Here is a 50,611-nt window from a genome sequence, read left to right on the forward strand (position 1 = left end):
CTGAAGTGCTCTTTGATGGTATTAATATTCATGGCAACACCTTAAAAAAGGAGCATAAGATCACAGCCCGCACGTCAGGTCAAACTTAACCTCGCATTGCGCAAAAAACGTTCATGATCTTGCCCTGGCCTATGTACGAGATTATCGCTTAGTGAAATTCCTAAATAAACTATTTAATTGCAAACCAGTTATAAAGTTAAACGATCCACCATTTTATTCATTATCACGATGTTTGACTTGAAGCTCCAATCCAAAACAGGCAAAGTGCGTCAAACCCCTAGCAACGTCTTGATCAGACAAGGCTGACGATAGCGAAAACGGATCTGCTTATGCCTAATAATTCCTCTTCTTTCTTTGATTTTACTGCTCTGTTTGCCCTGTGCGAACCGAGCTCATTACAAAAAGGCATGCAGCTCGCGAAAAGTGGAGCGGTGCGTAAATTGACCGTTAATGATCATACCGCCAATGCCGAAGTAAAAGGCTCTCAGCTTTACCGTGTGCAACTCAATGGTGGTCAAACATTATCAAGCTACTGCACTTGCCCAGCCGCTGAATACCAAGAGATGTGTAAACATGGTGCTGCAGTTGCGTATTGCTTACTGAGCGATTCGCCAATCGATCAAGATGATGAACGCGATCGGATCCGCAATCACCTAAAAACATTAGGGGAAGAGGCGATCTTAGAGAAGCTACTCGATTACCTCGAACAAGATGAATCCGCTTGGAAAACGCTAATAGCAAAAATGCAGCTCACTGAGCAGAGCGTCAGTTATAACGATTTGAAAAAAATGGTGACCCAAGCGTTACCCCGTGAACAGATTTGGAATTGGCGTGAAGTTGGCGACTACTTCTCTTACGCAGAAGATCAACTCGAACTGATCTGTGAAGCCGCGAAAGCACTGAAAGCGGATCAGCAGTGGAAATTAATTCACTACATCGTGACCCGTTTAAATCTCGTGTTAGAGCAAATTGATGATTCGAACGGAGAGCGGTTTGGGGTTGAAGCGCTGATCAATGTTCAAATGCCGTTAATCCTCAATCAGTTGAATTGGAGTGAAGCGGAAAAAGCGCAGTGGATGTTTGAACGCATGACCGACTATGAGTTTGATGTTTACCCAACGATTGACACTCACTTCGAGCCCGTTTGGCGCAGCAATCAGACATTTCTTAAGTTGTGCAAAACCGCGATTGAGAAAACCCCACTTAACCGTGATAACGCATGGAACCTGAAAATATGGGCGAGACCATTGCTAAGCACCGCCAGTGATTGGCATGAGCGTATCGCCATTAAGCAAAAAATCGCGTGGCGCTGCGACGATTTTCTGGACATCGTGCAACTCTATCTTGAGCATCAGGAGCCACTTCAAGCCGAATTTTGGTTAGCCAAAGCGAAAAAACAAGCTAACCATATTGAGATGCAACAATGCGAGCAACTGCAAGTCAACCTCTATATTAGCTTGGGAGAGGTTGCTAAGGCGTGGAGTTTGGCTAATCGATTGTTTACTGACGCTCCGACTTTTCAAGGCTACCAAGAGTTGAGCGCTTTTAAAGTGACACACCAGATTGAGGATAAAGAGTTTTTAACTCGTATCGAACAGACATTGATCAATAACTACCAACCTGCCGATGCTCGCGGGTTTGTTAGCCACCACAATAGCGCCTTAGTTGAGTTTTATATTGAGCAACAAGCGTGGGAAAAGGCGTGCGATTGGGTCGCTACTCGGCCAACCGATAGCCATGTATTGCTAACACTGGCCGATGAAATCGTAGCGGACAAACCCAAACATACTTTGGATTACTACCTTCGTGTTGCTCGCGTGTGTATTGACCGCACCAGTAACCAAGGTTATCAAGAGGCAATTCATCATTTACAACGCGTCGAGCGCTTATTGGCTAAACACCCAGTCGCACTCGCTGATTTTTATCTCGCGATTACATCACTGGCGGAAACCTACAAACGTAAGCGTAATATGCACAGCTTACTGAAAAAGCATTATCCGAAGCAGGTTTAAGCTATAGGTTTTCTATCCCCAAACCACTTGAGGTTGCTGGCAATAAAGTTCACCGCTGCTCAAGTCGTCAGGGGATAGAGCCGTTAACAGCCGTAAGTCTGCATAATGTAATCTTCAAACTGCTGGCACATCTGCTCATCAGACAGTGCATTAGAGGCGATCACTTGCTCACCATCGACTACAGTAATTTTGGCATTCAGTGGCGCAGGGCTACTCGGTTGACGGCTCTGCATCGCCGCGATTTTTTGCAGCTCTTGTTGCCAAGCTTGCTCGGCAGAAAGGTTACAAACATCGGCGAGATATTTGGCATTAAAGCCTTCACCGGTGAGACTTTGGATCGATTCCGAATGTGAAACTTGATTGCCCTTGTGCCAGTAATGTTTAGCGAGCAATGGGCCAATCTGTGGGTTATCTGTCAGGTAGCCAAACTTTTCCATAAAGTAAGCCCGCGTTTGATACACCGCCATATGAGCCAATAAGTAACCTTGGTAAGCGCAGGCCGACTCATCAGATAATAGATGCGGAATCGCCAACAGCGGGCGAGGGCTCGACTCAAGGCCAAGAATACGCTGCTCAGTTTCACGGGCTAAAGCCGTAACGTGCTCGGCGGTTAACTGCTCATCACTTAATTGATACAGGGCGCGTTCAAAATAAGGCACCAGCAGAATGCTGCGCTCTTGATACGCTTTGAACGGCTGACGGTTATTGACCATCGCTTGAATGACACTATCGGGAAGCGGGTTGCCAGCCTTATCTAAGGCATAGCGTTTTAGCCAATCAGCATCGTTGAGTAGGCTATCGCAAAACATCGATTGAGTTTCTGCGTAGGCCATTGAGGTCGGCGCAAACTCTTGTGAGAAGCAAGGAGCATTGAGTTTCACATTAGCAAAATGCGCCGCATGGCCACCTTCATGAAACAGGGTATTGATACCATCATAGCCACTGCCGATTTGGTCGGGCTTGGCGTTAGAGGTAAAATTGACTTTAGCCGCAACCCATTGTCCTTGATCATAAAAAGCAGGGATCGGACCATGACAAAAACCATTGGGGTATTTTCCTTTGCGATCCAGCAAATCTAAAGTCAGCTCAGCCTCTGAATAATCGATGTGCAAACGGCCAAATGATTCCACCCAACGGCGTAAGGATTGCGAAAACGGCACATAAGGGTCGAGATCGCGCATCACATCGCCAGCAAACGAGAAAACAAAATTATGCCCTTTGAGGCATTCTTCCCCTTGCTCGGCAACGAGTGTGCTTAGGCTATCTTGATGGCGTTGACGGGTACGCTGCTCGAAATCATCCAAAATAGCAAACAGCGCTTCGCTGCTCATTTTTTCGGTTTTTTGTACCGAGTAGTCAAAGTAATTGGCATAACCCATGGCGCGCGCAAAGGCGTTACGCTTTTGCACCAATTGCAAAAAGCCTTGTTCAAGTAGCCATTGCTCTAGTTCTAGCAGCGATTGATGGGCTGATTGACGCACGGACTCAAGGTTATTGGCACGAATGGTTGAACTGAGCACCGGTAAACTGGCTTCAATCGCCTCACCGTGTTCATTCGTGTAAGTCAGCACATGTTGCTGCTTTTTGGTGAATAGGTCGGCTTCGAACTCGATCAGTTCGTTTTTCAGTTGCTGAGCTTGGCGAGATTCTATCGCATGGGCTTGGAACATGGCTAACCAGCCATTCAGGCCTTGCAGGGTTTGCTCGCGCTGCTCGCTATCACTGATGTTTTCTGCCGCAGCGATCTGTTGGCGGATTTCTTCTATTCTTGACCCTTGTGAGAGAAAGTGAGTCCACTCGGTTTGGGCTTTGGTTGCACCCGCTTGGTCATCACTGATGCCCATATAGGTTTGCCAAAAGTAATCTTCTTTACGGCGGTGAACGGCCAAGTAATCTTGGTTGAGTTGATTAAGGTAAGCACTGGCAGTCATTTTTATCCTTAAAAATGGTTGAGTTAATCGAAGATTATCTCACGCCCAGCACAAACGAGCGATGCAAACCCAGCTATGGTTGATGGCCTCCGCGTAAAGGTAAATGTACTTGGTTTTTACAGGGGGATGGGAGGGGCAAACAAGGTTTTGCCCCATTGTCATTTTTGCTTATAAAATCCTTTGCTCTTCTAGCTCCAAATTTTCCTCAATAAAATTCATGTGAAAGGAATGCAACTCACTTCGTAATTGCTAATTAAGAGTGAATAATTAGCAATTAACTTTCTGAGGGTATGCTGAAAATGATCTGAGTCACTTCGAAACAAAAGAGTGACGCTTTGTGTCTACGTCACGGGTTGCTTGTTTGTGTTACAGCTTCGGCTATTTAAGAAGTCGAGTTGCGTTTTGATCTCCTTCTCTAACTCACCGACATAGATTAATGATGTTTCGATATTGGCGTATTTTCCGCTTCTGCTTGCACTAAACCAATTGAATGACCCCACCGCCATATACCGATCATCAGCAAAAACGCTTTTACTATGGACACCATTTATCACATTGATGACGATACCAAGCTGTTCCAAGGTCGCGCAGCAATGTTGAAACGCTTTTACTTTATTGGTATCCGGGTGGTTTGCGACCGTGGTATTGAAATGTCTGTCGGTGTGTATAGTGATCTGGACACCTTTGTGTAGTGCTGTTTTTAGTAGTTCTAACTGACCAGTTGATTGTATTTTGTCTAGCAGTAACCAAGGCGAGACTATATCTATTTTCCGTTGTACTTCCCTTAGCAGTTTTGATAAGAAAGCATCGTGCTCTTCGGCATTAGTTAGCAGTTTCGGATGGCCGCATATTTGTAATAAATCGGGGCGTTGACCAACACTAAACTTAAGTTCATTTCGCGCGTCAGTGAAGAGATACTTGGCGAGTAATCCTCGTGGAGAAGCTGATGGTGCAGCTTCAATGATATCCAAATCACCAAATACTAAGAATGCATCTTTGGCTCGAGAGACAGCGACGTTGAGCATTGACGGATCCATATCGATAAACCCACCATCGTTATGTCTGGTGTACACCTGGGAAAAAATAATGATTTTTCGTTCAGCACCTTGAAGAGAGTGAACTGTGCCAACGGTTAGTTGGTCATCCCCCTTGCCTGCTTTAATATCGAACGCACCACATGCGGTCTTTATCTGGTTCACTTGAGCTGAAAATGGAGTAATGATACCGACACATTTGGCCAGCGGCTCGCCGTAGTAATTCTCTATTTTAACCTTATTGGCATGTAGCCATGCAGCGATAGTTTCTGCTTCTAACTTATTGTGCCTGCTGCCGCTAAATGATTCCGCTATACCATCGACGTGCAAATAACTAAAAGGAGAGTAGAGGCTATCTTCGGTCGATTGTCCTCGTTTGGGGAGCAGGATACCTTTATAGCAAAGGTCATTACAGTATGAGATTAATTCATCGTAGCAGCGTCTATGTTCTTGTAAAAACATCCCAGGTTCAGCTTCCGGCATATAATGAAAGCGGCTTGCTTGTTGCGCTACATGCATCACACTGCCAGTCACTACACTTCGGCCTTCTTCTTGAATGACTGTGTATTCATCATCAGAGCTGATAACTTTATATTGCTTTAAATTACCTCGGTCAATTGATGAGCATACACTTCTAATCGGCGGGATTTGGTAAATATCACCAATAACCAACGCTTTTTTGGCTAGTGAGAACGAGGCAGCGGCAACTTCGGGAGCTACTTGGCCTGCTTCGTCAACGATCAGAAGGTCGATTTCATTAAGTAGATAGTCAGTTTCAAATTCATTATTCCCAACGTGAGACTGATAAGTCATATGAGAAGGTAGAGAATGGAACGTTGATACAATGCAAGGAGTGAGCATCATTCGGCGTTGCCAGCGAGGACGTACCGTTTTCAAACCCGTTTTTCGGGCCTGTTTATTCAGCTCTTGGCCCAAATCTCGGCAACTGAGCAGCCAGCATGCTTCCCAGTAATGGACAGCTAAGCGGAACATTCGAAAGCGAGTCGTGATATCTAAAACCGAATCGATGTCGGTTAGTTGTGGAATAGTTTGCTCTGGAGAGTCTTCAATAAAGTTTTTGATAGAATCAAGCCAATTTAGTTGTGATTGCTCAAACTCTTGATACTGCTCTAACCAAGATTGATACCGATTTTTTTGAACATCAAAATCGTCTTTTTTACTAGAAAATACCTGTTTAAGTAGGATCTCAAATCGGTCTGATGACAAATTTTCAATTTGCTCTTCCTCATGCTCAATAAGGTTAAACATGAAATTCCTGCGCTGGAGTTCAAGTTTATTCTTGATTGGCGGTAACCATTTAAACATAGTTAACCATGTCGATTCATTGCCAAGGTAGCTTCGCCACGCAGTTAACTGTTGTTTTGCGTTATCTTTCAATGCTTGCGCATTAGAAACGGCTTGTTGTTGATCTGCCAACGTTTTTTGGAGATTGTCCCCAAGTAGAGAATGGATATTATTCAGTTTGCGGTTGTAGTGATGCCAATTGTTTTGGATGTGCTCTAACTGGTTTTGATGTTGGCGTAATTCGTCAAGGAGATAAGCTTTAACTTGCCTTACATCAGCAAAATTCTGTTGTGGAAACGCCTGTTTTGCTCTATCTAAATAATGCGCTTCGGCTTTATCGAGAAAATCCAACTGCTCGATTTTTTCATAGAAATACTTAGTTTGGTAACTTTTGGCAGCTTTCAATTCTCCATACGCCGATGGCAGGTAGCCACCATAGCTAAAAATGTCGGGTAGCCATCGGCCTGATAGTTCGTCGTCGCCTTCATCGAAGTCTTTACCAAAAGCATCAATGATGTTGGTTACTGCTTGATTATTAGTCGATGCCGCAATGATTAGTGGCGGTTGACTCTCTTTTAGCGCAGATTCAATCCATAGTGACGCGACTACAGATAGAACAAACGTTGTTTTACCGGTGCCAGGAGGACCATTTACCGCAAGAATATCGCCCTCTTGCATTGCTAAGGTATGGGCCAATGCATCGCATTGCGCTTTAGCTAGCGGGAATTGACTATTTGAGTGGCCAAAACGCGAATTTACTGTCTGGGATATATCAATACATTCATCGTGGTTGGTTATTGTTTTTGACGCGTAACTATCAAGCAAAGGCAAGGTTGTGCTTGAATCGCTCAGGTTATCGTACAGTTTTAAAATATGCTTTGAAGCTCCCAAGCAATCGCTGCTTTTGTTGACTAAGCCACGACTTTCAATTTCTTCGTAGAATCGCTCAATTCGGCTTCTATCACAGTAATCGGCAAATAGTTTTTGGGTGAGTCCGTAGTAGTTGCACCAATCTTTTTGATGACTCTGATACTGTTCTTCTCGTTCGAATTTGGCTGGAATACTTTCAGTAGACTGCGGTGGAATTTCATTGGTTGTCAGGAATTTATCGAGCTTATCGACGTCAGCGATAGTAAAGGTGTCATTCCCTTGAGGAGCAAGCAAATCACGCGGTATGAATGGAGTGGTATGGGGAAATAGTAGCCCTTCACGATTGACCCATAAAGAGCAGACAATCGGTGTCAGTACACTAGGCATATTACCGCCGTAATCTTTACTATGAACTTTCCGAAGATAATAGGTTACCGGTCGATGATGAATTTGTACGGCGGTTAGGGTATCTGGCTCATTGCGAAACAGATCTTTTAGCAATATAGAATCAGGTTTAAGCTTACCTTCTTTGAACTCGTCGGTTGTCGCTCGCACATAATTCTTCAGATCTTGCTTTTTTAATGCACCTTTCGCACTATCGGCATCGGCAAGAGAATTACGCCAATAGTGAATCCAGCCCTTATTATTCATACCCGTTCCTTGAAACTTTCGCGTTAAGCTTGTGATTTTAGTCGAATATTCTATTACCATGGAGTATTTTTTGTTAGAACTTTGAACAATTTCTTACCCGGCGACCTTTGAGGCATGCGGATGATGGCTATTTGAGCAGTTGAAGAATTAGGGTAGGGGTATTAAAGTCTATTTCCCGATGTCATATGAATTTAATGATGAATTCTGTAAATTTTTAGTTGTATTAGTGGCTTCTGGAAGGTATCGCAAACATTGCCCTGTTCAGAAAGGTAAATCCAGAGCGTTACTGCGTGATTAGTACGCGAGTTGCAGGCTCGTCTGTTCTGCACAACTAAATCAGGAAACTTTTGCATTTATATTCATCTTAGACTTAGGTAATTGATGATGCTGTAATAAAAAACTAATGTGTTTGGAGTTGCTTTTTGCGGTAGACCTAAACGATTCCTGCCCAAAAGCGTGTTAGATAAAAAGAACTATATACCTAGATCTAGGTTGTTTTTATTTTCTCATGACTGATATTCAAGTTCTATCTTATTGCCGCAATCACAGCTAACGGTATATATTTGTTTATTCTTGGATACATGAGTCTTTTTGTTGCCACAACTTGAGCAAACTTGATTTATGGATGTGTTTGTATTGCAGTCATTACAAGTCACATAATAACCAAATTTACCATATTTTGGTGAGGTGCTTGAGCTGGAACAATTTTTACAAATAAACCAAGAATTTGATTTAATTAAATTACTGTCTGAGTTATCTAATTGTTGGGATGCATCAGTAATAATACTGCTGTTTTCCGTATTGGCTACTATTTTTGAATGAGGTTTATGGGCAGCGATTAGAAAGTATTTTATATTGTTAAATTCATTATCACTAAAAGATGGGTTTGGCTTAAGGATACTCGATCTGCTGGTAATGATTTCTTTAACTCGATTGGATACCTGTTCTGATTTTACAATCAGGGGCGATATTTTCGATGGGATGTTATCCCTATCTATAATTGCATCATTAGATGCAGCGCAGAGAGTATCCCAGCATCTACCACTGAAATAGCCTTGAATCATAAATAACTTTTCTAGTATTTGATCAGCATTATCGTTCAATAACGCTTTTAACAGTTTTGTTTGTATCTCAGCTTGGGTAATTGGCGAGGGCATACCGACCCACTTGCCACGAACCGTTCTTTGCCATTCAAGTTGCTTATTAACTTTGACGGTTCCTTTGATCGACTTTGATTCAATAATAATAAATCCTTTCTTATAAACGATAAGGTGGTCAATTTGTGCTATTTCACCTTTGTGCTCTATACGCAAATCATTATAAACAAGGATGTTATTAATTTCTGAGAAATGACGCTTTAAGTAGAAAGCCACATTATTTTCTACTTGATCACCTAATTCTTGCCTGAAGTTTTTGGTTTTAACAAATACTTTTTCTTTAACGATCATCAATGCCTAGCCTTTTTCTTTATATGCTACCACGCACATTTTAAATGTTGGAATAACCGCAATAACCCAGTATCTAGTTTGTGATCGCTGACAGTTTAAGTCTTCAACACCGCCTTCAACCGTGCAAAGGTTTTCATTGTATCGGTTGCTGGCATATCTGGATAACTTGGGTTTTGCGCTTGTAGCTGGTATTGATTTGGTGCGATTTTGCGTACTACCCGCAGCAAATAGTGGTTATCTCCGGTCTCATCTTGGGTTTCGATTGCCATTGTTAAGTTAGAAATGGAACCCGCGCTACTTGGTGTCACCCATTCAAGTAATAACAGATCCCCGTCTTGAATCGGATTTTTGCCGCCATTCATAGAGTTTCCCGCCGCGGGGGCAACAAAATGGCGAGTAGGGTCTAACTTGCCATAGCCATCGGCAACACAGTGGTATTGAACCGCTTCATGAGAGCCGCGTTTAAAATGGCCGCAAGCAATTTTAAGTTCAGGGTAAAACGGCAGCATCGTCCCTTGCGGATCACTTTGTTTGGCAAATTCGAGCACTTGAGCTGAAGGTGAGTGCTCAATCTCCGGCTGATTCGATGGCTGTTGTTGCTTAGGTCGCTGGGCATATTCAGCCAAACGTAAATCAACCAACTCTTGCATGGCATCGTGTAATAACTCGATATGCTGATCTTTTACCGCGAAGGTAGCGACAAACTTTTGATCATTAATTGCAAACCAAGGAGCCGTTTTATTATTGGGCTTGGTAAAAGCTTTGATGGGATTATCTAGCCAATATTTTAACCAGCCACGATCGCTGGCTTTAAACTGCTTGGCTTTGGCGGTGAGCTCTTGCGCCATTAACTGTGGGCGACGTGACAACACATGATGGCTTCGCTCGGCTAACGCGCTGAGTGTCGGTGGATGGCGCAGCCCATCAAGTTCCAGCAAGGCTTCGAGTAAGATCGCTTTAAACGATTTACTCATCGCTGTGTTTTCAATGCCATGGAGGAGAAAATCACCATAATGACTGACGAACTCGCTGATTCGTGGGTCATTTTGTTGGCTGGCAACCAGATGAAACCAGCTTATCGCTTGCTGGCGAACTTTCTTCATCGGGTAGCCATGATGGAAAAATTCACTGGCGGTCGGGCGATGAGCCAATTGATGCGCTAATTGTTGATAATCATCTTGGACATTATTGCGTAGCCGTTTGGCTAAGTTTTGCCAAAAATTGATCAGCTCAATATCAAAATTAACATGACAACCTTTGGCTAGTGGCGCGTTAGTTTGCAATCTCCCCATCACTTCTTTTAGGGTTTTAACATTAAACAAGGTTGCTGGTCGGTTTAAAAATGAATCGTGATTACCAATAAAATCCAGCACGACAAGTTTGCGTTTATTGGTGATGGGAGAAAGGCGTAGCCCGCGACCTAATTGCTGTAGAAAGAGAATTTTTGATTCGGTTGGACGAGCCATTAAAATCGTATCAATCGAGGGGAGATCTGTGCCTTCATTAAACAAGTCGACCGAGAAAATAATCTCAATTTTACCTTGGTCTAGCCATTGCAGCGCTTGATTGCGCCTTACGGCTGAATCACTGTACACCGCCACGGCATGAATGCCTTTGGCGACAAAATACTGCGCCATAAAATCCGCGTGTTTTTTTGAGACACAAAACGCTAAGGTTCGCGTTTGTTTTTTGGCTTGCCATTCACGATAGACATGTTCAGCGCGTCGCGATGTAGCCAGTTTATTATCAAGCGTATTAGGATCAAACTTACCGTTACGCCACGGAATCTCTTGATAATTTACCGCTTGATCGTAGATACCGTGATAATCAAACGGTGCGAGAATATCATCATCAATGCCATGCACTAAATTGCGTTCGAAGACTAAGTTATCATCACATAAAGAGAGAATGTCAGCTTGATCAGAGCGCTCTGGTGTTGCCGTTAAACCGAGGAGAAATTTAGGCTGAAAATAGGCCAATAACTGACGATAGCTTTTTGCTGCGGCATGATGAAACTCATCCACTACTATGTAATCAAAGTGATCAACGGCAAAACGTTGTAGGTGATTTTGCTTACCTAAGGTGGCGACAGAGGCAAACAATAGCGTTGCTTGATCATCTTGTATCGAACCGTTGTAGAGGCCGGTCTTGGCATGGGGGATCAACTGGCTAAAGGTTCTTTCTGCTTGCAGGAGGATCTCTTCTCGATGAGCGACAAATAACACATTTTTCGCTTGCATTTGCATCACATCAAAGGCGGATAACCAAGTTTTTCCCATGCCAGTTGCCAGTACCACTAAACCTCTTGAATAGCCTTGTTGTCGAGTGGCATCCAGTGCGGCTAAGGCTTCAATTTGGATTGAATTTGGTGCTGGGACGTCGATGGTTTCTTGTTCATCCTCTGTGACCAACTGAGCAATGGTACGCTGCTGCTGTGTTTGTTGATAACGGCAGAGGTAATTATCAATCCATTGATGGCTTAATGGCTGACTCTGGTTGTGTTCAAAAATGGCATTGAACTGTTGACGTATATGAGTAAATTCAATCGCTGCTGGTGAATCTTTGGGTAACTCAAAATCGTGGCGTAGAGCCCACTCGTGGCTACTTAACAAAGCGGTGCGACTAATATTGTTCGAGCCTATCCATGCGCAGCCTTCGATAATTTCCCCTTGTTGCTGGCGAACAAAAATGTACGACTTCATATGAAAACTATCGTTGCCACATTGGAAGATGCGGCAGGTCGCGCCACGTTCAACCAATAGCATCAAGTGGCGCAGAGCAACGGGGTGAGTGATGGCTAAGTAGTCGGAGGTAAGGAGTTTTATTCTCGCGCCGCTTTGCATAGCATCGAACAGAGGATCAAACAGCAGTGCTAAACCGGAAGGTTGAATAAAGGAGACTGATATTTCGATTTCGCTGGCATGGTTGATGGCTTGAATTAACCTTGGTAGGAGCGGATCGTTTACCCCACCCGAAGAGAGTCGATGCCCAGAATAGAGTTGACCAGATGTTGCGTTAGGCATGGTTGATTATGCCTTTAATAAAATGGCATTAAGCCATTGTTCAGTTTCTCTGCCGGCTCGCAGATCTTGAGTAATCCATAGCTTTTCGATGCTTAGAGGCACATCAGTTAATAGTTCGCAGAGTAATGATTCATCACAATTGGTAAAACATCTGCCATCACGAGTGACTTCATCTTGTCCGTATTTGAATGAGCAGTAAAACGCGCCTCCGCTTTTGAGCATTGAAGCGAGGTGCGCAAACGTCTGGGTGAGCAATGGGCGCGGAACATGCAGTAGCGATGCGCAAGCCCAAATTCCGTCAAAGTGTTGGTCGGTTTGAAATTCAAGAAAGGTGGCAACGGTGACCGGTTGTTTGATCAGCGTTTGTGCTAACCCAGCGAGCGCTGGACTGGCATCAAAAGCCTGCACTTGATAACCAAGCTCAATCAAATGCTTACTATCACGACCTGAACCACATCCGGCATCAAGGATGTACCCACCATCTGGTAGGTAATCTAAAAATGGCTTAAGTAAGCTCGACGCATCGATGTCTACGGTCGATGAGAAGAACTGCGCGGCATGTTGGTTATAAAAGTCGATAGACATAAGCACTCCTAATTTGCCAACGGATTGTAACTGTCTACGCTTTCTCACTCAATGAGTTGCATGTTAAGTGTGACCCTATCTGCGAAATCGCACATCTCTTTGCTGCTCTTGTACGGCATCAGCCATGTTAGGCTCATGGATCACAAGCTTGTAAATAGACCAAGCTGAACTAGATTTACACTATCATTCGATAGTGTGAGTTCGGAGTTGATGATGAAATTAATACTGCAATCGATATTGGCTTCATTGGTGTTTTGGGCGAGTGTGACTTTGGCGAATACCATTACCCTTGCTAGTGGTGAGTGGGAGCCTTATCAAGGGCAAAGCTTAGCCAGTGGCGGGCCGGCGGCTCAGGTGGTGAGCGAGGCATTTGCTCTATCGGGCTGGCAGGTGAACTACCAATACCTTCCTTGGGCTAGGGGGCTTAATGCTGCTGAGAATGCTGAACTGGATGGGACGTTTTTGTACAGTTTTAATCAAGATCGTGCTGCGCGCTTTCACTATAGCGAGCCGGTAATTACCTTGAGTACGGTGGTTTTTTATCACCCCGATAAACCGCTGCGCTGGGAGAATGAGCAAGATTTGTTAGGTAAAACCCTCGGTGGCGTGGTGGCTTATGATTATGGTTTTGTCCGTGAAGATGCGGGTTACACCATTGAGCGCATTAGCCAACCTGAAAACAACTTCCGTAAGCTGCAAGCAGGCCGTTTGGATGGTGTAATGGAAGAGCGGTTAGTTGGCTCTGGGTTGGCGGCCAGTGTCGGTTTTAGCCAAGTGGCTTATTTTGATAAAAGTATTAAATTCGTGCCTTACCATTTAATTGTGTCTCGTAAACATCCTAAAGCGGCAGAGATTATTGCCGCATTTAATGATGGCTTAAAACAATTAGAGAGTAATGGCCGTTTGGCTGAGATCCTTGGTCAGTAGGTTTTAATTTGCTGGTAACCGATGACTATTAATAACAGTTTGTGATAATCGTATTAGGCAGTTCTGCTTTGAATGAGAACTGCCTATTTAAATTTGCACATTGGCTATTTAGCCTTTTCAATTCAGACTTATCTCCTAATCCTTACTTCTCAATCAGTTGCATTTTAACTGTGACCCTTTCAACGAAATGCGCGTTTGCTCTCTTGTATAGTGCGGATCATGAACAAGACGACCTCGAGAGCAAAATGAAACACAATCTAAAACCTACTATGTGGTTACTCAGTTTGGGGTTATGCAGTGCCTTAGTGCAGGCAGAAACCGATAAGTTGGCCAGTTTTCCAAATGGTGAGGCGTGGTTAAACCATGCGCAGCAGGGCTTAGCGCCATATTGGATGATGGAGACCGCTCACGGTCAGCCGCTGGGCAACTTTCCTACCTTTCGTTGTGATAACGGTCAATTGCTGAATGTTAACCACGTTTGCCAAGAGCTCAATAAAGGGTGGATAACGCCACACTTTGGCCGTGACTATACGCGGATGAAGTCGCGCCAAACTTACGCTTATGCGGTGCTGTACCACTTAACCGGTGATGCTCAGGCGTTAGCGCTCGCCAACGCTGGAGCGCACTATTTAATTGACCATTTGCAAGATAAGCACAACGGCGGTTTTATCAGTTTTACCGAAAACGGTCAGCCGGGGCTTGAGTGGCAACAGCGCACCTCGCAAGACCAAGCCTATGCCTTGGTGGGGCTGGCGATGCTCTATTATTTGACTCGTGATCCGCAATTGGAAGCGGTGTTGATTAAACAGCAACAGTTTATTTTTGACCATTATCGATTAGCCGATGATCAAGGATTGGCGTGGGTGTTAAAAGAGGGCGATGGCGAAAGCGCTCAGCAGCGCGAATTGGTTGCCCAGCTTGATCAAATCAATGGGTATTTATTGCTAGTGGCTCCCTTGTTACCTGAGCCATATCGTAGCCAGTGGCTTGGGGATCTCGCTTGGCTAACTGAGGTGATGTTAACTCACTATCATCATCAACCCGAGCAGCGCTTTTATGGCGCAATACATCATCCGGCAGTGATGACCCAAAGCGCTAAACATAATGATTTTGGCCATACCATTAAAGCCTATTGGATGACGTATCTCACCGGCAGTGTATTGCAAAACTCACAGTGGCAAAGCTTAGCAAAGCAGGGGATGAGAACGATCATTCGCCAAGCGCAATATCAGCCGAATTGGACGGATATCGCTCCGCGCTTACCCGATTCGTTAGCAAAACAGTGGCAAGGTAAGCCGGTGGCGAGTTGGCGTAACAGGCCGATGAGTTATGGCATTTCTTCATGGGAATGGGCAGAGCTCGATCAAGCGGCGATGACGCTATCGCTACTCGAAGCGGAGCTGGAGCCGGTTTTAGCCTACACCGCGCCCGCGTTTATGCAGGTCTGGGTGGATGAGCAGTACGGCGGAGTGGGCCTTAACCCGAAATCAACCAAGGCGTTTCATTGGGGTAATGGTTACCATCAGTTTGAGCATGCGTTGGTGGGATATTTGACCGCCCAGCAGCTCAATCAACAACCAGCAACGTTGTACTTTGCTTTTGAGCCAACAGAGCAGAGCCGACTTGCGCCTTATTATTTCCAAGGGCACGTTCAGCAACACCGCTTTACGTCCGTAGAGGGTTTACCGCGTCTAGAGGTGCAATTTGTTGATATTCATCCTTAATGTTTCGGCCAAAATAGATTTTGTTGTTCGAGCGTAAATCGCGGCGCGAAAGTGGTTAATTGTTTTCTTTTTTAGCACTCATCGTGATATCGAGTGTTAAAAAGTTACCTATGATTGATTTTTTGTATTCAAATGCTCATTTTTAATAAATATGTCACAAATAATAAACAAACTATTTGGGCTGTTTAATCCTTGTAGGATAATCACGGCGACTATCCCCTTCCTACTTTAAGCTGCAGGGGTGTTGGCTACGTTCGTTCACCCCAATCACATAGTGGTCTATGTTCATGGGGATTCACTCACTTGCCGCCTACCTGCAACGCTAAGTAGTTTGGGGTTATTTGGATAAGCTGATTTATCCACCTTATGGATACTTCTCGGTTGCTTAATGCTGGCGTTGGTTCGCCATGTTAATCACCTTAGATAAAGTAATTGAAGGACAAATATAATGAAAAAGTTGCTCTCTGCCGCGTTGATCTCTTCTGCGCTTTTGCTAACCGGTTGTGGTGATAAAGAAGCCGCCGACCAAGCTGCTCCTAGCCCAATTAACATCAACCTCAGTTTGGTGTTTGCACCCAGTGAACTGCTCACTCAAGAGTTGATTAAAGTCACCGATTCTATTCGTGAAAAGACCGATGGCGGGGTGAACATTCAGGTGTTCCCGAGCGGTCAGTTACCGGTTTATAAAGATAACCTTGAGCAGGTGGTCAATGGTGCAAACTGGATTGCGGTTGAAGATTTAACCTATCTAGGTGATTACGTGCCTGATTTTACCGCGCTAGCTGGGCCAATGCTGTATCAAACTTATGATGAGTATTTGGCGATGATGCAAACCGATTTGGTGAGCGATCTTAAGCAGCAGATGCTTGATAAAGGCGTTAAAGTCCTGAATACCGATTATATCTTTGGTTTTAGACACATGATGACCAACCGTGAAATCGTTGAGCCAGAGGATATGCGTGGCATGCGCATTCGCGTACCGGGTAGCCAGTTATTCATCAGTACGTTATCAGCAATGGGCGGAGCGCCTGCGGCGCTGCCTTTCCCTGAGACTTATGCAGGGGTGCAACAAGGTGTGGTTGATGGTCTAGAAGGGACTATTTTGACCATGTACTCAAATAAAATGTATGAAGTGACGAAAAACCTATCTTTAACCAAGCATTTCCTTGGTACGGTAGGGGTCTACATTTCACCTAAAGTGTGGGAGCGTTTTAGCCCAGAGCAGCAAGCGATTGTGATGGAAGAGTTCGAGAAGGGCGCTTTATCTAACAATACTGAACTGGTGCGTTTGGATGCCGAATACGCTGAAAAACTGCAACAACTCGGCGTGACCATTAATGACGTCAACAGTGAAGCCTTTAACAAACTGACTCAGCCTGTTTATAGCCAGTTCCCAGCGTGGAGCCCAGATATTTACTCACGGATTGAAGCTGAGTTAGAGAAGATCCGCGCTCAACAATAAGCAGTGATCGACGTTATAGCCCAACGTCTCAGTGATTGATGAAGAAGGGTATCGCGTAACCGGCTGAACAGGCTGAATATAAGCCTTGAATCTGTTGGTTACGCGTTTTTATTTTCAAGCCATTGGATAGGAAGTAGCACCAATGAAGGTTGTGATTTTAGTTTGGCGTTATTTAGAAGAAGTGCTTGCTTCGCTGGCCATATCGGTAACCGTTTTAATGGTTATCGCCAATGTTATTTTGCGTTACGGGTTTGGGTTTGTGGTGCCATGGAGTGAAGAGCTTGCCGTGGTCTGTTTTATTTGGGCGGTCTATTTTGGGATAAGCTCATGTTACAAACATCGTATGCATATGGGGGTGGATGTTCTGGTGATTTTATTACCCGAGCGTTTTCAATCGCCGTTTAAAATTCTCTCATTACTATTTTTGATTGTCGTTAATGGCGGTATGGCCCATTTAAGTTATCAGTACACCATGTTATCGAACAAGGTGACGCCAGTGATGGGGATGTCTTATTTTGCGATTAACAGTGTTTTGGTATTGTCATTTGGATTGATGTTATTACACAGTTTTATTTTTCTTTATCAAGAGATTGCCAAGATGCGCGGTCAATCTTGGGCTGGATGTGAGGAAAAAGCATCATGATCAGTTATCTTCCGATCGGTATTTTGTTTGTCCTGTTTTTACTTAATGTACCGATTGCTTTTTCGTTGATTGCTTCTGCCATGGTCTATTTTATTTTCATTAATGATGTCATTCCAGTCAGTTTGGTGATGCAGCGCTTTATCTCTGCCGCTTCCTCTTTTCCACTACTGGCGATCCCGTTCTTTATTATGGTGGGGTCGGTAATGAACTATTCCGGCATTAGCCGCAGCTTATTGGCGTTCGCCGATGCGCTGATTGGCCATAAAGTCGGTGGTTTAGCGCAAGTCAACGTGGCATTAAGTACCTTAATGGGCGGAGTTTCAGGTTCGGCCAATGCCGATGCGGCGATGCAATCGAAAATATTGGCACCGGAGATGACTAAGCGAGGTTATGGTTTACCGTTTACTGCGGCGTTAACCGCAGCTTCTTCGAGCATTAGCCCGGTTATCCCGCCTGGGATTAATTTGATCATCTTTGCCTTGCTGGCCAACGTTTCTGTTCACCAAATGTTTTTGGCAGGGTACGTACCGGCCTTTTTGATGGCTATCTCACTGATGATTACTGTCGCTTGGATCGCTCGTCGGCGGGGGTATCCACCTTCTCGTGATAAAGCGGCGTCTTGGGGCGAACGCGGGCGTTATTTTTTCCAAGCTTTACCAGCGCTGTTGATCCCTTTTGGGATTATTTTAGGCATGCGTTTTGGTTTGTTTACGCCCACCGAAGCTGGTGCGATTGCCGTGATGTTGTGTAGCCTGATTGGCTTGTTCATTTATCGTCAATTAAAACCGCATCACTTTGCGGCGATTTTGCGCGAAACCGTTCAAGGCACCAGTACGGTGATGTTCATCATTATTGGGGCGATGGTGTTTGGCTACTACATGACGTTGGAGCGTATTCCGCAGACGGTGGCCAGTGTTTTGATTGAGTTAACCGATAATAAACTGTTGCTGCTACTGCTGATTAACTTATTGCTGTTGGTGGTGGGGATGTTTATTGAAGGTGGTGCAGCGATGATTATCTTGACGCCATTATTGCTGCCTGCCGTCCTGAATGCGGGGGTCAATCCGGTACACTTTGGTGTGATCGTCATCGTTAATATCATGATTGGTGGCGTAACCCCGCCGTTTGGGTCGATGATGTTTACCGTTTGCTCCATTTTGAAAGTTCGGATGATTGAGTTCATGAAAGAGGTGATTCCGTTTTTGATTGCGCTATTGGCGGTATTAATGCTGCTCACCTTCTCAGAATCGTTAGTGATGTGGTTACCGAATGCAATTTAATAAAATAACGCCTCACTTTTGATGCGATAGGCCGCCAGTAAGGTTGGCGTCTCCTTAACATCGAGTTGTAATCAGCCATCATAGCCACTGAGCGTGATGGCTTTTTTATGCTTCTTCTCTCTGCTTTTCTCATCTGACCACTGTGTATTATCGTTAAACGTGTCGATAAAAATCCAGATCGCGATCTTATCTTTCATCATTGTGGTTTTTTCCTTTTCTTCGCTTTGCAGTGAAAACGAGATCCATTTCAATTTTATGCAACAAGTTGATTTTTACAATTGCAATGTCATGTTGTTGCTTTATTTTAAGTAAGTTAAACAACTGTTCGAATTATTGAATAAACGTTAAAAGTGGACAGTGAGTCATCATCAAGATTAGCTCAGGTGAACCTTAGGCTTAGCAAGGGAGTGTAGGCATGAAAAAAGTAGCGTTAATAACCGGATCGAAAGGTGGCATCGGATCTGCGATCAGCTCACAACTGGTTGCTGATGGTTATCGAGTGGTTGCGACGTATTACACCGGAAATTATCAATGCGCTATCGATTGGTTCAATGAGAAGGGATTTACCGAGCAACAAGTGCGTTTATTTGAGCTCGATGTGACTGATACCGAGCAGTGCAGTGAACGTTTAACTCAGTTACTGAGTGAAGAGGGCTCCATCGATGTGGTGGTCAATAATGCTGGTATTACGCGCGATTCTCAATTGAAAAAAATGTCCGCAGAGGATTGGTTTGATGTCATTAACACCAATCTGAACAGCGTGTTTAATGTCACTCGCCCCTTATTTGCGGCGATGTGTGAAAAAGGCCAAGGGCGAATCATTAATATCTCTTCGGTGAATGGTTTAAAAGGTCAATTTGGCCAAGTTAATTACGCGGCGGCTAAAGCAGGAATGATTGGTTTTACCAAGGCGTTAGCCTTAGAAGGTGCGCGTAGTGGGGTAACGGTCAATGCGGTCGCGCCCGGTTATACCGCGACGCCGATGGTTGAGCAGATGCGAGAAGAGGTCTTGGCGTCGATAAAATCTCAGATCCCGATGCAGCGTTTAGCGACCCCAGAAGAGATCGCTAAAGCGGTCTCTTTCCTTGCGGGAGATGGCGGGGCTTATATCACTGGTGAGACGCTCTCTGTCAATGGCGGCTTATACATGAACTAGCTTATACATGAACTAATAGTGAAGTGGCATTGAGTGAACAACGAATGCCTCTTCATCATGATCATTTTTGCCCAAGCAATCGTGCTTTGGGTTAGGTATCGATAACAGCGTTAATTAATGAGGAAATACTTATGTACACGGATTTTTTTAAAACTTTCACCGATCAAGCAGAAAAAAACATGCAACCGTTTTTTAAGTTTAATCAGTTAATGACTAAAAACGTTGAGCTATTGACAGAGCTACAACTGAATGCAATGCGCACATACAGCGAAATGGGTATGGCTCAGATGAAAGCAGCGTCAGAGATTAAAGATGTTAATACACTCGCGGCGTTCAGTAGTCAGCAATTGGGCGTTCTGAGTAAACTGTCGCAGCAGATGCTAGACGATAGCAATAAATTGCAATCGGCGGCGAAAGAGTTCAAGCAAGATATTGAAACGTTGACTTCAGAAAATATCAAAACGGCGACTCCACAATAGCCTGTGATCGTTTTATAACTGGAAGCGTTTGCGAGATAACACGCTTCCGGTGATCAAGGTATCTATTAAAGCGCCGCCCTTTTTCGGCGGCGCTGTTCCGAGTAAGGGAGTACTTTATGTTGCAACATTTCTTTTCGGACTATCTGGTTAAGCTGCAAGAAACCAATCAACAGTGGTGGCAGGATTTTAAAGCGAACAAGATGGCCGCTAACTCTCCTTTAAACCAAGCCATTCAAGCAGTGAACTTTGAAGATAGTGCGAAGTTTTTTGAACAAGCCGTTAATCAACCGACCGCGTTGCTGCAGTTGCAAACCCAGTGGTGGGAGCAACAAATGCAAATATGGCAGCAAGTGGTGCTATCCGGTAACACCCAGAGTGTGATTGAGGCTGAGAAAGGCGATAAACGATTTATCGATGAAACATGGCAGTCACAGGCCATGTACAATTTTATTAAGCAGTCGTACTTGCTATTTTGTAAAACCTACATGGAGACCATCAATGCGATTGAAGGTGTTGATGAGAAAACCAAAGAGCGGATCAGCTTTTTTTCAAGGCAGATGATCAATGCTATGTCGCCTTCGAATTTTATTGCCACTAACCCTGAGCTACTCAAACTCACCATTGAAAATAATGGGCAGAATTTACTCAAAGGTATGGAGCTGCTTAAAGAAGATTTGCAGTCCAGTGCTGATATTTTGAAAGTTCGCATGACCAACGAGCAAGCTTTTCGACTGGGTGAAGAGATAGCCAGTACGGAAGGTAAGGTGGTGTACCGTAATGAGTTGTTCGAGTTAATTCAATACACACCGGTCACAGAGCAGGTTAAGGCAACTCCGCTTTTGATCGTGCCGCCGTTTATTAATAAGTATTATATTCTTGATTTAACTAAGAAAAACTCCATGGTGCGCTGGCTGGTAGAGCAAGGGCACTGTGTGTTTATGATCTCTTGGCGCAATCCTGGAAAGGCACAAAGTGAAATTGGTTTTGACAACTATGTTCTCGATGGTGTGGTGCAAGCGGTATCGGTAATTGAAGATATTACCGGACAAGAGCAAATCAACGCAGCAGGTTACTGTATTGGTGGTACGGCATTAGCATCTGCTATTGCTTACTATGCTGCGAAACGAATGAAAAAACGGATTAAATCGGCGAGTTTTTTTACCACTTTACTCGATTTTTCTCAACCTGGCGAAGTGGGTGCTTACATTAACGATACCATCATTAGTGCCATTGAAGCGCAAAATAGCGCGCAAGGCTTTATGGATGGCCGTTCGCTGAGTGTGACCTTTAGTTTGTTACGTGAAAATAGCCTGTATTGGAACTATTACATTGATAACTATTTAAAAGGCACGAGCCCGGTTGATTTTGATCTTTTGTATTGGAATAGCGATAGCACCAACGTCGCGGCTAATACCCATAACTTCTTACTGCGCGAGTTGTACCTCAATAATCAGCTAGTGCAAGATAAAGGGGTAAAAATTGGTGGGGTATGGATTGATCTGAATAAAATTCGCATTCCAAGCTACTTTATCTCCGCCAAGGACGATCACATTGCTTTATGGCAAGGTACTTACCGCGGCGCGTTAGCCATGGGAGGTAATAAAACCTTTGTGCTCGGTGAATCTGGTCACATCGCTGGGATTGTTAATCCACCAGCTAAAAATAAGTACGGTTATTGGGTCAATGACAGCTTAGATGAATCGGCCGATGAGTGGTTAGCCAATGCGCAACGTGCGGAAGGTTCATGGTGGACCCATTGGGATCAATGGCTTGATCAGTTTAACCCTGAGTCATTAGTTCCTGCTTATCCCATCGGCAGTGATAATTTCCCTGCTCTTGAAGCTGCGCCGGGCAGTTATGTGAAACAAACGCTACCGATAGTTGAATAAACCGATAGTTGAATAATAAGATGGATAGCGCCTATTTATAGCACTGATAGGGTCGTATCAATGGGATGAAAGCCGCCGCGGAAGATGACTTCATGCGGCGGCTTTTTATTAACGACTTTTGTTAGTAAACCTGAAAAATAGATTATTGATTCTCAGGATTAAACACATTGGTGTAGCTGGTAATGGTACGCACGCTGATATTCGATTGCTCGCTGGCGTATAAACCGAGTTGTCCCGTTGTTGTATCATGGCCTAGGCTTTGGTGACTGTATACATTACTTAAGGTATCGCTATTAGGGATCCACTCCCAGCGCTGGCTTAAGCTTGAGTTACATTGCTGAAGGGCATTCAGATTATCACCATCTAAACAATAAGCGGTGTTCGCTGCACTCACGTAACGCCCTAGCTGATCATAAATAAACGATTGAGCTTGTTTGTTATCGGCACACTCACTGGCGGTTATCGATTGATCGCCATTCACCTCAACACAGCGGTTATTAAAGCTGGCAAGTTGTAAGTTAACCGGTCTGCCACCGGTAAATACCGGATGTTGCCAATCAACGGTGAAGCTGGTGGTTTTACCGACTCGGCGACGTCCATCGTTTTCAAACCCATGGTAAGACTGATGAGCACCAAAAACGTAATAATGCTTATAAGCGCCGTTATAGATTGGACGGATATTGACCGAAGAATCAATCGTAAACTCGGTAGTGCCAGTTTCAGTTGGAGCAGCGCTGTAGATCACATCCATTTTCGGAACAAAGCTGGCGTAACCGATTGGGTTGATCTTGTTGGTATCAATCGGATAAGTATTTACCCATAGTGCATCTGTCCAGCGATTCAGTAAAGACTCAGCCGTTGCGTATTGATCGCGCTCCCAAGTAAAACGAACTTTTTGTGGGCTTGGCGTACTGCGTGCGACTTTATAATCGTGAGTTTTAAAGGTTAACCAACGGCTTTGGTTGTAACTAGCGTTAGCTTCTAGTTTGGCTTTCGGACCATCTTTATTGACTTCAACACCGCCATTGACGCCAACTTGGAAACCAGACACTTCCTTGATTTCATAGTCAGAATTAATATTTTCACGCGGGAAGGTTTTTAAAATTTGCGCTTTATTATTCGATGCGTTAAAGACAAACTGATAATCCTGTGCGATAGCATCCGTTGACCAATCTCTGAAATACGCATCGAGAGTGACGTAGTCGGCTGCATATTGACGCCAACCTAACTGATCATTGAGATGAATACCGGCTCCAGTGGTATCGTCATCCAAACTGATACGAACAATTTTGGCGTCTGGTGTTGCTGAGCCAGTGGTACCAAATTGCAGAGAACGTTCATAGTTAACTCGATAGATCAACGAGATGTTCGGGTTATCACAAAAGACGCGAGTCCCTTTATCCCATAAATGTGAGTTTTTAAAGGTGCACTCTTCATCGCTGATTGGGCGATGAACATTCACATAAAACGCAACATGCGGCAAGCTGTTAGCTTCGCTTGTCGCATTAGTGCGGCTATCAATACTACGCCGTTGGCGAGAATGAGTAACAGGTTGAGCCTCAAGCAACTGAATACTTGGATCATTTTCATCATCTAACCCCGTGAACAATAATTCCCCTTTATGTTCGGTAATTAGCCAGAAATCACTGCTCAGGGCGACACCTAATTGACCGCGTAATAGCGCTTTGGCTTGTGTTTTACCCTGTTCATCACTGATATTACTAAAATCTATCAAGTAGCGCTGATGCTGGCGAAGCACGCTATCGCGCACATCACTTAACCTTGGTACTGTTCCTTCTTCCACCAACAATTCAGCGGCATTTAAATAACTAACTTGGCTATCATCCTGAAGCGTACTCAGCATTTCAACCGCCACACCTTGTGGTTGCTGAACATCTGCATAGGCGGTATTCCATACCAAGCCTGATAATATCGCGGCTAACGCGATGGTTTTATTGTTATAGATAGGCATAGGATTACCTCTTGATGAATGGTATTACCCTGTGACTTAACGTTGCGCTATGGCTGAACATCTTTGCCCCTTGGGTTGCAGTAGATAACGTATTCATATGGTTATTAAATGATCCATTACTGCTAAATCTATTAATATGTTTTGTAGTAACAATTTGAAACAAATTAAATAAAATTCGTGGCTCAAGATCACAAAAAAAACATCAGGAGAAAATGAACTAAAGTATCTTCAAGGTTTGATAAGCCTCAGTTATCAATAGCGGTAGGCGATACTGTTACCTTGCTGCAAAATTCTTGGCTGTGATTAGTTGGTTTAATCAAAGCGAGAGTAGTGTCAAAAATATGTCGGGGTGAAATTGGTACACTAGTGATTAATTTATGATAAAGGTTGCCTTTGATTCGCCGATAGTAAAGGGCGATATTATTCACAGGTAGTCAGATGAGGAGTGCAAGGATGTTCAAGTCTTTTCGAGCTAAAATCACCGCGATCAGCGTGGGATTGATCGTGATTTCATTGGTTGTGACGGCGGTTTTAATCGTGAGAGTTAGCTCTGAAACGCTCCGTTTGCAAATCAGCCGTAATTTACAACAACAGCTACAAACTCAATCGATCTCAATTTCTAACTGGATGGATGAGCGAAAAAACATGCTGATGGCCACCGGAAAGGTTTTGGAACAGCGAGATCCTTTGTCTGCTCTAAAGCAACTGAGTGATGGCGGTGGTTTTTTAGCGGCGTATTTCGCGCGTCCTGATGGCTCTGCGGTGTTTTCCGATGAATGGCAACCACCGAGTGATTACAATCCATTGACTCGTGAATGGTATCGCTTGGCGGCTACGCAGAGCGGCGTCGCGACAACGGCACCTTATGAAGATGCGCTAGATGGCCAAACCAGCTTAGTGGTCACCTTTACTCATGGACTGGGCAATAACGCCAGTCGCGGTGTATTAGCGGGGGATATTCCTTTAACCTTTATTATTGATACCGTGCGCGCCATTGCGCCAACACAAAACAGTTTTGCATTTTTAACCGATAACAGCGGGACTATTATTGCTCATCCGAATCCAAATTTGAGTTTAAAAAGCTTACGTGATTTGAACCCCAACTTAACGCAAAACATGTTAAGTGATATTCAGCGTCAAGGTCATCGCGAACTCGCGTTGCAAGGCCAAGCCATTTATCTCACCAGTCAGGCAATACCGGGCACCAACTGGTCGTTGAATATTGCTCTCGATAAACAAGATGCCTTATCGGGTATCTACAGCATGATCCGTTGGACGGTTATTGCGGTGCTATTGATTGGGCTGGTTGCCACCGGTGTGATGTGGATCTCTAGCGCTTCAGGGTTTAGACGTTTACAAGAAGTCAGCTTAGCAATGACCGATATCGGTCAAGGAGAAGGGGACTTAACCAAACGTATCGAAGCGTATGGCAGCGATGAAATTGCCACTATTGCCAAAGCGTTTAATACCTTTGTTGAAAAGATTCATCTGTTGGTGAACGAAGTTAATAATACCGCTCAATCGGTGTCGGCGGCTTCGAGCACCTTGGCACAAGTGACACGACAAAGCGCAGGTGTGGTCGCTCAGCAAAGTTCAGAAACGGATCAAGTTGCGACCGCAATGAATGAAATGACCGCCACCGTACAAGAGGTTGCGAGTCATGCCAGTGAAGCGGCAAGTCAAGCCTCTGCAGCAGATAATGAAACCAAACAAGGGCAAGTGTTACTGCGCGATACCTTACAACAATTAAAACATTTGGATGATACCTTGCAAGGCAGTAGTTCAACGATTGCGGAGTTACAAACCGGAACGCAAGATATTGTTGGTATGCTGGATGTGATCAGCGCCGTTTCTGAACAAACCAATTTACTCGCTTTAAACGCGGCGATTGAGGCTGCCCGAGCGGGAGAGCATGGCCGTGGTTTTGCGGTGGTTGCCGATGAAGTGCGTGGATTAGCAGGTCGTACGCAACAAAGTACTCAGCAGATCCAAGAAGTGGTTGATCGCCTGTTTAAGCAAACGGAAAATGTGGTCAATGTGATGGCTCAAAGTCGCTCAGCTGCGCAAACTACCGTGACGAAAGCCGAAGACATGGCTGCTCGTTTAGAGCAAGTTAATCAAGCGATTACCTTAATCGCTGATATGAACTTACAAATAGCGACAGCGGCAGAAGAGCAATCATCCGTGGCTGAGCTGATTAACCAAAATGTGGTGAATATTAATGATTTATCATCACAAACTGAACAGGCATCGCATCAGTTAACCGAAGCGACGCAAACTCTGACTGAGCAAGCGGATCAACTGCATCAACAAGTATCACAGTTTAAAATTTAGTCAGCGATTACCGTCAGTGTGTTATCTAAAAAGGGGCTTTTAGCCCCTTTGTTATTTCATCAATATGCCTTGGTCTTTGGCCATTTGAGTCGCCATTTTAGGCGCTTGCCATAGTGAAGGCAGTAAAATCAGTGAAGCGGGTACGGCGGTGATGACAATGAAAGATTGTAGCGCTGAAATGCTCCCTTCTCCCATTGATATCAGAACGATCGCCATCGCTCCCATCACTACGCCCCAAAAGGTCCGAATCGCAGCATTAGGATTAGCCTCACCACTGATCACGACGCTAATCGTGTAGGTCATTGAATCCCCAGTAGTGACAATAAAGGTGGTGGTTAACACCAGAAATAGCAAAGCCATTAAGGTCGGGAAGGGCAGTTGAGCAGTGATTGCCAATAATGCACCAGGCAAGTTAAACCCTTCAAAACCTTGAGCAATAACGCCCGGGTTAGCCAATTCAAAAGCCAATCCACTGCCGCCAACAATACTAAACCAAAAACAGGTGATCAGCGGAGCGGCGATACTAATCGCAAGAATCAATTGGCGTATTGTGCGTCCACGTGAAATGCGTGCAATAAAGATCGCCATCATCGGTCCGTAACCAATAAACCAGCCCCAGAAAAAGACTGTCCACCAACTGAGCCAATCTGTGTCAGCACGATAGAGCGCCATAGGAACAAAGTTATCAACCATCGAGGCGACACCTTGTAAGTAGCCATCAATAATAAATCCCGTTGGGCCAAAAGTTAGGATAAACAGAACTAAAATCACCGCCAAAATAATGTTATAGCGACTGATCACTTGAATGCCTTTACTTAAGCCACTTAACGCAGAAAAGGTATACATTGCCATCGCAAACAAAATAACGATGATTTGTGTCGTGAAAGTATCGGGTATACCCCATAGGGCATGCAGTGCGTAGCTAATTTGCAAACCTAAAAAACCAATCGGGCCAATCGTCCCTGCGGCAACCGCGATAATACTCAGAGCATCAATTAAGTTAGCGACCCAGCCGGTAACGGCCCGTTGACCTAAAATCGGATAAAGCAGAGTACGAGGTTTTAGAGGGAGTCCTTTATCGTAATGTAAATGCATCAGTACGATGGAAGAAAGGCAACCTAAAATGGCCCAAGCTAAAAATCCCCAATGCATAAAAGATTGTGAGAGTGCGTTGATGGCCATTGTCGATAAATCGGCGTCAGCAAAAATCGGTGGAGCGTTAACAAAATGAGCAATAGGTTCGGCGGCGGCCCAAAAAACACCGCCACCAGCCAGTAAAGTGCAAAGAATGATTGATAACCATTTCATATTATCGATTTCTGGCGATGTTAAACCACCTAAACGCACCGATCCGGTTTGGGTTAAAGCCAGCGCCAAACCAATCACAAAATTAGCCAATAACAGCAGTTGCCAAAAAGCACCAAAACCTTGAGTGGCATAACGAAAACCAGAATCAATCAGAGAAGTGAGCAGATCAGGAGAGGTAACCGCTAATAATACGAATAAGGAGAGGAAACTACCACTAAGCCATAATACGGGATTATTAAGCTCAAGTTTTTGTGATAGCGATGCGCTGTTATTCTGCGGGGGATGCGTGGCGGAGTAATCGGATGCCGTCATGCAAGACGCATCAACACTCAAAGAAACTTTAGACATAAAAACTCGCTTTTTACCTAACAAATTTAGGAGGTATGGTAGTCACAATAATAGAAAATTGTGATGTCCATCATAAAAGCTGGTCATGCTAACACAGAATAGATTGAGAATTCATCTGTTTTGCTAGTTACCGGATTGAATTTCCAAGGTGTGCTCAAGTTAATATTGAGGCGTGCTAGGTATGGGTTTAATATTCCAAAAGTGAATATGCAATCGATTTATATTTCTAACTTGGTTATAAATGTTGTGCTAATTTGCTTGTCGCATATTAACTAAGGAAGATGACTCATGCGTACATGGCTACTCGCTCTATCTCTATTCAGTGTTTCTCAACATACCTTGGCAAAAGATGCCGTGTTATTGAATGTTTCTTACGATCCGACCAGAGAGCTTTATCAACAATATAACGCCGCATTCGCCACTTATTGGCAAGCAGAAAACGGACATAATGTCACGGTTAGGCAATCCCACGGCGGATCAGGTCGACAAGCTGTTTCCGTGATGAATGGTATTGAATCCGATGTCGTGACTTTAGCACTCGCTTATGACATTGATGCCATTGCCGAGGGGGGAAGAATCGCTCCCAATTGGATTCATCGCTTACCCTATAATTCAGCGCCTTATACATCGACGATTGTTTTTTTGGTCCGAGAGGGGAACCCTAAAAATATTCGAGATTGGGATGATCTCATCAAACCTGATGTGGAAATCATTACACCTAATCCGAAAACCTCGGGTGGCGCTCGCTGGAATTATCTTGCCGCATGGGGATACGCTTTAGATCAGTATCAAGGTGACGAAGAAAAAGCGCAGCAATTTGTTAAGTCGATTTATGAAAATGTCAGCGTTTTAGATACGGGGGCACGTGGCGCTTCGAACACGTTTGTTGAGCGGAAAATAGGTGATGTGTTGATTGCTTGGGAAAATGAAGCTCTGCTCGCGGTGAACAAATTAAATCATCATGGCTTACAAATCGTAGTTCCGAGTCGCTCTATTCTTGCTGAGCCTACCGTGAGTTTGGTTGATCGAGTAGTCGATAGAAAAGGAACTCGTGAGGTCGCACAAGCGTATTTGGCGTATTTATATTCTCCAGTCGGCCAAGAGATTGCCGCGCAAAATTTTTATCGACCAAGAGATCCTGATATCGCTGAGAAATATACGGAAGTGTTTCCTCATTTAACGCTATTTACTATCGATGAGGTGTTTGGCGGTTGGCAGCAGGCACATCAAACTCATTTTGCACAAGGCGCAGCATTCGATCAAATCACTCGTCGTTGATAATACGTTGATTGATAAAAATGATATTGCCATAAGTGGTTGGGGATTGTTGCTGGAAAGTGTTTACGCTTATCTCCCCAACCTATTTTAGCTTCAGGCGTTATTTATTGTGATTCAGCGGCAAACTCTTCAATTGCTCCCAGTGCTTGAATACCATAAGTTAAGGAAGGGCCTCCTCCCATCAGTACAGCAACATCGATCACTTCAACCAGCTCGGCTTGTGTCGCCCCAGCTTTTAACGCTGCAAAAACGTGAGCGGCGATACAACCATCACAACGTGCAGCGATACCAATACCGAGTGCAATCATCTCTTTGGTTTTCAGATCCAGCTCACCAGGAGCCATAGCGGCTTTATGTAATTGCATAAACGCAGATAAGGTATCAGGGCTTTGCTGTTTATAAGATTTACCTAAGGTATTGTTGTCTTTGAGTAATTGAGAATAAGATTTCATATAACCTCTTCGTTAGTTTTTACTAAATAAGTTTAACCTAATATAAGGTGCAACATAATAAAAAGCAAATCGAGTTGCGAATTATTCTATTGCGTTTATTATGGACGTCTAGAAGTCTTTATTTTTTGTGAGTAGAAAGGATGCTGAAAATGAAAAGTACGATTCGTTGCGCGTTAGCGATAACATTACTGCTGGGGCTGACGGCATGTGGTCAAAAAGAACGCTCTGAAATTAAGGTCGGAGCAACCGTTGGGCCACATGCTCAAGTGGTTGAGGCCGTCGCTAAAGAAGCGGCTAAACACGGTTTAACGGTAAAAGTTGTTGAATTCTCTGATTTTATTACTCCCAATGCCGCACTGGCCGATGGCAGTATCGATATTAATAGTTATCAACATCAACCGTTTTTAGACAACTACAATCGTCATCATGGGGCAAAGTTAGTATCGATTGGTCACTCGATTTTAATGCGGATGGGGATTTATTCGAATCGTCATGGATCATTACAAGACTTACCTGATAATGCACGGATTGCGATTCCCAATGATCCAACTAACGGTGGACGTGGTTTACTGCTGTTAGCTGATGCGCATTTAATTACGCTTCGTGATGGTGTCGGTTTCAATGCAACTCCAAGGGATATTGTTGAAAACCCGAAAAATTTGCGGTTTCTTGAAGTCGATGCCGCTCAGTTACCGCGAACTTTAGATGAAGTTGATGCGGCAGCGATTACGATGAACTATGTGATGTCAGCTGGTATAGATCCTAAAAAGCAAGGGATTTTTCTCGAATCCAATCAAGCACCATTGGCGGTAATGGTTATTGCCACTCGTGAAAACGAGCGAGACAACGCGGTGTATCAGCAATTTGTACAGATTTTTCAGTCGGCCGCGGTGAGTGAATTTATTGCCGAAACGTTTAACGGTACGATTGAGCCTGCTTATTAGATACCTGTTTTAAGTTTTTGAATAGGAAGCGATAAGACTATCCCTTTCTTATTTACAGCGGCAGCGATATTGGTTACGTTCGTTTTCCCTAAAGCCTAGAGTCTATCTAGGCTCATTGGCACTATGGATTACCTCGACTACTCTATGGCTTGCTGCTGTCTTCCTTATTTTATATGGCACTGCTCTAAAAGTACGGGTCCAGTTCCTAGTTTGGCCAGTTTGTCTTCTGGATTATACAGTGGGCAAGTTTGCATCGATAAACAGCCGCAACCGATACAACCGTCAAGCGTATCGCGCAACTTTTCCAATCCAGCAATTCGTTCATCTAAACGCTGTTTCCACTGTGCTGATAGTGCTTGCCAGTCTTTTTGAGTTGGCGTTCGACTATCAGGTAATGTTTCTAATGCTTGCTGTATTTCTGCCAGAGAAATCCCTAGCTTCTGAGCCGCTTTTATCACGGAAACACGACGTAAAATATCTTTTCGGTAACGGCGTTGATTACCTGCGTTGCGGTCACTCTTAATCAGTCCCTGACGTTCATAAAAATGCAGTGTACTAATACTTACCCCACTGCGCTGTGCGACTTTCCCCACTGTCCAATCGTTTGACATATTGTGCTCAGCCTCATCTTTTGTTCATTTTTCTATAAAAAAGCAAAAAAAAACACTTTACCTCAACCAAGGTTAAGGTTTTAGCCTGTATCTTCATCAAGCACAAGGAGAAGAACGATGAAAATTGAACACATTAATCTAGTCATAAAAGATTTAGAACAATCATTACACTTTTACCGAGCCGCTTTTCCTCATTGGAAAATACGCGCGAAAGGTGGTGGCGAGTGGTATGGCAAAGCCAGAACTTGGGTGCATTTTGGCGATGAATATCATTATCTTGCGCTCAATGAGTTTGGCGAAGGGAGGAACAGAGATCGTACTGGGCACAGCGTTGGCTTAGCGCATTTTGCTTTTGAAACTCAAAACCTTGATGCAGTGATCGCACGTTTAGAGCAAGCGGGTTTTGAGATTGCTGATAATGGAACTAATGAGGCTTTTCGTCGTAATGTTTACTTTATCGATCCCGATGGGTTTGAAGTGGAATTTGTACACTATTTAAGTGATTTACCTAATGAGCGTAATACTTAGCTCGATGAAGTAGAGAAAGCGAATAGATAACGTCATTAGATGCTAAGCTATTGATTTTAAATTATTTCAGGCAAGAAAAAAGACGTCCTGAGACGTCTTTAAACTATGAATTGGTGGGCTGGCGGGAGTTGAAATGGTTTCTCACTTTTCATGAATTCAGTAACTTATATCGATGTTACCAATTTGGTGTTGCATCAAATGTTACATCAATTTCCTGCTTCAAAAGGAACTGAACCCGCGTCCATGTATTCCTAAATCATTTAAAAATGCTAGCTTGTTATAGCAATTTAATCTAAAGCAATAGCGCTGATATTGAGTATTTTACCCAGCCTCACCATTTATTAGTAGCGATTTTAACACATCGGGAGAAGACGGTAGCATTCCGACTTTTAAGCCAAATGGTTTGAATACCTTGTTGAGAATCTCTGTATTGTAGCTGCCCCGATCATTCTCTATATCTGAGAGTGTTTTTCTTGAGACATCGACAAGTCTTGCGAACACATCCTGTTTGAGTCCCAGTATATTAATGCGTAAACTTTTTAACGCTTGGCCTTGTGTTAGCTCTCCAAGCAATAAGTGTTTGATGATTTTGTTTGCCTCGGTTTTGCGTTCTGCTGCACTTACTGCTTTGGCGTTTTTTGAGGTTTTCGATCTAGTCGGAGTATTAAGTTGCGATCGTTCTTTGGTCGAATGAGTTGCATTCGTCCCAGTCTTGGGCTGATGTTGATTTCGGTTTGCTCTTAGACGAGCCACCGTATCTTGTACGGACTCTTTATTGCTTGGCTTATTCATAGTAGCCCCCATTTAGTGAGCTTTTCTGATATATGATTAAGTCCAACTGCTGGCATCTCCAAGATTTGTTCTGGTACTCCTCGTAACGCTAGTCTCTGCTTTAAGTCAATGCATTTACTTGCAGTAACCTCTAGCTCTTGTAATAACACTTCTTTTGGCACGAGATCAGATAAGGTGTCCGCTATTCCGACGAAGTCGTAAGTTCCGCCAACCTCTAGTGGGGCTTTCCATTTTGTTGTTCTTGGAATGCCTTCAGGATCAGCTTTCATTGGTGCGAAGTCGTAAACGGGAGCAAGCTTTATGACTCCATCACCCTTTAAGAATGAAGTGTTTCTGCCATGGTTATCACTATTACCAAATAAGATGTTGAGTAGATCTCTCTTCACCCATTCAATGACGAAAGCTTGGGTATCAAACCTATATCCTTGGTGTTTAACCATATGGCTTTCAGTAATTTTTTCTATGAGAGTTCGGATTGTTGTTTCGTGGTCAAGAGTGACTCCTGCGCCTTTTTTCAAAATGGAATACACAGATTCCATGCCAAATCTCTTTATTTGTTGATTAATAATTTGAACATCAAATCGAGGCAGCCATAAGGAAGGGTAGTTTAATCCTTCCTCTAACCGCATGCCTTCGGTGGCGATCGTTTCAACTCCCATTTCAGTTAGCTCGTGGTAGAAGTAGAACTCAGCTCTTAGAATATTACAGTCGATGGTGCTTCTTGAGCCTCTAGGGTACTTTACTAAGTAATGTAAGTCGTGGTTACTATTGTCATCTTGGTATGGATCAATCCATATTTTTTCGCTGCCAGATCCATGATCGAAACCACATCGGAGGATCAGCTTTGGCGCTTCACCTCCAGCCCCAGTTGCACCACCTGCGGCTGCCCCTCTTTGTTGTGCATAGTCGAGGAAATCACCTGCTCGATTTTTAACATCATCAACAGAGAAGTAGAGGTTGTCTGCTACTTCGTAGCGCTCAGGAAGAGAGTCTTTTATTCTTAAGTTACCAATAGGCGACATTGTGCCAAACTTGAGCAAAACATAGTCTTGTTCATCAGAACTAAGGTCTTCAATATCTAGGTGTTTGACCCAGTATCGTCTACTAGCGCCACTAGGCATAATATCGTCTAGAAACTTTAACCATCCAGGTTTACCCATGTCATCAAAAAAGAATGAGACAGGGTGGTTTAGTGAAACAGCGTGAAAGTCATCTTTATCGTGATGTTCTAGCGCATAGTCGCTGAGGTAGTTGAGTTCAGTCACTCGGAAATTATGTTGGCTACTTTTAGGGAATGAGATGATACCAATATCTATCCATTCATCTTTGATAAAAGCCTGTACAGTCATTTCTTCCATCGACAATACCTCTACTTAGTAATGAGTAAAACATTACTCTTAAAGCCCTTTCTTTTCAAGTTTTGAGTAAATAATTACTCACTAATGTTTGGCTGGCTTTGTTATGAGTAAATTGTTACTCATAAATTGCAAGTCACATTGTTGATGAGCAAAATGGATGGTTTTAGTTATGAAAGCTGCGATAGGGAGTAGGGCGTTAATTGTTTGTTCAGTTATTACGTATTTCGGTGATTGCGATCGCTCGTTTCGGTTTATTGGCGATGCTTGGGAAGATATGCAGCTCCAATGAACGCCAGATATCGATCGCGTAATCGAGAGTGACATCGTGCTGTTTGATGGCAAACCAGTCTTTCGCAACATTGGCAAAGGTATGTTCATGGATTTCTTTATGGGCTTGCTGCTGGCGTTTTCGAGCATCTTGAGGATCGATGCCTTGTGCGATCAGCTCTTTGGCAGAAAATAAGCTTTTTCTTGCTTGTAAAAGGGATATCTCTGGGTACATCCCAAAGCTTAAGTTAGCTCGTTTACCGTTTGTGGGACGATAGTAGTTGAAGATCCACTGCTTTGACCCGTTAGGTTTGATTCTAAGTCGCAAGCCATCACCATCGAAAAGATTATATTCTTTTTCTCTAGGTTTGGAGGCTTTGATCTCTTTATCTGTCAGCTTTACTGTGTTTTTTACCATGATGGGTACACCAAATTAACACGATAAAATCAGTGTACCTTGTAGTGTACCTAAAAATTAAAGCTGTTATGAAATCGCATTGGACGCTGGTGGATGCTAAGTTGTTGATTTTACGTTGTTGCAGGCAAGAAAAAAGACGTCCTGAGACGTCTTTAAACTATGAATTGGTGGGCTGGCGTAAGTTGATCTTGATTTTTAAATTATTGTTTTTAATTTAATTTCATTGATTTGATTATTAATCTGGTTCCTAAGATGGTTCCTAAAAATGATTGCTTCGCGTAATCTCAGTGCTTTTTATCATTTAGCTGAAGACCATATCAATTGCTTGCTATGAGAGGTTTTTCTCGTTCTAGTATGAACAGCTTTATTGAATAGTAAAAGTGCCCTGCCGAAGTTTTGTTAGATCGCCAAGTTTAACCCCCATTATTCTTACTGTTGAGAACTAATAGTAGACTGTTATTGTCTTCGTATCTGATTAGTAATTCCAAACCCACCAGACTTGGCATCAACATTTTGATTGTGTGTTAGTGATTTCTGCGGGGCTTCATTCTCCGCTTTTAAGCCGGTAATTTCTTTTTTTAAGATTGCATTTTCCGATTTCAAGTCTGCAATTTCCTTTTTTAGTTCATCAATATCCAATAGTTCTTCTAGAAGTGAATCAAGTACGTGCTCTTCTCGTTCCAATTTCGGAAGTAAAAGATTGGCTTCGAATTTCTTGTTTTTGTTGTTCTTGATTAGTTTAAGTGCTGCCACAAGCGTTTCATTCACTACGTATGTTTTAGATACATTCAGTCGTTTCGATAGGTAGTCGAGAGATTTTTGCGCATTTTTAGACAACGAAAATGTTGACGTTTTGGAGCGGTTTGAATAGCTACGCCAAGCACTTCTTAACAAATTTACCCGATATTTATCATCGTTGCTGACCGACTCTTTATTAGTCCAATTGTTGATGAAATCCTGAGCAAAGCTAGTGTCGAGTCGGAGCCTATCATGTGTCCCCTTGGTAGCTAAATCTTCTATCCATGCATGCTTTTTAGCATAGCTTCTTAACCAGGTTGCCATCTCTCGGTCATCTGCATTGAACCAACGCATTCTGCTTTTGAGTGATTTTTCGGTCATGAACATGTATCCCATTCGTTTATGCTCTACTGATAGTATGCGTAAAAAGTACACTTTAAAACAATAATTTAAATATGTTTTAATTTTGTGATTAATGTGGTTTTAAATCTTGTGTTGTTTTCTTATTATTGATTTATAAATAGGGTATATATGGTTGTATCTAGTGCGTGTTGTTGAGTTTTTATCTGAGATTGGTCCACTTTCTCCTGAAGGGAGATACTTATTTTTGGCGATAATATTCGAGCGAATGAATAGCTGGAAAAATAGGATCGACGTATCCGTTTCACGTCTCCGTGATAGTTTTGGAGTATCCCATAAAGTCGTTTCTGAACTGCTTGAATATCTTCAATATCACCGTGTAGGTGAGGTTATAAAGGTAAGGCATGGGAAGCACGAGTTCACTTTTGATTCTGTCTATATCGCCTCATGGACGGAGAAGGGCTTTCTATCCGTTCATGAGGCGTTTAAGGAGGTATTTTCACCACAAGTTAAGACTGCCTTAAAGGAAAAAGAGCTAGAACTTAGGCCCTCAAACCTTCTTTTGATCGGGATATTTATCCTTCATGCAAATAAATTGGGCTTTATTCAGTCATCCGCAACTGGAAGTGAAGAGCTATTGAGTGAAGGGAAAATACGACGCTTAATGGGGGGGATTAATCAAAGCCGTCTGAAATCTCAACTAGCAACACTACGCAGCATTGGATTTATCAGATGTGAGGCTGGTGGTGGAGTATGTCCGATCTACTTTGGCAAGTTTGGAAAGCGTTATCAGATAGATTTAGACTTTCTGTCGGCGAGGAAAAACACAAGGAATGCCCTATTTGTTGATGAAACATTAAAAAACATCAGCGACTTTATTTATGAGACTCCCAAATGTTACCTGACCTATAGTGAGTTCAACGAGTGTTCTTTGAAGTATGAATTTGATTTTGAGCTTTCTTTCAAACTATCTTTTTTGATTGGCAAAAAAAGAAACATACACAGGTGGCTCAACAGATCGAATTCAGAACGTATAAAGGCGACCTATTTTGTTGATGGCTTCAACTTGTCACGATTAAAACTAGCCCCCTTTTTAAAGGAGAATGAACTCACTTTGGGTGTCTTGGCTAAGTTAGAGCTCTTGACTGCTTTTATACTAGTAAACCATTTTCAATCCCTAACTATGGTAACGTATGAAAAACTGAAAGAGTTACTTGTGTCAGACTCTGAGCTTCAGCAATTTTTTCAGAAAGACTCGATATTTACTCAGAAATATCTTCATGAACAAAACGACCTTGATTTGTTAAAAGACGAATATTGTTTTTGGAAGAGTTGTTTGATTTCTCTTTCTTTAGGACTTGCAATGTCATTAGCAAAAGCGATTAGAGGGCACTGTGGTGTAAAGGCTGATCTGAAAATGATAAGTCTCTTGATTCATGATTTTCAGCATTATACAGAGATGTTGGGTAAGTATCCTTCCTGTAACATTTCTGCGTCATATATTGTTGGAAATATCACCTATGAGCTGAAAATCGACAGTCTAATACCTTACCCTAATGTGAATTTTCTTGAAAAGCGTCTTTATGATGCAGACAAGGAGAACTTAGTGCTCAAGGCACATACCACCTGTTCGATTTGGGCGAAAAACAATACATGAGTACCAATGGCTGGTACTTTATTTCAGAGTAGTTTCAATACTTTGAATCTAGGGTTTATCACCGAAAGTAGATAGAGCAGCTGTGATTTGCTGATAAGTTTCGGGTGAAAACTAGAATTGACTGCCTACTTGAGGACCTATTGACCATGTGGCCACTGAGGTATGGTAATATTATTACTTTGATGTTCATTGCTCGACCACAACACAGCATCACACGTTAGGTAGACGTTACCAACTTAAAAATTAACTACACCTAACCATCCTATACCAGACACATTAACTAAAAGGTATAGCGATGAGCTTCAGAACTAATAAACTCAAAACAACGAGAAGTGAAACATTTAACGGATTACCAATCCTGACACATAGAGGTGATTTAGTTCTTAACTATCTCGATAGATTGTACGACACGATTGATAAAGCCGTTAAACAATACCCTCGAACGACAGCGATTAGAGTCGACTTACATTTATCGAATCTACAACCAGATGGCTCAAGTGTCATAAAGAACTTTATTGCTTCGTTGGACGCTCAGATTCAAGCAGATCTCAGCCGGAAAAAAAGACGAGGTCAGACGGTTCGTAGTTGCAAGGTACGATATGTTTGGTGCAAGGAAAAAGGGACATTATTGAGTCGTCACCATTATCATCTCGTTTTGTTGTTGAACAAAGACGTATACCACTCCCTTGGACGGTTTGAACAAAAAGGTAACTTATCAGACATGATAAAAAAAGCTTGGTGTCGAACATTGGGTATTAATACCGATGAAGGTGATACTTTGGTCCACTTCCCTAAGAACCCAACCTATTGGTTAGAATTTAATTCAGATAAATTTGACCAACAAATAAATGAACTATTTAAACGGGTCAGCTACTTAGCTAAAGTCGAGACCAAGTGTTCTGAGGATAGGTATCGAAGTTTTGGGTGTTCTCGAACTTAAATAAGAGGGGGACGCTCCCCTATCTATTCGTTATGATTAGTTAGGGGCACCATGGGTAGTTCTTCACACATGCCCATATGAGCCACGTTCACTAGAGTATCTAGAGAGTCACTACACTGCTTATGTGTCCAACCATCGGGGTCCACTTCTCAACGTTCATCGAACTATGCTCCCCTCACCATCACGGTATCGACTGACCGTCAGCATTGATATAGATTCAACTGGGCAGGTAAATTAAGACGCTAATTATTTAAAAAAGCCGGAGTGATGTACTCCGGCTTTTTGCCATTATGGTATTAGTTTTAACTTAAGTGATTGGTATTCCTGTTCGAGAGAAGCTTGGGCCATTTTTCGGCGTTCATTAACCGGGATGCGATCAGAAAGGCGCTGAGCGTGGCGGTCCAGTTGCTTTAATTCGATTTGATACCACTCATCGAGTTGTTGCTCAATCTGCCCTGTCGGCAACTGCTGTGTGATTAACTGGGTGGATAGTGTTTCTACAACAGGGTGAGCCAAAGAGGATGCACTCACGGTGGTGGCGAGGATCAATAGGGTACGGTGAAGGTTCATGATTATCTCCTAAGTAATGATGGTCGTAAAACCAAAACAGGGAGAGAGCTGAGCTCTCCCCCTGACACTGATAGCGCTGGATCAGCGGCTTGTGCATTCCGAATAACGAGCATGAGTCTGCCTACTCCGCCATGGGTTGGAGTTAACAAGTGGACCCATGACGTGACTCGTGATTGGTATGCCAAAGCTCTGGCCTGACTTGGGGCACTTATCACCCAAAGTAAGGAGTGGAAACAGCGCTATGGTATTCAAGTCTGCGACATCAGATGCCGGATGAATACGATAGGGTGGGTAAAGAGGGAAAAGGAGCCAAGCTATCGAGGTGAATATCGCTCATTGCGTGGCTTGGGTAAGTAAATTCAAAGGTACTGACAGAGACCTCCTTAATATCGTTTAGGGGGATGGCATAGCGGGTGTGCTGGTACTCATAAATCAAATAAAACTGCTCCTGTTCACATCTCAATCCGAGAGGCCAACAATACGGCAAAGTGTGCGGTGAGAGCTGCAATTTGATTTCTCGCTGATAATGCAGAGCAAAGCAGAGTCGCTCAAACAGAGCCATTTTGCTTTCTTCAATCAACGGACGACAGGGACGAATGTCCACTTTAGCGGTTGGAGAATTGCGACGAGAGAAAGGAGCAAACGCACCTTCAATCACCGGATGATAAGCGGTTGGAAATGCGGCTTTCAAACCCGATAGTGCCGTTTCCAGTAAGATGGCTTCTCGTGGTCCCAAGGTAAGGCGAGTGCCTAATCGCTTGCTATAACCATACGGTTTATCTCGTGTGTCTTTCTCGACATCAAGAAATTTCACCACCAATTCTAAGTTACGTTGAACGGTGCGAATGTCTCGATGGATCCCCACTTCCGCTAACTGTTGATGGAGCTGGCCAGCGGTGACTTTACGACCAAACGGAATGCGATGATATAACTCAAGGACAATCAGCAGTTGGTCGATGCTGGTGGTCTTATTCGGGGCCATTGCCTCACTCCATGGCAGAAAACAGACACAATTAATGACGGCCATCTTAGTCAGAGGTGCGACGTCAGATGCCCGTTCATTGGCGTGGATGAATATCTCGCCATCGATGGCCTCGCTTAATCAGCTCTGCCACCGTGAGCCAACGGCGTAGGCTCCATGTAGGGGAGCGTTGAACCCAAGCGAGTAGGGCTTCATCACTCAATGCGTCAATATCACGCTGGATGCGTTGGCATTGACGTTGCAATTGCCGACTGCCAATCAAGGCCACCGTCAGCAAAAATCGCGCTAATGCGCTTTGCGATGTGGGGGGCGGTGACGACATAGAGCCTCCTTAAAATACAATGATGACAATATTTTTTTACGTCCTTGCCTTATCTAATGAACCCAGCAGATTGGCTGATATTTTGATAAGGAAACAACAGATGAGCACACAACAAACCCACACCATTTACATCGGCATATCGAGTACACAAGAGCAGAGCGCATTGGCATTGGTTATCTATGATGAGGACGGTCTAAAAGTCCGAGATTACGTTATTGACCTCGATAAATCGGTCAACAATACCGAGCTGGAAATGATCGCACTGATAGAGGGGTTAGAGTATGCCTTGGATGATGATGAGATAGTCATGCGCAGTGATTTTTGTGTGCGTGGTTTTAATGAGTGGTTGGACAATTGGAAACGCAAAGGTTGGCGTAAAGCCGACAATAAGCCTGTCGCTTATCGTGACTATTGGCAGATCGTGGAAAAACTGCGCTCAGCCAAATACATCAAGGTGCGTCGAGCAGAGCGATGCTGTCCGCAAATCGATGAAGCTTATGCGTTAGCCAAGCCAACACACCATCACAAACGTTAATGTGAAAGAGCGACGAAGCCTTATAGATAAAGGCTTCGTCGCTCTACGACTGTCGAGTTATCAACGTAAAGTAATATCATCAAATACCCCCATCTCTACGTAAGCGAGAAAGTTATGCTCCCACAGTTGATAGAGTGATTGGGCTTCATGACTGCCCTTGATGGGTTGCCATCCTTGATAAGCCGCGAAGAATTCTCCACGTTGAAAGTCAAAATCTAAGCAACGTTCAAGCTCAGGGTAGGGATGACCAAAGTAAGCAAACTCGGTCAGATAATCGATATGCCATGCATCCGCCATTTTGCTGAGCGCTATTTCAACCGGATGAAATCCGCCATTCTCGGCGCTGTAGGCTTTATCTCGAAAGTGAAACACCAGCAAGCGTTGCGCTTCTAAAGCGGATGAACTCAGCGAGGAGGCACTAAGCTGCTCGTTCAATACGTTATGCAGTTTGTGCGAGATGGGCAATGTAGACGTTACAAAGGTGAGTTGAGACATAAGTTCTCCTTGTGATATTCGGTGAAGCCACGAAGTGATCGGTGGCGTTATTGAGTGGTGATGACACTTACCGTGATCTCATCAAAAGCACGTCGAGCAAGATGCCTCGCGAAGCTTGTCGTCCAGACAGACAATAAGGTTTGCACTTCATCATGAGCCAGACTGGCTGAGCCAGCGTCGGCTTGGTAGCACCAGCCATTGGGCAAATGAAAATAGAGATCGAGCTCTAGTGAAGTGCTTTGCTGATGGGGGTAGGAAAAGCTCGCCATTATGACGATGTGCCATACGTCAGTCGCGCTGTGACGGACAAGTTGTAGCTCTATGGGGGGTAATCCTTGTCGGGTTCGGTAATAGCGGGTTTGGCGACAGTTCATGACGATCCGTTTGGCATGCTCGGGGATAGTAAAGCGGCGTAGCACTTGAGTCAGTGGCGCGGCTAATGTCGTTTCGACACTCGTAGTGATGGTCTGTTGGACGGTCATAACAGTCCCCTTTCAGCAAAAGAGACACAACCTTCACCGACCACAATATGATCCAATACCCGAATGTCGACTAACGCTAAGGCGTCTTTTAAACGTTGTGTAATGCGCTTGTCAGCCTCTGAAGGCTCAGGCTGACCGGATGGATGATTATGAGCGAATATCACGGCGGCGGCATTACAGGCTAAAGCGGCTTTGACCACTTCACGAGGGTAGACGCTGGCCGCATCAACTGTGCCGTGGAACAGCTCTTTAAACTCAATCAGTCGGTTTTGGTTATCCAGTAGCAATAAGGCAAACACTTCACGCTCATGGCTGCCTAGCTTACAGCGCACATACTCTTTGGTGGCATCAGGGTTAGTTAGTGCATCACCACGCACGTAGCGCGTAGCCAGTATCTCAGCCGCATGCTCTAGGATTTCATTTTCCTGATAGCGCTGCTTTTTTGTGTAATCGGTCATATTAGGCTCCGAGTGAGGTTCATTAACGGGATACACGTTAATTACATATGCCCGAAATTTTTTTGATTAAGCCTTGTCGCACCAAGGCTTAATCCATCACCATCTTTTTTTACGCCATCGCTTTATCCCATGAGGACCACAGACATAGGAGAACGTCCCATGAGATTTTTAAAGCTAAAAGAAGTGATGGAAAAGACTGCTCTGAGCCGTTCAGCGATTTACCGCAAAATGAATGACGGAGAGTTTCCGCAATCAGTGAGTTTGGGTGGTAGGGCTGTGGCTTGGGTAGAGAGTGAGGTCTATGAGTGGATGGAAAAATGTTTACTAGGTCGGTGATTATTTATCAAAAGAGAGCTGGTTCATTTATATGACACAGCTATAGCAAGCAGCGTAGTGTAAATCATCGAGTGGAGATTGAATGAGCCTGTAATTTAAATTGAGCGGTGTTTTTCAAGTTAAGAGTCACGCCATGTGAGCTTGACTCGTTGGCTTGAGCACATTTACTGCAGATTTCAGATATATTCATTTTTATGATGTGTGCGGCTTATTTTGAGTCTTAATATTGTATTGGATAAGGAAGAGATGCTGGAGAATGTTTTTGCTTGTATGCTTGATGTTCTTGGTAAGTTCGATTGTTTTTGGGTACTGCTTGTGATTAACATTCGTCAACATGATATTTGATTGATGAGCATAGAAAGTTAGTAAATTCAATAGCTTGATATATAGGCTTTCATAAAGATGAGATTTAAATCCCTATCTCTCTGCCACTTTTAAGTTGCTGATTTATAATCGACTTTTTATGTCTTACCCATTTTAATGACGCACTGAGTCAATGTGTCTGTATAAAAATGGCTTTGATGTTGCCTAAATCAGTATTTTGCATCCGACATATTTTGACGCAGCTAGCGGTAAAATCGTCATAAACGATATGAGTATAATTTCTATCAAAAAAATCTGATATAAATCAGGCTTAAATCACGCAATACATAGCGGCTTTGTGATAGTTTTTGCCATTCGACGCACGAGATGCCATATCCAAATGAGCTTAAAATGAAAAAAAAGTCATCTCTGAATGAATCTCTAAACCTGGCCCTTGAAATCCTCAAGCGCATTCCAAAGTCCAGGTACATCACGGTTAAAGAGCTGCAGAGCCAGTTGGCTGAGGTGGGAATTGAGCGCGATATCCGCACCTTACAGAGGATCATGGAAACCTTATCAGAGCAGTTTAACCTTGACCGCAACGACAAAAGCAAACCTTATGGCTATAAGCTGACCCAAACCAACGCAGTACTCAGTCTACCGACCCTGTCAGCCCAGGAATCCCTGCTGTTTCACCTAGCGCGGGAATACCTGATGTGCCTTTTGCCTAGCAGGGTGTTGGCTGCCATGGACGGGTTCTTTCATGAGGCGGACTACCAGCTTAATCTGACTTCACCTAACAAAAAAGAGCGAAACTGGCTGAAAAAGGTCAGAGTTGTGAGTGAAACCCAGCCTCTGCTCGCCCCACATCTGGACGAGGAAGTACTTAGGAACATCAGCCAGGGTCTGTACGAAGACCGGTGGCTGAGTCTGGAATACACCAACAGCAAAGACGAACCGAAAAAAGCGACCGTCATGCCACTTGGCATCGCGCAGCAGGGCAACCGACTTTACCTGGTCTGTCGTTTTGAAGGTTACACGAATGAGCGAACTTTAGCCATCCACCGGGTGACCAGCGCGCACTTGTCCACCTTCACCTTTGACCGGCCGGAGGATTTTGACCTGGCAAAATACGATGCGGACGGAAGGTTTTGTTTTGGCGAAGGTCAACAGTGCCGACTACAGTTCTGCATCACCAAGTCTGATGGTTACTTTCTGCGCGAAACACCACTGTCACCGGACCAGCAAGTCGTTGAGCGTGATGATTCGCTGTATATCAGCGCGAGTGTGATTGATTCGCTCTACCTGAAAAAGTGGCTCAACAGTTTCGGCGACAATATTTGGGATATCGAGATCCAGCCGATGGCATCGGTCTCCTGATACTTAATAACAAACTAAAAACCTGTTTAAGGGAACAATAATGGAAATTACGTTAGAGCTACTATTTTGGACATTGGTTGGCTGTGCTGGCTTGATCGTGCTACTGCAAGCTATCTCCATCAACAAAAAGCATCAGATGCAGCAATGGGCACTCGATAAAGCTGAGCGGGTCAATGCCCGGTTTGAACAGCACAGTACGCAAATGGACCGGCAGGCTGGTGAGCTCGGCCAACAACTCAGCGATAAAACGGACCAGTTGCTCAGCGTGATGAAAGACATCATTCAGCACGTTACTGCTGAAGTTAACCAGCAGGGCGCACAAGTGATCGCGCGTCTGTCTGCGGCGGAGAAAGAAGTGGTGAGCGAGCTGACTCAGCTCTCTTCACAGCTTGCCGCGACCGAGGCTGAGCTAAAAGGTGCAGCGCTGGCGTTGGAGCAAAAGTTGCAGGAGCAGCACACCAGCATCGGGGCCAGCTTGTCTGCGATGCAAAGCAACCAAGAGAGAACCGATGGCCTGATAGCGCAGCAGACTGCAGAGCAGCAACGGCAGATCGAGGCTCTGCATGCATTGAGCCAGGAGCAGCATCAGGAAAGCCGTCACCTGCACTCTGAGTTGGCACGCACTCAGGCGGAAAGTGCTAGGTCACTGGCGAAAAAACAGAGCGAAGAGTTAATCCACGTGCAGAAGCTGGTGGGTCAGTCCCACAGCAGCCTGAAAGCCTTGCTGCAAACGCTTCAGCAGTTGGATGAGAAGCGCGATTTTGCGGCCAAGCAGGCCGGTATTGCCCAGCTTGAGCAGTTAACCACCCAGATCCAACAGTTACGGGCCGATAACTTAGTCAGCCTGACCAATGAACTGGCCAGACATCAGGAGCTGACGATTGACACGGACGATTTCGTCAAGCGGCTAGGCGATTGCAAAGTGACCCAGATCGAGGACAAGCACTCCGGCCAGGTGACGCAAATTTACTATGAAAACGGCAAAAAACGCAGCAGTGATACCTTTGCTGGTACCCAGCTCAAATACCAGATGACGTTTAATGATGACGGAAAACCGGTGCGGGGCTGCGAATTCGATCAGGCCGGAAATCTGGTGTTTGAATACCTGTATGACGATGCTGGCGAAATCAGTAAGCGTATTGAGACTGTCTATGATCCGGAAGGCAACGAAAAACAAAAACTAGAAACAGAGTACTAATTACTGGGGACAACACATGTACTTATCTGAACTGAATATTGGCGAGAAGAAGAATTTCCTGGAACTGGCGAAATACGCCATGGGGTTGAACGGTGAGCAGAAGGCCGAAGAGCAGATGGTTTTTCAGTCGTTTGTGCAGGAATGTGGTCTGACGGATCATGCCTTGACCAAGCAGGACAACATTGAGTCCGTGATCAAAGTGCTGGCAAAATCAAAAGGGAAAAGCAAACGCATCATACTGGTTGAACTGTTCGGGATCCTGTTGGCTGACGGTGAAGTGTGTACCGAGGAAGAGGCATTTATGGCCAAGCTTAGCGAAGCGCTGGCGATCGACGGCTATGAAGCGAATAAGATGCAGCGTTGGGTGAGCGCCATGAACGATATGGTGGCAGAAGGCTACGCCATGATTGATAAGGAATAATGTATGGGTTTATTTAGCGGCTTAGGACGTTGGTGTTCAAGCAAAATTAGTGCGGCAAAAAGTAGCGTATCGAGAGCCTTTGGTGCTGTAAAGCAGGCGTGCTCTAAGGTGTGGAACGCCTTTACGGGTAAGCACTATGCTGATGAAGCGGAATCAATCATTGCCGAAACGGAAAAACGGTTTGCCGATGCCAAGCAGATTTACGAGCAAGAAGTTAGGCAGATATCCGCCAGTATCGAGACAAAGATCAGCCGGATCAACCGTCAGAAGCAGGACATTTACGCGATCCACTTCGAGCGTTTTATCAAGGTATCAAAGCGGATGCACAACGTTACGGTTAAGGGGCAGCCTTTTGAAGAGCTATTCGATGACAGCATCCTAGAGATCAAATCGCAGCGTGGTGTCAGGGCGAAATCTGAGATCATGTTGATTGATTTTAACCAGATGGGCCTGTTGGATACACTAGGTATAGTGCTGACCCTGGGCTTCTTCTCGCGAAAGAAAGCCAAAGAGTCGCTCGAGAGTGCCAAGCAAGAGCGCACGCGTGTAAGTGAAGAGATCACCAAGCTGGAGGCACAGCAGAAGCAACTTAGGGTGATCGAAGAGTCAATCGATAACGTGCTGGTGTATTTCGATGAACTGGTGGCCAACTACAGCAAGTTACTAGACCGGTTCGAATACGGAATCCAGACCCAGCGCATGCACCAGATGACTGAAAACAGCGATGTGTTTGCCCACAAACTCGATTTTAAGCGTTTGCCGATTGTTCACCTGGAAGAGTTTCGTGCCCTGTTTAACTTGTCGATCGTCCTGAAACAGATGGCAAATCTGGGTTACTTGTCAGAGTCGGGTGAGTTCATTGCTGCCGACAGCGAGAAAGCCAAAGCGGTGTACGAGATGTCTCAGTCACACTCTTTGTGCGCATGAGGAGGTAATGATGGCAAGCAAGCAAGATTTTGAGATCAAGGCATTGTCCAGTACCGAGCTAGTTGAGCGGCTTGAGGGTTGCTCGCCACTGCAGGCCAGCAAAGTGCTGCTGGATGTCGAACTGTACGATCTGCGATACAGCCTGGAGGTGTTACAGACCATTGAGGAGCAAATGGCCGATAGTCAAGCGGACATCGGCGAGTCACTGGTTAAGCCGATCCTGCTGAACGTGTGTGACGGACTGGTTAGCCACCCAAAACTCAAGTTGTCAAAAAAGGGGCTTACAGCATCCCGGTTGGTGAGTGAGTTACAGAGCTTCAGTTATGATGGGGCGGCGAGTATGGTGGCCGATCATCGGCTCGATAAACAACGTCTGGATGAGCATACGCGCAAGCAGCGAGACGATAAGGGGCCATACAAAGGTAAGCGCAAGATAGTCGAAGATACCGATAAGCTCGATGACTACCTGGACCGACGTATCAAAAACAACCGACGCATCGAAAGTGAGCTTGAAGTCAATGATCAGGGGCAGAAACGCTATTTATACCGGCGAAGCGATGTGATCAACCAGGCGAAAAAAGAGCAGGGGGGAAACTATTCCAAAAGTGAGATTAATGTTGATCACCAGATTCCGCTGAAACATGCTTTTGAGGAATATGGTCAGAGTAAAGCAATTTCGCTCGATGACCTGAAAACGGCGCTCAACCAGGACGCGAACTTTAAGAATATCTCCGGAAAGCTCAACACGTCAAAAGGAGAAAAATCTTGGAGTGAATACCAGCAGTGGGTCGAGAATAAGCGATGCCGGCTTGAGGATAAGCAAAGAGCGGGAACCCTATCCAAGTCGGAACAGCAGGAGTTAAACGACCTGCCGACGAAAAAAACGCTGGATAATGCCCTGGAGGCCGAAAAAACAGCAAAGGCGGCGATCGAAAGTGATCTGAACAAAGTGGTGGCTAATAAGCTAAAAACAGATCGTAACATGGGCAAAAAACTGGCGAAGGAAGCCTACGGTCAGGCGAAAGATGAGCTGGAAGAAAAGGGTATCGGTGAGCTCATCATCCTTATCATTAAGCCCATTTTCTTTGAGCTGCGAGACATTCTCCAACATGGTGTACTCCATGATCTTGAGACCTATTCCAAGTTAGATGCGATAGGTTTACGGTTCAAGAGAGCGTATCATTACATCACGGTGAACCTGGAACATGTCGGGTTTGATGTTATCAAGGATGCACTGAAAAACTTCGTCAAGTACCTGATCAATGCGGTTGTTAACCTGTTTGTTGGAATGTTAAAACGGGCGTTGAAAATCATTTCTGAAGGATTTAATGCCATAATTCAGGCGATCAAGATCTTGTTCAGTGACAGTACTCCGACGCAAAAAGCCGATGCGATTACCAAGTTGCTTACCACTACCGTGGTCACCTATGTGAGTTTCACCTTTGAGCAGGTGATATCACCCTATGTCGACATGATCCCTGTGGTGGGTGAGCATCTCAAAGAGGCGACCAGCATCATGGTGTCCGGGATTGGTTCAGCCCTGGTGGTTTGGCTGCTTGATCAGGTCGATATTTTTTCAACTAAGGCCGAGCTGCGCACTAAGCGGGTTAAAGAAGTTTTTGAGATGAGAATTCAGCAAATCAAAGACAATACAGATGCGTTTGAACAGGCGTCGATAGCCAAACTGGCCCGGGATAAACTGCAGTTTCGCTCGCTGACTGAACATCTATCAAGAACCATCAATGATGACAGTAACGTCAACTCTGACGTTGAAGCGATAGCTGATTTCATGAAAATCGATCTGAAAATCAGATCTAACGATGATTTTATGGCCCTGCTGGAAAACAATAATACGCTGGAAATTGCATAACCTACAACGCCTCTGAATCAGAGGCGTTTTTATTGTCATCCCTAAACCACCGCCCTGGGCGGTGGTGATTGAACCTTAGGGCTATTGCCCGAAGAAGTACCCATGTTAGAAGTAAACCTCTTATTCACCATAAGTAAGAGGAAACAAAAAACATGGGCGATTACAGAAGTTCATCACATGTCCATTGGCGTTGTAAATACCACATAGTTTGGACGCCGAAATACAGATTCAAGATCCTGAAAGGTAATGTAGATAAGGAGCTTTATCGCTCAATCTATATTTTATGTAATATGAAAGATTGTGAGGTTTTGGAACTAAATGTTCAGTCTGAACATGTTCATCTGGTTGTGATAGTTCCACCAAAAGTTTCTATCTCCACGTTGATGGGAGTATTGAAAGGACGTTCGGCAATTCGGTTGTTTAACAAATTCCCCCACATAAGAAAGAAGCTCTGGGGGAATCATTTTTGGGCAAGAGGTTACTTTGTTGATACGGTTGGCGTAAATGAATAAATCATCAGACGGTACGTCAGACACCAAGACAAGAAAGATCAAGAATATGAGGCGCAGTTAGAGTTGAAGATGAATTAACAGCGCGAGTATGCCCCCTTTCAGGGGGCTGTAAACCAAATCCGCCTTCTAAGAAGGCGGATTTTTACTCAATCTTTTGCTTTATCTCGGTAAGTAGCCGTTTAATTTCACGATTCTCTCGCCTTAGCTCAAGCACCTCCCGCTTGAGGTCATCATTGTTGTCACTAACCAGTTCATCAACGAACACCGCATTCGCCAGAGAGACCGCAATAAAGCCGCCGCAGACCAGGACGATGATTGTAAAGGCATTGACGCTGGCGTGCAGAAGAGGCTGGGTAGTTTTATCGATAGAGTCCGGCAATGCGCCCCAGTTCTCAATGGTAAATATCTCAAAGACAGTGTTGAGTGATGTCAATGGAGTACTGAAATAGTCGGGAACGCTGGAGGAAAATAGGATAAATCCAATCAGTGAAAAGAAGCACAACAGGCAGAAAAGCAGGATCAACACCGCTTTGGAGCTTTTGATCGCCCGGGCTAATCCGTTCAGAACTTGTGAACCATTTGGGATGATCTTGAACACGCGGATAACCGAGATTAACCTGAACACCCGTAAATAGATCACACTATCGATATTGGCGATAGGGATGGCGACCAGGCTGGCAACCAGCAAAAAGAAGTCAAACTGATAGGACGGAGACTGAAAATATTTTCTCCACGACAGCACGTGTACTTTCAAGAAAAATTCCAGCGAAAAATAGATCAAAACACAAGTATCGATGTACTGAAATACGTGGTTTTCGTACAGGTGCTGCGTAAAAAATACCAGCAGTGAACTGATCACGACATACGATGAGAGTCGATCTAAGCTTTTTAAAGATATCGATCCTTTTGATAATGCAAACATAAAGTTGATTCCTGACTTAAGGTAGTTATTTTATCATGAATCCGTTATGAGCCTGTAATTTAAATTGTGTATCTGCTTATAATTAAGCCAGTCATGGCTAAGGATAAGCAATATGGATAAGAAAGCTCTAGAAGCCTTCGCTCGCGAAGCTGCTAAATCAATCAAGACTCCTTC

The 50,611-nt window shown here is 44.1% G+C and carries 42 protein-coding genes and 2 pseudogenes; 23 read left to right on the forward strand and 21 right to left on the reverse strand.

The genetic code is table 11. The features are described from left to right. The first annotated feature begins 329 nt into the window (after window positions 1–329). A complete protein-coding gene (locus FKN88_RS16425; protein ID WP_306687692.1) occupies window positions 330–2,012 on the forward strand; it encodes an SWIM zinc finger domain-containing protein in 1,683 nt (560 codons plus the stop codon). Window positions 2,013–2,095: 83 nt separating this feature from the next. On the opposite strand, the gene FKN88_RS16430 is transcribed toward FKN88_RS16425, so the two are convergent. The 5 genes from FKN88_RS16430 to FKN88_RS16450 form a co-directional block, all read right to left on the reverse strand. Further along, window positions 2,096–3,943: a M3 family metallopeptidase gene (locus FKN88_RS16430; RefSeq protein WP_306687693.1), complete on the reverse strand. Its 1,848-nt coding sequence runs from the start codon at window positions 3,941–3,943 to the stop codon at window positions 2,096–2,098. A gap of 341 nt (window positions 3,944–4,284) precedes the next feature. Beyond that, the gene (locus FKN88_RS16435; RefSeq protein ID WP_306687694.1) at window positions 4,285–7,803 is read right to left on the reverse strand and encodes an AAA domain-containing protein; all 3,519 of its coding nucleotides are present in this window, start codon (window positions 7,801–7,803) and stop codon (window positions 4,285–4,287) included. Between the two features lie 506 nt (window positions 7,804–8,309). After that, entirely contained in the window at window positions 8,310–9,251 is a 942-nt protein-coding gene (locus tag FKN88_RS16440) for a nuclease-related domain-containing protein (RefSeq protein ID WP_306687695.1), read from the reverse strand. Window positions 9,252–9,346: 95 nt separating this feature from the next. Next, window positions 9,347–12,274: a DEAD/DEAH box helicase family protein gene (locus FKN88_RS16445; RefSeq protein WP_306687696.1), complete on the reverse strand. Its 2,928-nt coding sequence runs from the start codon at window positions 12,272–12,274 to the stop codon at window positions 9,347–9,349. Window positions 12,275–12,280: 6 nt separating this feature from the next. Beyond that, the gene (locus FKN88_RS16450) at window positions 12,281–12,859 is read right to left on the reverse strand and encodes a bifunctional 2-polyprenyl-6-hydroxyphenol methylase/3-demethylubiquinol 3-O-methyltransferase UbiG (protein WP_306687697.1); all 579 of its coding nucleotides are present in this window, start codon (window positions 12,857–12,859) and stop codon (window positions 12,281–12,283) included. A gap of 210 nt (window positions 12,860–13,069) precedes the next feature. Between FKN88_RS16450 and FKN88_RS16455 the strand changes: the two genes are divergently transcribed. The 5 genes from FKN88_RS16455 (at window position 13,070) to FKN88_RS16475 (ending at window position 18,895) form a co-directional block, all read left to right on the forward strand. Further along, window positions 13,070–13,786: an ABC transporter substrate-binding protein gene (locus FKN88_RS16455; RefSeq protein WP_161439681.1), complete on the forward strand. Its 717-nt coding sequence runs from the start codon at window positions 13,070–13,072 to the stop codon at window positions 13,784–13,786. A gap of 269 nt (window positions 13,787–14,055) precedes the next feature. Continuing rightward, a complete protein-coding gene (locus FKN88_RS16460; protein ID WP_373567188.1) occupies window positions 14,056–15,510 on the forward strand; it encodes an AGE family epimerase/isomerase in 1,455 nt (484 codons plus the stop codon). A gap of 448 nt (window positions 15,511–15,958) precedes the next feature. Then, window positions 15,959–16,972, forward strand: a complete 1,014-nt coding sequence (gene dctP / locus FKN88_RS16465; protein WP_154168909.1) for a C4-dicarboxylate TRAP transporter substrate-binding protein — start codon at window positions 15,959–15,961, stop codon at window positions 16,970–16,972. Between the two features lie 154 nt (window positions 16,973–17,126). Further along, window positions 17,127–17,615, forward strand: coding sequence for a TRAP transporter small permease (locus FKN88_RS16470; protein ID WP_170905378.1), 489 nt, complete (start codon window positions 17,127–17,129; stop codon window positions 17,613–17,615). Next, entirely contained in the window at window positions 17,612–18,895 is a 1,284-nt protein-coding gene (locus tag FKN88_RS16475; RefSeq protein ID WP_306687699.1) for a TRAP transporter large permease, read from the forward strand. Before FKN88_RS16470 ends, FKN88_RS16475 begins: the two co-directional genes overlap by 4 nt. A 71-nt stretch (window positions 18,896–18,966) precedes the next feature. Here the strand turns inward: FKN88_RS16475 and FKN88_RS16480 are convergent, their stop codons facing one another. Then, window positions 18,967–19,095 carry a hypothetical protein gene (locus tag FKN88_RS16480; protein WP_306687700.1) on the reverse strand — a complete coding sequence of 43 codons (129 nt, stop codon included), beginning with the start codon at window positions 19,093–19,095 and terminating at the stop codon, window positions 18,967–18,969. 215 nt (window positions 19,096–19,310) lie between these two features. Here FKN88_RS16480 and FKN88_RS16485 point away from each other — a divergent pair, with 215 nt between their 5' ends. From FKN88_RS16485 to phaC, 3 genes are all read left to right on the forward strand, one after another. Beyond that, window positions 19,311–20,051, forward strand: coding sequence for an SDR family oxidoreductase (locus FKN88_RS16485; RefSeq protein WP_154168906.1), 741 nt, complete (start codon window positions 19,311–19,313; stop codon window positions 20,049–20,051). A gap of 131 nt (window positions 20,052–20,182) precedes the next feature. After that, entirely contained in the window at window positions 20,183–20,530 is a 348-nt protein-coding gene (locus FKN88_RS16490; protein ID WP_154168904.1) for a phasin family protein, read from the forward strand. A gap of 116 nt (window positions 20,531–20,646) precedes the next feature. After that, a complete protein-coding gene (gene phaC, locus FKN88_RS16495) occupies window positions 20,647–22,419 on the forward strand; it encodes a class I poly(R)-hydroxyalkanoic acid synthase (protein ID WP_306687701.1) in 1,773 nt (590 codons plus the stop codon). 142 nt (window positions 22,420–22,561) lie between these two features. Here the strand turns inward: phaC and FKN88_RS16500 are convergent, their stop codons facing one another. Next, window positions 22,562–24,391, reverse strand: coding sequence for a leukocidin family pore-forming toxin (locus FKN88_RS16500; protein ID WP_154168900.1), 1,830 nt, complete (start codon window positions 24,389–24,391; stop codon window positions 22,562–22,564). A gap of 453 nt (window positions 24,392–24,844) precedes the next feature. On the opposite strand from FKN88_RS16500, the gene FKN88_RS16505 reads away from it, so the two are divergent. Next, window positions 24,845–26,725, forward strand: coding sequence for a methyl-accepting chemotaxis protein (locus FKN88_RS16505; protein ID WP_306687702.1), 1,881 nt, complete (start codon window positions 24,845–24,847; stop codon window positions 26,723–26,725). A gap of 51 nt (window positions 26,726–26,776) precedes the next feature. Here FKN88_RS16505 and FKN88_RS16510 read toward each other — a convergent pair whose 3' ends face one another. Beyond that, the gene (locus tag FKN88_RS16510; protein ID WP_154168896.1) at window positions 26,777–28,381 is read right to left on the reverse strand and encodes a BCCT family transporter; all 1,605 of its coding nucleotides are present in this window, start codon (window positions 28,379–28,381) and stop codon (window positions 26,777–26,779) included. Between the two features lie 288 nt (window positions 28,382–28,669). On the opposite strand from FKN88_RS16510, the gene FKN88_RS16515 reads away from it, so the two are divergent. Further along, window positions 28,670–29,659 (forward strand): sulfate ABC transporter substrate-binding protein, encoded by a 990-nt coding sequence (locus tag FKN88_RS16515; RefSeq protein WP_306687703.1) that lies wholly within the window; start codon window positions 28,670–28,672, stop codon window positions 29,657–29,659. Window positions 29,660–29,763: 104 nt separating this feature from the next. Here FKN88_RS16515 and FKN88_RS16520 read toward each other — a convergent pair whose 3' ends face one another. Then, window positions 29,764–30,111, reverse strand: a complete 348-nt coding sequence (locus FKN88_RS16520; RefSeq protein ID WP_154168894.1) for a carboxymuconolactone decarboxylase family protein — start codon at window positions 30,109–30,111, stop codon at window positions 29,764–29,766. A 149-nt stretch (window positions 30,112–30,260) separates the two neighbouring features. On the opposite strand from FKN88_RS16520, the gene FKN88_RS16525 reads away from it, so the two are divergent. After that, entirely contained in the window at window positions 30,261–31,055 is a 795-nt protein-coding gene (locus tag FKN88_RS16525) for a MetQ/NlpA family ABC transporter substrate-binding protein (protein ID WP_154168892.1), read from the forward strand. A 164-nt stretch (window positions 31,056–31,219) separates the two neighbouring features. Here the strand turns inward: FKN88_RS16525 and soxR are convergent, their stop codons facing one another. Then, on the reverse strand, window positions 31,220–31,666 hold the full coding sequence (soxR, locus tag FKN88_RS16530) for a redox-sensitive transcriptional activator SoxR (protein WP_154168890.1): 447 nt from the start codon (window positions 31,664–31,666) through the stop codon (window positions 31,220–31,222). A 117-nt stretch (window positions 31,667–31,783) separates the two neighbouring features. Between soxR and FKN88_RS16535 the strand changes: the two genes are divergently transcribed. Next, window positions 31,784–32,194, forward strand: coding sequence for a VOC family protein (locus FKN88_RS16535; RefSeq protein WP_154168888.1), 411 nt, complete (start codon window positions 31,784–31,786; stop codon window positions 32,192–32,194). Between the two features lie 321 nt (window positions 32,195–32,515). On the opposite strand, the gene FKN88_RS16540 is transcribed toward FKN88_RS16535, so the two are convergent. The 4 genes and pseudogenes from FKN88_RS16540 to FKN88_RS16555 form a co-directional block, all read right to left on the reverse strand. Beyond that, complete coding sequence (locus tag FKN88_RS16540; protein WP_306687704.1) at window positions 32,516–32,998, reverse strand: helix-turn-helix transcriptional regulator; 483 nt, start codon at window positions 32,996–32,998, stop codon at window positions 32,516–32,518. Beyond that, the gene (locus FKN88_RS16545) at window positions 32,983–34,344 is read right to left on the reverse strand and encodes a type II toxin-antitoxin system HipA family toxin (protein WP_306687705.1); all 1,362 of its coding nucleotides are present in this window, start codon (window positions 34,342–34,344) and stop codon (window positions 32,983–32,985) included. The genes FKN88_RS16540 and FKN88_RS16545 overlap by 16 nt, the downstream gene beginning before the upstream one ends. Before the next feature lie 220 nt (window positions 34,345–34,564). Further along, window positions 34,565–35,029: pseudogene (locus FKN88_RS16550) on the reverse strand (integrase arm-type DNA-binding domain-containing protein); the annotation flags it as partial. 456 nt (window positions 35,030–35,485) lie between these two features. Next, window positions 35,486–36,148: a hypothetical protein gene (locus FKN88_RS16555; RefSeq protein WP_306687706.1), complete on the reverse strand. Its 663-nt coding sequence runs from the start codon at window positions 36,146–36,148 to the stop codon at window positions 35,486–35,488. 163 nt (window positions 36,149–36,311) lie between these two features. Between FKN88_RS16555 and FKN88_RS16560 the strand changes: the two genes are divergently transcribed. Beyond that, the gene (locus tag FKN88_RS16560) at window positions 36,312–37,784 is read left to right on the forward strand and encodes a hypothetical protein (protein ID WP_306687707.1); all 1,473 of its coding nucleotides are present in this window, start codon (window positions 36,312–36,314) and stop codon (window positions 37,782–37,784) included. 295 nt (window positions 37,785–38,079) lie between these two features. Then, window positions 38,080–38,724 carry an inovirus Gp2 family protein gene (locus FKN88_RS16565; protein WP_306687708.1) on the forward strand — a complete coding sequence of 215 codons (645 nt, stop codon included), beginning with the start codon at window positions 38,080–38,082 and terminating at the stop codon, window positions 38,722–38,724. 288 nt (window positions 38,725–39,012) lie between these two features. Here FKN88_RS16565 and FKN88_RS16570 read toward each other — a convergent pair whose 3' ends face one another. The 3 genes from FKN88_RS16570 to FKN88_RS16580 all read right to left on the reverse strand — a co-directional run bounded on the left by FKN88_RS16570 (window position 39,013) and on the right by FKN88_RS16580 (window position 40,598). Continuing rightward, window positions 39,013–39,294, reverse strand: a complete 282-nt coding sequence (locus tag FKN88_RS16570) for a hypothetical protein (RefSeq protein WP_306687709.1) — start codon at window positions 39,292–39,294, stop codon at window positions 39,013–39,015. Window positions 39,295–39,556: 262 nt separating this feature from the next. Continuing rightward, complete coding sequence (locus FKN88_RS16575) at window positions 39,557–40,276, reverse strand: hypothetical protein (RefSeq protein WP_306687711.1); 720 nt, start codon at window positions 40,274–40,276, stop codon at window positions 39,557–39,559. Between the two features lie 76 nt (window positions 40,277–40,352). Continuing rightward, window positions 40,353–40,598: a hypothetical protein gene (locus FKN88_RS16580; protein ID WP_078925749.1), complete on the reverse strand. Its 246-nt coding sequence runs from the start codon at window positions 40,596–40,598 to the stop codon at window positions 40,353–40,355. A 100-nt stretch (window positions 40,599–40,698) separates the two neighbouring features. Here FKN88_RS16580 and FKN88_RS16585 point away from each other — a divergent pair, with 100 nt between their 5' ends. Beyond that, window positions 40,699–41,133 carry an RNase H family protein gene (locus FKN88_RS16585; protein WP_306687712.1) on the forward strand — a complete coding sequence of 145 codons (435 nt, stop codon included), beginning with the start codon at window positions 40,699–40,701 and terminating at the stop codon, window positions 41,131–41,133. Between the two features lie 60 nt (window positions 41,134–41,193). Here the strand turns inward: FKN88_RS16585 and FKN88_RS16590 are convergent, their stop codons facing one another. The 3 genes from FKN88_RS16590 to radC are packed head-to-tail and all read right to left on the reverse strand — an operon-like array spanning window position 41,194 to window position 42,568. After that, entirely contained in the window at window positions 41,194–41,628 is a 435-nt protein-coding gene (locus FKN88_RS16590) for a DUF2787 domain-containing protein (protein ID WP_158144578.1), read from the reverse strand. Between the two features lie 47 nt (window positions 41,629–41,675). Beyond that, complete coding sequence (locus FKN88_RS16595; RefSeq protein ID WP_306687713.1) at window positions 41,676–42,110, reverse strand: DUF2787 family protein; 435 nt, start codon at window positions 42,108–42,110, stop codon at window positions 41,676–41,678. Continuing rightward, window positions 42,107–42,568 carry a DNA repair protein RadC gene (gene radC / locus FKN88_RS16600; RefSeq protein WP_306687714.1) on the reverse strand — a complete coding sequence of 154 codons (462 nt, stop codon included), beginning with the start codon at window positions 42,566–42,568 and terminating at the stop codon, window positions 42,107–42,109. Before radC ends, FKN88_RS16595 begins: the two co-directional genes overlap by 4 nt. 159 nt (window positions 42,569–42,727) lie before the next feature. Between radC and FKN88_RS16605 the strand changes: the two genes are divergently transcribed. From FKN88_RS16605 to tnpA, 7 genes and pseudogenes are all read left to right on the forward strand, one after another. Next, complete coding sequence (locus tag FKN88_RS16605; protein WP_306687715.1) at window positions 42,728–42,904, forward strand: AlpA family transcriptional regulator; 177 nt, start codon at window positions 42,728–42,730, stop codon at window positions 42,902–42,904. 714 nt (window positions 42,905–43,618) lie between these two features. After that, window positions 43,619–44,587, forward strand: coding sequence for a YafY family protein (locus FKN88_RS16610; protein ID WP_306687716.1), 969 nt, complete (start codon window positions 43,619–43,621; stop codon window positions 44,585–44,587). Between the two features lie 40 nt (window positions 44,588–44,627). After that, a complete protein-coding gene (locus FKN88_RS16615; protein ID WP_306687717.1) occupies window positions 44,628–45,785 on the forward strand; it encodes a chemotaxis protein in 1,158 nt (385 codons plus the stop codon). A gap of 16 nt (window positions 45,786–45,801) precedes the next feature. Beyond that, window positions 45,802–46,206: a TerB family tellurite resistance protein gene (locus tag FKN88_RS16620; RefSeq protein WP_306687718.1), complete on the forward strand. Its 405-nt coding sequence runs from the start codon at window positions 45,802–45,804 to the stop codon at window positions 46,204–46,206. 3 nt (window positions 46,207–46,209) lie between these two features. Next, window positions 46,210–47,133: a DNA repair protein gene (locus FKN88_RS16625; protein WP_306687719.1), complete on the forward strand. Its 924-nt coding sequence runs from the start codon at window positions 46,210–46,212 to the stop codon at window positions 47,131–47,133. A 7-nt stretch (window positions 47,134–47,140) separates the two neighbouring features. Beyond that, window positions 47,141–49,003 (forward strand): DNA repair protein, encoded by a 1,863-nt coding sequence (locus FKN88_RS16630; protein WP_306687720.1) that lies wholly within the window; start codon window positions 47,141–47,143, stop codon window positions 49,001–49,003. Window positions 49,004–49,155: 152 nt separating this feature from the next. Further along, window positions 49,156–49,593 (forward strand): annotated as a pseudogene (gene tnpA / locus FKN88_RS16635) (IS200/IS605 family transposase). A gap of 64 nt (window positions 49,594–49,657) precedes the next feature. Here the strand turns inward: tnpA and FKN88_RS16640 are convergent. Beyond that, window positions 49,658–50,437, reverse strand: a complete 780-nt coding sequence (locus FKN88_RS16640) for an ion transporter (RefSeq protein WP_306687721.1) — start codon at window positions 50,435–50,437, stop codon at window positions 49,658–49,660. Window positions 50,438–50,611: the final 174 nt, after the last annotated feature.

It is taken from the genome of Vibrio sp. 2017_1457_13 (assembly GCF_030851525.1).
GTDB classification, from domain to species: Bacteria; Pseudomonadota; Gammaproteobacteria; order Enterobacterales; family Vibrionaceae; genus Vibrio; species Vibrio metschnikovii.

Coding starts and splice junctions, on each gene's coding strand:
- FKN88_RS16425 (WP_306687692.1), top strand. CDS start 330: ATGCCTAATAATTCCTCTTCTTTCTTTGATTTTACTGCTCTGTTTGCC.
- FKN88_RS16430 (WP_306687693.1), bottom strand. CDS start 3,943: ATGACTGCCAGTGCTTACCTTAATCAACTCAACCAAGATTACTTGGCC.
- FKN88_RS16435 (WP_306687694.1), bottom strand. CDS start 7,803: ATGAATAATAAGGGCTGGATTCACTATTGGCGTAATTCTCTTGCCGAT.
- FKN88_RS16440 (WP_306687695.1), bottom strand. CDS start 9,251: ATGATCGTTAAAGAAAAAGTATTTGTTAAAACCAAAAACTTCAGGCAA.
- FKN88_RS16445 (WP_306687696.1), bottom strand. CDS start 12,274: ATGCCTAACGCAACATCTGGTCAACTCTATTCTGGGCATCGACTCTCT.
- FKN88_RS16450 (WP_306687697.1), bottom strand. CDS start 12,859: ATGTCTATCGACTTTTATAACCAACATGCCGCGCAGTTCTTCTCATCG.
- FKN88_RS16455 (WP_161439681.1), top strand. CDS start 13,070: ATGATGAAATTAATACTGCAATCGATATTGGCTTCATTGGTGTTTTGG.
- FKN88_RS16460 (WP_373567188.1), top strand. CDS start 14,056: ATGTGGTTACTCAGTTTGGGGTTATGCAGTGCCTTAGTGCAGGCAGAA.
- dctP (WP_154168909.1), top strand. CDS start 15,959: ATGAAAAAGTTGCTCTCTGCCGCGTTGATCTCTTCTGCGCTTTTGCTA.
- FKN88_RS16475 (WP_306687699.1), top strand. CDS start 17,612: ATGATCAGTTATCTTCCGATCGGTATTTTGTTTGTCCTGTTTTTACTT.
- FKN88_RS16480 (WP_306687700.1), bottom strand. CDS start 19,095: ATGATGAAAGATAAGATCGCGATCTGGATTTTTATCGACACGTTTAAC.
- FKN88_RS16485 (WP_154168906.1), top strand. CDS start 19,311: ATGAAAAAAGTAGCGTTAATAACCGGATCGAAAGGTGGCATCGGATCT.
- FKN88_RS16490 (WP_154168904.1), top strand. CDS start 20,183: ATGTACACGGATTTTTTTAAAACTTTCACCGATCAAGCAGAAAAAAAC.
- phaC (WP_306687701.1), top strand. CDS start 20,647: ATGTTGCAACATTTCTTTTCGGACTATCTGGTTAAGCTGCAAGAAACC.
- FKN88_RS16500 (WP_154168900.1), bottom strand. CDS start 24,391: ATGCCTATCTATAACAATAAAACCATCGCGTTAGCCGCGATATTATCA.
- FKN88_RS16505 (WP_306687702.1), top strand. CDS start 24,845: ATGTTCAAGTCTTTTCGAGCTAAAATCACCGCGATCAGCGTGGGATTG.
- FKN88_RS16510 (WP_154168896.1), bottom strand. CDS start 28,381: ATGTCTAAAGTTTCTTTGAGTGTTGATGCGTCTTGCATGACGGCATCC.
- FKN88_RS16515 (WP_306687703.1), top strand. CDS start 28,670: ATGCGTACATGGCTACTCGCTCTATCTCTATTCAGTGTTTCTCAACAT.
- FKN88_RS16520 (WP_154168894.1), bottom strand. CDS start 30,111: ATGAAATCTTATTCTCAATTACTCAAAGACAACAATACCTTAGGTAAA.
- FKN88_RS16525 (WP_154168892.1), top strand. CDS start 30,261: ATGAAAAGTACGATTCGTTGCGCGTTAGCGATAACATTACTGCTGGGG.
- soxR (WP_154168890.1), bottom strand. CDS start 31,666: ATGTCAAACGATTGGACAGTGGGGAAAGTCGCACAGCGCAGTGGGGTA.
- FKN88_RS16535 (WP_154168888.1), top strand. CDS start 31,784: ATGAAAATTGAACACATTAATCTAGTCATAAAAGATTTAGAACAATCA.
- FKN88_RS16540 (WP_306687704.1), bottom strand. CDS start 32,998: ATGGGGGCTACTATGAATAAGCCAAGCAATAAAGAGTCCGTACAAGAT.
- FKN88_RS16545 (WP_306687705.1), bottom strand. CDS start 34,344: ATGGAAGAAATGACTGTACAGGCTTTTATCAAAGATGAATGGATAGAT.
- FKN88_RS16555 (WP_306687706.1), bottom strand. CDS start 36,148: ATGACCGAAAAATCACTCAAAAGCAGAATGCGTTGGTTCAATGCAGAT.
- FKN88_RS16565 (WP_306687708.1), top strand. CDS start 38,080: ATGAGCTTCAGAACTAATAAACTCAAAACAACGAGAAGTGAAACATTT.
- FKN88_RS16570 (WP_306687709.1), bottom strand. CDS start 39,294: ATGAACCTTCACCGTACCCTATTGATCCTCGCCACCACCGTGAGTGCA.
- FKN88_RS16575 (WP_306687711.1), bottom strand. CDS start 40,276: ATGGCCCCGAATAAGACCACCAGCATCGACCAACTGCTGATTGTCCTT.
- FKN88_RS16580 (WP_078925749.1), bottom strand. CDS start 40,598: ATGTCGTCACCGCCCCCCACATCGCAAAGCGCATTAGCGCGATTTTTG.
- FKN88_RS16585 (WP_306687712.1), top strand. CDS start 40,699: ATGAGCACACAACAAACCCACACCATTTACATCGGCATATCGAGTACA.
- FKN88_RS16590 (WP_158144578.1), bottom strand. CDS start 41,628: ATGTCTCAACTCACCTTTGTAACGTCTACATTGCCCATCTCGCACAAA.
- FKN88_RS16595 (WP_306687713.1), bottom strand. CDS start 42,110: ATGACCGTCCAACAGACCATCACTACGAGTGTCGAAACGACATTAGCC.
- radC (WP_306687714.1), bottom strand. CDS start 42,568: ATGACCGATTACACAAAAAAGCAGCGCTATCAGGAAAATGAAATCCTA.
- FKN88_RS16605 (WP_306687715.1), top strand. CDS start 42,728: ATGAGATTTTTAAAGCTAAAAGAAGTGATGGAAAAGACTGCTCTGAGC.
- FKN88_RS16610 (WP_306687716.1), top strand. CDS start 43,619: ATGAAAAAAAAGTCATCTCTGAATGAATCTCTAAACCTGGCCCTTGAA.
- FKN88_RS16615 (WP_306687717.1), top strand. CDS start 44,628: ATGGAAATTACGTTAGAGCTACTATTTTGGACATTGGTTGGCTGTGCT.
- FKN88_RS16620 (WP_306687718.1), top strand. CDS start 45,802: ATGTACTTATCTGAACTGAATATTGGCGAGAAGAAGAATTTCCTGGAA.
- FKN88_RS16625 (WP_306687719.1), top strand. CDS start 46,210: ATGGGTTTATTTAGCGGCTTAGGACGTTGGTGTTCAAGCAAAATTAGT.
- FKN88_RS16630 (WP_306687720.1), top strand. CDS start 47,141: ATGATGGCAAGCAAGCAAGATTTTGAGATCAAGGCATTGTCCAGTACC.
- FKN88_RS16640 (WP_306687721.1), bottom strand. CDS start 50,437: ATGTTTGCATTATCAAAAGGATCGATATCTTTAAAAAGCTTAGATCGA.